44 protein-coding genes (2 of these 44 cut by a window edge) are annotated in these 57671 nt (G+C 50.0%); 34 read left to right on the top strand and 10 right to left on the bottom strand.

Going from position 1 to position 57671, the window contains the following annotated elements; translation table 11 throughout:
- The 4 genes from DW720_RS05040 to DW720_RS05025 form a co-directional block, all read left to right on the top strand.
- On the top strand, nucleotides 1-841 hold the 3' portion of the coding sequence (locus tag DW720_RS05040) for a competence/damage-inducible protein A (protein WP_106999954.1). It extends 413 nt beyond the left edge of the window; 841 of the gene's 1254 nt are visible here — the last part of the coding sequence; its start codon lies beyond the left edge, outside the window; the stop codon is at nucleotides 839-841.
- A gap of 103 nt (nucleotides 842-944) precedes the next feature.
- The gene (locus tag DW720_RS05035; RefSeq protein ID WP_106999953.1) at nucleotides 945-1283 is read left to right on the top strand and encodes a hypothetical protein; all 339 of its coding nucleotides are present in this window, start codon (nucleotides 945-947) and stop codon (nucleotides 1281-1283) included.
- Between the two features lie 122 nt (nucleotides 1284-1405).
- The gene (locus tag DW720_RS05030) at nucleotides 1406-2503 is read left to right on the top strand and encodes a hypothetical protein (protein WP_106999952.1); all 1098 of its coding nucleotides are present in this window, start codon (nucleotides 1406-1408) and stop codon (nucleotides 2501-2503) included.
- A gap of 1 nt (nucleotide 2504) precedes the next feature.
- A complete protein-coding gene (locus DW720_RS05025; RefSeq protein WP_022360264.1) occupies nucleotides 2505-2909 on the top strand; it encodes a GerW family sporulation protein in 405 nt (134 codons plus the stop codon).
- 268 nt (nucleotides 2910-3177) lie between these two features.
- Here DW720_RS05025 and DW720_RS05020 read toward each other — a convergent pair whose 3' ends face one another.
- Nucleotides 3178-4245 (bottom strand): HAMP domain-containing sensor histidine kinase, encoded by a 1068-nt coding sequence (locus DW720_RS05020; RefSeq protein WP_022360262.1) that lies wholly within the window; start codon nucleotides 4243-4245, stop codon nucleotides 3178-3180.
- The gene (locus tag DW720_RS05015; protein ID WP_118749315.1) at nucleotides 4242-4919 is read right to left on the bottom strand and encodes a response regulator transcription factor; all 678 of its coding nucleotides are present in this window, start codon (nucleotides 4917-4919) and stop codon (nucleotides 4242-4244) included. The genes DW720_RS05020 and DW720_RS05015 overlap by 4 nt, the downstream gene beginning before the upstream one ends.
- Before the next feature lie 207 nt (nucleotides 4920-5126).
- Here DW720_RS05015 and DW720_RS05010 point away from each other — a divergent pair, with 207 nt between their 5' ends.
- The 12 genes from DW720_RS05010 (at nucleotide 5127) to DW720_RS04955 (ending at nucleotide 20489) form a co-directional block, all read left to right on the top strand.
- Nucleotides 5127-6419, top strand: coding sequence for an efflux RND transporter periplasmic adaptor subunit (locus DW720_RS05010; RefSeq protein ID WP_243099702.1), 1293 nt, complete (start codon nucleotides 5127-5129; stop codon nucleotides 6417-6419).
- A gap of 19 nt (nucleotides 6420-6438) precedes the next feature.
- Nucleotides 6439-9447 (top strand): efflux RND transporter permease subunit, encoded by a 3009-nt coding sequence (locus DW720_RS05005; RefSeq protein ID WP_118749314.1) that lies wholly within the window; start codon nucleotides 6439-6441, stop codon nucleotides 9445-9447.
- Between the two features lie 57 nt (nucleotides 9448-9504).
- The gene (locus tag DW720_RS05000) at nucleotides 9505-10695 is read left to right on the top strand and encodes a TolC family protein (RefSeq protein ID WP_243099701.1); all 1191 of its coding nucleotides are present in this window, start codon (nucleotides 9505-9507) and stop codon (nucleotides 10693-10695) included.
- Between the two features lie 14 nt (nucleotides 10696-10709).
- Complete coding sequence (locus DW720_RS04995; RefSeq protein WP_118749313.1) at nucleotides 10710-12086, top strand: TolC family protein; 1377 nt, start codon at nucleotides 10710-10712, stop codon at nucleotides 12084-12086.
- A gap of 265 nt (nucleotides 12087-12351) precedes the next feature.
- Complete coding sequence (gene cobT, locus DW720_RS04990; RefSeq protein WP_118749312.1) at nucleotides 12352-13494, top strand: nicotinate-nucleotide--dimethylbenzimidazole phosphoribosyltransferase; 1143 nt, start codon at nucleotides 12352-12354, stop codon at nucleotides 13492-13494.
- An 87-nt stretch (nucleotides 13495-13581) separates the two neighbouring features.
- A complete protein-coding gene (locus DW720_RS04985) occupies nucleotides 13582-14223 on the top strand; it encodes a bifunctional adenosylcobinamide kinase/adenosylcobinamide-phosphate guanylyltransferase (protein ID WP_118749311.1) in 642 nt (213 codons plus the stop codon).
- A gap of 71 nt (nucleotides 14224-14294) precedes the next feature.
- Nucleotides 14295-15080, top strand: coding sequence for an adenosylcobinamide-GDP ribazoletransferase (locus DW720_RS04980; protein ID WP_118749310.1), 786 nt, complete (start codon nucleotides 14295-14297; stop codon nucleotides 15078-15080).
- Between the two features lie 15 nt (nucleotides 15081-15095).
- Nucleotides 15096-15554, top strand: coding sequence for a bifunctional adenosylcobinamide kinase/adenosylcobinamide-phosphate guanylyltransferase (locus DW720_RS04975; RefSeq protein WP_118472659.1), 459 nt, complete (start codon nucleotides 15096-15098; stop codon nucleotides 15552-15554).
- A gap of 23 nt (nucleotides 15555-15577) precedes the next feature.
- Entirely contained in the window at nucleotides 15578-16594 is a 1017-nt protein-coding gene (cbiB, locus tag DW720_RS04970) for an adenosylcobinamide-phosphate synthase CbiB (RefSeq protein ID WP_243099700.1), read from the top strand.
- Between the two features lie 152 nt (nucleotides 16595-16746).
- Entirely contained in the window at nucleotides 16747-17934 is a 1188-nt protein-coding gene (locus DW720_RS04965) for an aminotransferase class I/II-fold pyridoxal phosphate-dependent enzyme (RefSeq protein WP_118749308.1), read from the top strand.
- A 289-nt stretch (nucleotides 17935-18223) separates the two neighbouring features.
- On the top strand, nucleotides 18224-19837 hold the full coding sequence (locus DW720_RS04960) for a cobyric acid synthase (RefSeq protein ID WP_106999939.1): 1614 nt from the start codon (nucleotides 18224-18226) through the stop codon (nucleotides 19835-19837).
- Between the two features lie 16 nt (nucleotides 19838-19853).
- Nucleotides 19854-20489, top strand: coding sequence for a precorrin-8X methylmutase (locus tag DW720_RS04955; RefSeq protein ID WP_107000405.1), 636 nt, complete (start codon nucleotides 19854-19856; stop codon nucleotides 20487-20489).
- Between the two features lie 82 nt (nucleotides 20490-20571).
- On the opposite strand, the gene DW720_RS04950 is transcribed toward DW720_RS04955, so the two are convergent.
- A complete protein-coding gene (locus DW720_RS04950) occupies nucleotides 20572-20823 on the bottom strand; it encodes a hypothetical protein (RefSeq protein WP_022359551.1) in 252 nt (83 codons plus the stop codon).
- Nucleotides 20824-21039: 216 nt separating this feature from the next.
- Here DW720_RS04950 and DW720_RS04945 point away from each other — a divergent pair, with 216 nt between their 5' ends.
- Nucleotides 21040-22206 (top strand): alanyl-tRNA editing protein, encoded by a 1167-nt coding sequence (locus DW720_RS04945; protein ID WP_118749307.1) that lies wholly within the window; start codon nucleotides 21040-21042, stop codon nucleotides 22204-22206.
- Between the two features lie 202 nt (nucleotides 22207-22408).
- On the opposite strand, the gene DW720_RS04940 is transcribed toward DW720_RS04945, so the two are convergent.
- Both DW720_RS04940 and DW720_RS04935 read right to left on the bottom strand, forming a co-directional pair.
- Nucleotides 22409-22645, bottom strand: a complete 237-nt coding sequence (locus tag DW720_RS04940; protein WP_022359553.1) for a hypothetical protein — start codon at nucleotides 22643-22645, stop codon at nucleotides 22409-22411.
- Between the two features lie 185 nt (nucleotides 22646-22830).
- Complete coding sequence (locus DW720_RS04935) at nucleotides 22831-23088, bottom strand: hypothetical protein (protein ID WP_022359554.1); 258 nt, start codon at nucleotides 23086-23088, stop codon at nucleotides 22831-22833.
- A 494-nt stretch (nucleotides 23089-23582) separates the two neighbouring features.
- On the opposite strand from DW720_RS04935, the gene DW720_RS04930 reads away from it, so the two are divergent.
- On the top strand, nucleotides 23583-24065 hold the full coding sequence (locus DW720_RS04930; protein ID WP_118749306.1) for a bifunctional precorrin-2 dehydrogenase/sirohydrochlorin ferrochelatase: 483 nt from the start codon (nucleotides 23583-23585) through the stop codon (nucleotides 24063-24065).
- 25 nt (nucleotides 24066-24090) lie between these two features.
- Nucleotides 24091-26517: a hydroxymethylbilane synthase gene (gene hemC / locus DW720_RS04925; protein ID WP_243099699.1), complete on the top strand. Its 2427-nt coding sequence runs from the start codon at nucleotides 24091-24093 to the stop codon at nucleotides 26515-26517.
- A gap of 108 nt (nucleotides 26518-26625) precedes the next feature.
- Here hemC and DW720_RS04920 read toward each other — a convergent pair whose 3' ends face one another.
- Nucleotides 26626-27480: a PHP domain-containing protein gene (locus DW720_RS04920; RefSeq protein WP_117795479.1), complete on the bottom strand. Its 855-nt coding sequence runs from the start codon at nucleotides 27478-27480 to the stop codon at nucleotides 26626-26628.
- Nucleotides 27481-27811: 331 nt separating this feature from the next.
- Between DW720_RS04920 and DW720_RS04915 the strand changes: the two genes are divergently transcribed.
- The 4 genes from DW720_RS04915 to DW720_RS04900 all read left to right on the top strand — a co-directional run bounded on the left by DW720_RS04915 (nucleotide 27812) and on the right by DW720_RS04900 (nucleotide 36251).
- The gene (locus DW720_RS04915; protein ID WP_182436516.1) at nucleotides 27812-29614 is read left to right on the top strand and encodes a VanW family protein; all 1803 of its coding nucleotides are present in this window, start codon (nucleotides 27812-27814) and stop codon (nucleotides 29612-29614) included.
- Nucleotides 29615-29960: 346 nt separating this feature from the next.
- A complete protein-coding gene (gene nifJ, locus DW720_RS04910; RefSeq protein ID WP_118749305.1) occupies nucleotides 29961-33497 on the top strand; it encodes a pyruvate:ferredoxin (flavodoxin) oxidoreductase in 3537 nt (1178 codons plus the stop codon).
- 287 nt (nucleotides 33498-33784) lie between these two features.
- The gene (locus DW720_RS04905) at nucleotides 33785-34708 is read left to right on the top strand and encodes an alpha/beta hydrolase (protein ID WP_106999934.1); all 924 of its coding nucleotides are present in this window, start codon (nucleotides 33785-33787) and stop codon (nucleotides 34706-34708) included.
- A 145-nt stretch (nucleotides 34709-34853) separates the two neighbouring features.
- Nucleotides 34854-36251, top strand: a complete 1398-nt coding sequence (locus DW720_RS04900) for a nucleobase:cation symporter-2 family protein (protein ID WP_106999933.1) — start codon at nucleotides 34854-34856, stop codon at nucleotides 36249-36251.
- Nucleotides 36252-36397: 146 nt separating this feature from the next.
- Here the strand turns inward: DW720_RS04900 and DW720_RS15700 are convergent, their stop codons facing one another.
- Nucleotides 36398-37522: an NTP transferase domain-containing protein gene (locus DW720_RS15700; RefSeq protein ID WP_182436515.1), complete on the bottom strand. Its 1125-nt coding sequence runs from the start codon at nucleotides 37520-37522 to the stop codon at nucleotides 36398-36400.
- A gap of 148 nt (nucleotides 37523-37670) precedes the next feature.
- On the opposite strand from DW720_RS15700, the gene DW720_RS04890 reads away from it, so the two are divergent.
- The 7 genes from DW720_RS04890 to codY all read left to right on the top strand — a co-directional run bounded on the left by DW720_RS04890 (nucleotide 37671) and on the right by codY (nucleotide 47981).
- Complete coding sequence (locus DW720_RS04890; protein ID WP_118749304.1) at nucleotides 37671-38534, top strand: FAD binding domain-containing protein; 864 nt, start codon at nucleotides 37671-37673, stop codon at nucleotides 38532-38534.
- A 59-nt stretch (nucleotides 38535-38593) separates the two neighbouring features.
- Nucleotides 38594-39070, top strand: a complete 477-nt coding sequence (locus tag DW720_RS04885; protein ID WP_107000403.1) for a (2Fe-2S)-binding protein — start codon at nucleotides 38594-38596, stop codon at nucleotides 39068-39070.
- Entirely contained in the window at nucleotides 39067-41379 is a 2313-nt protein-coding gene (locus DW720_RS04880; protein ID WP_106999931.1) for a molybdopterin cofactor-binding domain-containing protein, read from the top strand. The genes DW720_RS04885 and DW720_RS04880 overlap by 4 nt, the downstream gene beginning before the upstream one ends.
- A 427-nt stretch (nucleotides 41380-41806) precedes the next feature.
- Nucleotides 41807-43450, top strand: a complete 1644-nt coding sequence (locus DW720_RS04875) for a YifB family Mg chelatase-like AAA ATPase (protein ID WP_118749303.1) — start codon at nucleotides 41807-41809, stop codon at nucleotides 43448-43450.
- A 278-nt stretch (nucleotides 43451-43728) separates the two neighbouring features.
- Nucleotides 43729-44961, top strand: a complete 1233-nt coding sequence (dprA, locus tag DW720_RS04870) for a DNA-processing protein DprA (protein WP_243099698.1) — start codon at nucleotides 43729-43731, stop codon at nucleotides 44959-44961.
- A gap of 9 nt (nucleotides 44962-44970) precedes the next feature.
- Nucleotides 44971-47040: a type I DNA topoisomerase gene (topA, locus tag DW720_RS04865; RefSeq protein ID WP_106999929.1), complete on the top strand. Its 2070-nt coding sequence runs from the start codon at nucleotides 44971-44973 to the stop codon at nucleotides 47038-47040.
- A gap of 143 nt (nucleotides 47041-47183) precedes the next feature.
- Nucleotides 47184-47981 (top strand): GTP-sensing pleiotropic transcriptional regulator CodY, encoded by a 798-nt coding sequence (codY, locus tag DW720_RS04860; protein WP_022360247.1) that lies wholly within the window; start codon nucleotides 47184-47186, stop codon nucleotides 47979-47981.
- Nucleotides 47982-48225: 244 nt separating this feature from the next.
- Here the strand turns inward: codY and purF are convergent, their stop codons facing one another.
- Together purF and DW720_RS04850 are read right to left on the bottom strand one after the other, a co-directional pair.
- On the bottom strand, nucleotides 48226-49650 hold the full coding sequence (gene purF, locus DW720_RS04855; protein ID WP_118293519.1) for an amidophosphoribosyltransferase: 1425 nt from the start codon (nucleotides 49648-49650) through the stop codon (nucleotides 48226-48228).
- Between the two features lie 174 nt (nucleotides 49651-49824).
- The gene (locus DW720_RS04850) at nucleotides 49825-51924 is read right to left on the bottom strand and encodes a glutamine synthetase III (protein WP_118742559.1); all 2100 of its coding nucleotides are present in this window, start codon (nucleotides 51922-51924) and stop codon (nucleotides 49825-49827) included.
- A gap of 910 nt (nucleotides 51925-52834) precedes the next feature.
- Here DW720_RS04850 and aspS point away from each other — a divergent pair.
- The 4 genes from aspS to gatB all read left to right on the top strand — a co-directional run bounded on the left by aspS (nucleotide 52835) and on the right by gatB (nucleotide 57490).
- Nucleotides 52835-54166 carry an aspartate--tRNA(Asn) ligase gene (aspS, locus tag DW720_RS04845; protein WP_118742558.1) on the top strand — a complete coding sequence of 444 codons (1332 nt, stop codon included), beginning with the start codon at nucleotides 52835-52837 and terminating at the stop codon, nucleotides 54164-54166.
- 75 nt (nucleotides 54167-54241) lie between these two features.
- Nucleotides 54242-54535, top strand: coding sequence for an Asp-tRNA(Asn)/Glu-tRNA(Gln) amidotransferase subunit GatC (gatC, locus tag DW720_RS04840; protein ID WP_106999925.1), 294 nt, complete (start codon nucleotides 54242-54244; stop codon nucleotides 54533-54535).
- A 41-nt stretch (nucleotides 54536-54576) separates the two neighbouring features.
- Nucleotides 54577-56052, top strand: coding sequence for an Asp-tRNA(Asn)/Glu-tRNA(Gln) amidotransferase subunit GatA (gene gatA / locus DW720_RS04835; RefSeq protein WP_118650835.1), 1476 nt, complete (start codon nucleotides 54577-54579; stop codon nucleotides 56050-56052).
- 1 nt (nucleotide 56053) lies between these two features.
- Nucleotides 56054-57490, top strand: a complete 1437-nt coding sequence (gene gatB, locus DW720_RS04830; RefSeq protein ID WP_118742557.1) for an Asp-tRNA(Asn)/Glu-tRNA(Gln) amidotransferase subunit GatB — start codon at nucleotides 56054-56056, stop codon at nucleotides 57488-57490.
- A gap of 170 nt (nucleotides 57491-57660) precedes the next feature.
- Here gatB and DW720_RS04825 read toward each other — a convergent pair whose 3' ends face one another.
- Nucleotides 57661-57671, bottom strand: the end of a protein-coding gene (locus DW720_RS04825; protein WP_106999922.1) for a Xaa-Pro peptidase family protein. Its footprint extends 1069 nt past the window's final position; the window shows 11 of its 1080 coding nt (coding positions 1070-1080); its start codon lies beyond the right edge, outside the window; its stop codon occupies nucleotides 57661-57663.

Genomic DNA, 57671 nt, shown 5'->3' with positions numbered 1-57671 from the left:
TGCCCTGGAGAAAAACGGTAAGACCGCGATTCTTCTTCCGGGACCGCCGAACGAACTGTATCCGATGGTGGAAGATCAGGTTTGTGCTTATATTCAGAAACGATCTGACTGTGTGATCTATTCCCAGATGCTCAAAATCTGCGGATACGGGGAGAGCAAGGTGGAGGAGATGCTTCTCGACCTCATCGACCAGCAGACGAACCCGACGATTGCGACCTATGCAAAGACGAAAGAAGTACATTTGCGCGTGACCGCGAGAGCCGAGAGCGAAGACGCGGCAAAACAGCTGTTAAAACCGGTTATCAAAGAGATTAAGAAACGGTTCGGTAATGCGGTTTACACGACGGATGAGCATGAGAATCTGGAGGATGTCGTTGTTCGCCTCTTAAAGAAATACGACCTGACTGTGACAACCGCAGAGTCCTGCACAGGCGGTCTGATCGCCGGACGCATCGTCAACGTGCCGGGGGCCTCAGAGGTCTTTAACGAGGGATACGTGACGTATTCCAACAAGGCAAAGAAAAAGATCCTGGGCGTCAGTAAGGCGACCCTGAAAAAATACGGCGCGGTCAGCGAACAGACGGCGCGTGAGATGGCTGCAGGCGGTGTATTTACGACGGATGCGGATGCCTGTATCGCTGTGACCGGCATCGCCGGACCGGACGGCGGAACCGAGGAGAAACCGGTGGGACTCGTCTATATCGCATGTTATATGAAGGATAAAGTCAAAGTAGAGGAATACCATTTCCGCGGAAACCGCGAGAAGGTGCGTGAGCAGACGGTGATTCAGGCGCTGGATCTGCTGAGACGGTCGATTATTAAGAATTATAAAAAAGATTGATCATGTAAAGGAGGGAGAGCTGACAGGCGGGGAGAAATAGCCGGAAACGTGCTGTTTTTAGAGCGCCATGGATCAGGCTCTCCTTTTTTAGGAGGCGGGGACGATGATTTGGTATAAATATCTGTATCTGGGAGAAACTGCTAAAAAGCATCGTTTTTCGATTCTACAGAAACTCCGCCTCGGAAAGCTACAGCCGGGCGTTCACGTGATCACGCCTGCCTCAGGCGGACACAACCTGCTTGATATCCAGCCTGCCTATGTGCTCCGGCAGAATTATTACCGGGAGCAGGCGGATCTGCTGATCGTAGGGGTCGGCGCGAGCTACCAGGATGCCGTGGAGACGGTGGGGCGGATTGTGGATGAAACGTACCGCGAGACGGGTGGATTTGATGTGAAGACGTATCTGAGAGAGAAGGAAGACAGGCTGAGGAAAAAGAGGTAAGTATTTTGTAGCCTTTGATGAAGATTTTTTGGACTGAAAATGTCTTTTGACCCCAACATCATATGATACGGAGCTGATACATGAATTTGTCAATGAAAGAATAAGAAGTGGGAGGGGATGGATTGCTGCATATTTTGTTCATAATCTTGAAAATACTCGGAATCCTGCTTCTTGTCATTCTGGGACTGTTGTTTCTGTGCCTGATGGCGGTTTTATTTGTCCCGATTCGATACCGGGGGAACGGAAGCTACCACAGTATCAAGGATTTTTGTGTGCATCTGCATATCCATTGGCTGCTTCATGCGGTGTCGTTGCGGATTGCTTATGAAAATGGGCTTCGATATACGGTTAAGTTGTTTGGATTCCGGATTTTCGGGAGTGAGAGTGAAGAGAAAGATACGGAATCTAGGAGTGTGCGGGAAGGCACGCAGGCAGCGGATTCGGATGAGCTGGAATTTGTAAATGCGCAGGAGAAAACAGAGGATGATGATTTAGACACCGGTGAACTGATTTTGCGGGCGGAAGCAGCATCGGAGAAGACAGACGCCGCGATCGAGAAAGCGGAGGAAACTGCCAGGCTGCTGGAGGAGGCGGTGAAGAGACGGAGTGCGCAGAGGGAGGCGGAAATGTCTCAAGCTGTGAAGAATGCAGATGCATTTCCAGATGTGAAGGAGGCGGGAGTGTCAGAGGCAGAAGGAAAAACGCATCGGGCAAAGAATGAATTAAAATCAAATCCCAGCCAGGAAAAGCGTGAATCGTTCCTTCATAGAATCATTAGCTGGTTCAAACAAAAATGGAGCGCCCTGCGGCAATCCCTCTCAAAGCTGCTTACCCGAATCAACAACCTGGAGCACAAACGCCAATCCGTCCTTGCATTTATAGAAAATGAAGAAAATCAGAAGTCATTTCGCCTGATCAAACGCCAGCTCATGCGAGTTCTGCGGCATATATTTCCCAGAAAGCTGTCCGGGCAGGTTACGTTTGGCGTGGAGGATCCTTATTTGATGGGACAAATTTTGAGTGTGGCGGCTTTTTTGTATCCAGTTTACGGAAAGAAGATTGATTTGACTCCGGTCATGGATGCAAATGCGCTGGACGGGGAGCTTTCGTTCCGGGGCAGAGTCCAGATTGGCGTGCTGGCATTGATGGCGCTTCGGATCTGGATGGATAAGAATGTACGGACACAGGTTTATAAATATAGAAACCGAGGAGGAAGATAATATGGCAGACAATCAGTTTGCATCGACAATCGGTGCATTATTTCAGGGTATGGATGAGTTCGTCACGACGAAGACAGTCGTGGGAGAGCCGGTGACAGTTGGCGATGCGATTATACTTCCACTCGTGGATGTAACCTGCGGCATGGCGGCGGGCGCGTTTGGTCAGTCGGCGAAAGAGAAGAATGCGGGCGGCATGAGCGCCAAGATGACGCCGAGCGCGGTGCTGGTCATTCAGAATGGCATGACGAAAGTGGTCAATATCAAGCATCAGGATGCATTGACCAAGGTTCTCGACATGGCACCGGATCTCGTCAATAAATTTGTCGGCGGAAGCACCGGACCGATCGATGCGGAGACGATGCAGACAGCTGAGAAAATGGCGGGCGAGATGGAAGAGAAGAAATAAAGAAATTAAAATCAAAACGCTTCATAGAATGATCATAGCACACGATCGAATGTCAGATGTCTCTGGCAATGATCGCCTGCTATTTAACTTCTTTTGAAAACAGACATTTCAGAGAGGTATCATTCTATGAAGCGTTTATTTGGTTTAGTCCTTTTTTCAATGGGATTTGGCATGACCCTGGTGCTCATTTTCCCAAAGAATTTTCTATGGGTCAGCATCGCCATTTCTCTGATGATTGTCGGGTACAATATGTTTTGCCGATGAGATTCTATGCTTTTTCAAGTGGCAGAATCACTGTAAAGCAGCTACCCTCGTCCACCTGGCTGGATACCTCGATGGTACCGTGCATCAGGTCGATGATCCGTTTCGTGATGGAAAGTCCCAGCCCGTTGCCCTTTTCATTGGGATCCGAGTTCCTGCTGTAAAATTTTTCAAAGATCCGTTTCATCGTGGCGTCATCCATGCCGACGCCGGTATCGCGGATGGAGACACGCACCTTATCTCCTGTGATAACGAGTTTGGCAGAAAGCATACCGCCAGCCGGGGTGAATTTGATGGCATTTTGCAGGAGATTGATCCAGACCTGCTGCAGCATCTCACAGTTGCCGTAAAATTTGCACGCCGTCAAATCAATGTCGAGATTCAGATGCTTTTTCTCCCAGAGCGGTTCCAGCAGAAGAATCGCCTGCCGGATTTGTTCGTCGAGGCTGAACGTCGTGCGGCCAGTCACGATCTCCTGCTTTTCCAGGCGGGAAAGCAGAAGAATGTTGCCGGTCATCGTGGTGAGCTGGCGCGTGCTGTCGATGATGATACGCGTGTATTCATTCCGGTCCGCCTCTGAGAGAGATGGATCCTGCAGCAATGTCGCATAGCCCTCGATGGCGGCGAGCGGTGTCTTGAACTCATGGGAAACCGTGGTCACGAAATCATTTCGCAGCGATTCGATGCTGTTTAACTCCTGCACCATACGGTTAAAATTGTCGGTTAGTTCACAGATCGCCTGCAAAGACTTCGAATTTGGCACATGAACAGAAAAGTCTCCGTCTGCTACCTGCTTAGCGGCAAGGCTGATGGAACCGATCGGGCAGAGGATTTTCGACCAGAGGAACAGCGACAGCGCGATACTGAACGCAAGGCTGCTCAAAAATGACATCAGACGCGGAAAATTCGGACCGAAAATCCGAAAAACTTCGTGTTTATCTGTTCCGCTTGTGAGCAGCGAGACAAAATATCCGGTCAGCATCGGTATCAACGAGGACACCAGGAAGAAAAAGACCAGGAGGGTCAGCCAGTAGAGTGGAATCTGGAAATATTTGGTAAAGTTCTTGCTGATCATGCTTCTGTTTTCACCGCCTTATAGCCGAGACCCCGCACGGTCATGATGATAAAATCATCGCAGTTTTTAAACCGTTCGCGCAGCCGGTTGACATGCACATCGACCGTCCGTTCGTCGGTTGTCGAGTCAAGCCCCCAGATTTCGTCCATGAGCTGCTGCCTCGTGAAAATCTTATTTGGATAAGAAAGTAATTTATATAGAAGATAAAATTCTTTCTGCGGCAGAAGCGTCTCCTGCCCGTTGACCGTGACCGTCAGTGCATCGTAGTCGAGCATCGTATTTTGGCAGACAATCCGATGCTCCGTCGCGATCTTGGCGCGTTTGAGCAGGGCGCCAACCCGCAGAACCATCTCATTGACATCGATTGGCTTCACCATGTAGTCATCCGTGCCTGCCTGAAAGCCGCGCTGCTTGTCTTCGAAGCGCTCTTTGGCGGTGATAATCAGGATCGGCATCGTAAATCCACTCGTCCGCAGGTGCTCAATCAGTTCATATCCGTCCATTCCGGGCATCATAATATCCGAAATAATGAGATCTACATATTCAGAATCTAAAAGAGATAATGCTTTTTCGCCGCTTTCTGCCGGAAGCGCCAGATAACCATTGTTGGTGAGTACCGTGCAGAACAGGGAACGCAGTTTCGCATCATCTTCTACCACGAGAATGTGAAACATATCCGTAAATCCTCCCTATAATTCAATTAAAAAGATGTAATATCATAAGTACTCATAGTATACCACATAAGTTTAAACTGATTGTGAACGGTGCAACACATTTTTTTCATGGTTCGTTTACATTCAGTTTATATGTAGTTGAAACTCGTTTAAAAATGGGATGTTATACTAGGGACAATTAGGAAAAACCAGAAAGGAATATGCGAAATGAGTAAACTATCTTCTCTGATGGAAGCGGCAAAGCAGAATAAAAAGAAAACAGCCATCATCGCGGTGGTGGTGCTGATCGTACTTACGGCGCTTTTTATGCGCTTCAAGGGCGGCAGCAAAGGAGGTCCAGGCGGCGGTCCGGGAGGTCCGGGCGGCATGCAGGACACGCAGATGGACAATGTGGCGACGGTTGCGGCTGAGAATCCAAAGATCGGAACGATCGAGCGGACAACCAGCACATCCGGTACTGTCGAGGCATCGGACGTTGTCTATGTCTATGCGAAGGCATCCGGCGATGTGACGGGTGTCAACGTCAGCGTCGGTGATATGGTAACAGCGGGTCAGCTTCTCTGTACGATCAATACCGAACAGGTTGAGACGGCGAAAAATGCGATGGACTCCGCCTCTGTTAACCTGACCGAGGCACAGAGCAATTTAAGCCGTATGCAGCTTCTTTATCAGGGAGGAGATATTTCTGATCAGGAATGGGAGCAGTACCAGAACCAGGCGAAGACGGCACAGTTAAATTATGAATCGGCAAAATTAAACTACGACCGTCAGGTGGAATACAGTTCCGTGACCGCACCGATCTCCGGCAAGATTGAGACGATGGATATTGATGTATATGATCATGTCAACCAGCAGGCGCAGCTCTGCGTTATCTCCGGTGAGGGAGATAAACGGGTATCGTTCTTCGTATCCGAGCGTGTTATGAGCAACTTAAACCAGGGCGACGCGATGACGATTGTAAAAGATGGAACAACTTATGATGGTGTGATTACCGATGTCAGCAGCATGGCGGACGAGAGCAACGGTCTGTTTAAGATAAAGGCAGAGCTGCCGGAGGCGAACAGCCTTTCAACGGGAAGTACTGTCAAGGTAACAGTAACTTCTGAGCGTGCAGAGAATGTCATGACCGTGCCGGTAGATGCAATCTACTATGATAACGGCGTTGGAAATGTCTATGTTTACCAGGACGGAACGGTACATAAAGTGGAAGTCGAAGTGGGGCTTTATAATACAGAGCTGGCGGAGATCAAGTCGGGGCTGACGGCAGATGATCTCGTCATCAGTACATGGAGTTCCCAGCTTTATGAGGGTTCAACTGTTAACTTAAAGGGTGAAGAAACAGATGCGGCAGCAGCGGATGAAGCTGGAAACCAGAAAGCCGATGCCCCGGCAGGCTCTGAAAATGGACAGAAAGCGGGCGCTCCGGCAGATGGCGGAAACGATCAGCCTGCGGGTGGTGCAGGTGCTCCGAACGATGCAAAAAATGGACAGAAACAGTAGGACGGGAGGAATGTAAGACATGGGAGTAACGAAATATATCCTGAAACATCCGGTTACTACTGTCATGGCTCTGTTGTGTCTGGTTGTATTCGGTATTTCATCGGTCTTTTCGGCAAAGCTGGAGCAGATGCCGGATATGGAGACGCCGATGCTGATTATCATGGCAAATTATTCAGGCGCAGGACCGGAGGATATCAGCGAGCTGGTAACCGAACCGATCGAGGATGCGATCGGCACGCTAGAGGGCGTGGACACGATTTCCTCCACATCGAGCGATGGACGTTCGATGGTCATGCTTCAGTACGATTACGGCACCGATATGGATGAGGCGTATGACAACTTAAAGCAGAAACTGGACAATATCCAGCGGGAGCTGCCGGATGATGTGGAACCGAGCGTTATGTCGATGAACTCCAATCAAGGAGACAGCATGATGCTTTCGATTGCACATAAGACGCAGACAAACCTCTACGATTATGTGGATCAGAAGATAGTACCTGAATTAGAGCGAATTTCTTCAATTGCAAACATTGAGACGCGAGGCGGTTCTTCTAAGTATGTCAGCATTGAATTACAGTCTGAAAAAATGGATCAGTACAATCTGACCATGCAGGATGTTGCGAGTGCGATCAGCGATGCAAACGTGGCATCCCCGTCGGGTGAGGCAGATGCCGGAAACCTGGAGCTTTCCGTTACTACCTCCTTAAAAACAGAACAGGTAAATGAGCTGCAGGATATTCCAATCAAGACGCCGGCAGGACAGATTATTTCTCTGTCGGATGTGGCAAATGTGTATGAGGCAACGAAAGACCGGGGCGGCATTTCCCGTTACAACGGTCAGGAGACGATCTCCATTTCGATTCAGAAGCAGCAGGACAGCACAGATATGGAAGTGTCCTCGGCTGTAAAAGAGAAAATTGAAGAATTGATGGCAGATGATTCGGATCTGACGATCACGGTTGCAAATGATACATCTGACACGATTCTTGATTCCTTAAAAGACGTAGCAGAGACAATGGTTCTGGCGGTTATCATCTCCATGCTCATCATTTTCCTGTTCTTTGGCGATTATAAGGCGTCCTTGATCGTCGGAAGTTCCATTCCGACTTCGATTTTGATGTCCTTGATTGCGATCACGATGGCAGGATTTTCGTTGAACGTTATCACGATGAGTGCGCTGGTACTCGGCGTCGGCATGATGGTCGATAACTCGATCGTTGTACTGGAGAGCTGTTTCCGTGCAACGGCGGAGCAGGAAGACAAGGGGGCGCTTGGCTATTTTTCGGCAGCGCTTCACGGAACCGGCATTGTCATCAACTCGATCATCGGTTCGACGATCACGACCTGTGTCGTATTCCTGCCGCTGGCATTCTTAAACGGTATGACCGGACAGATGTTCAAACCGCTGGGATTCACGATCGTGTTCTGTATGTCGGCGTCCCTGCTTTCTGCGATGACGGTGGTTCCACTGTGCTATTTGTTCTACAAACCGAGCGAGGCGAAGCGCGCCCTGATGGGACGTCCGATTGAACGTTTACAGAAATGGTACCGCGGCATCATGGACCGTCTGTTAAACCACAAGGCGATGGTTATGGGATTTTCGGTTCTGGTACTTGTACTGACGGTAATTCTGGCGAGCGGAATGCAGACGGAGCTGATGACATCGGATGATACCGGTACGGTCAGCGTCAGCATAGAGACGCGTCCGGGGCTGAAACAGGAAAAGATCGAGGAAGCGCTGGCAGAAGCGGAGGCGATTGTTTCCGCGAGCGACCAGGTTGATTCGTACATGCTGCGTTACAACGGAGACAGCGGCGAGATCAGTGCCTATCTGAAAGATGACCGTACCATGAAAACAGACGATGTAGCCGATCAGTGGCAGAAAGAGATGGATAACATTGCAAACTGTACGATCGACGTATCGGCATCGACTTCCATGAGCTTCATGGGAAGACAGCGCGGCTATGAAGTGATTCTTCACGGCACGCAGTATGATGAATTAAAAGAAGTTAGTGATAAGATTGTCAAGGAAATGACAGCAAGAACGGATGTCATCAACATCCATTCCAGTATTGAGAATAATGCACCGATCATTACCCTGAAGATTGATCCGGTCATGGCAAAGGCGTATGGACTCACGGCTTCCAGTATCGGAACGACGATCAACCAGATGTTGAGCGGTATCGACGCGACGACACTTAAAATTGACGGCGAGGACATTACGGTAACGGTTGAGTATCCGGAGGGCGAGTACGAGACAGTTGATAACATAAAAGATATTATTTTGACGGGAACAAACGGACAGAAGGTGGCACTGACCGATGTGGCAAATGTCGTATTTGAGGACAGTCCGGCTTCGATTTCCAGAACCGACGGTGCATATGAGATCACAATCTCTGCCGATTACACCGGTGATAATGTACAGCAGCAAATCAACAGTGAGGTAATTACTCCGAACTTAAGCGGTACAATCAGCATTGGGCAGAACAGCCGTGACCGTATGATGAAGAGTGAGTTCAGCTCCCTGTACCGCGCGATTGCGATTGCAGTATTCCTGGTATTCGTTGTCATGGCGGCACAGTTTGAGTCTGTGAAGTTTTCCATCATGGTTATGACGACCATCCCGTTCAGTTTGGTTGGTTCCTTCGGATTACTGAAGCTGACCGGCGTCAGCATCAGTATGACGTCCCTGCTTGGCTTCCTGATTCTGGTCGGAACTGTTGTAAATAACGGTATTCTCTACGTGGATACGGTCAACCAGTATCGCTCCACGATGGATCTGCGGACAGCGCTCATCGAGGCAGGTGCGACCCGTATCCGACCGATTCTGATGACAAGTATGACAACCATCCTCTCGATGATTCCGATGGCACTGGCAATCGGAAGCAGCGGTTCCACGACACAGGGTCTGGCGATCGTAGATATCGGCGGTCTGAGCGCAGGTGTGATTGTCGCGCTCTTCATGGTTCCAGTATATTACGCACTGCTGAGCCGGAAACCGAAGGAAGAGATACCGGACATAGATTAATTGGAAACAGAATAGGATAATTGTTAAAATCAGATATATCGGAATGGAGTGACATACATGAATCGAAATAAAAAAATATGTCTGAAGCATCGGATGGCGGCCGGTGCAGTAGCCTGCTCACTGGGGCTTTTCCTGGCGGCAGGTGTGCCGGTTCAGGCATTGGCAGCCAGCCCGCAATTTGCATATTCCACAGAAAAATGGGCTTCGCTGCAGGATGATAAGCTCGAGTTTGATGAGATTGCTGACTTGATCCATGAGTACAACAGCACGGTGGAGAAGAACCAGATCGAGTACAAGGATTATCAGGGCAAAGACAGCAATGAGATCGCGCAGGAATATTATGACGCGGCAGATGAGATCGAGAGCAGTATCGAGTACCCGGATTCAGATGATGCGAATTATGGTTCCGCACTGGCAGCAGCACAGAGAAGCGAGGCTTCCGCGACCCAGATGCGCGAGCAGGGCGATAATAACGTCGATGATGCGAATGTTAAGGCGTGGGGGTATACGCAGACCGAGAAATCGTTGGTACAGCAGGCGCAGAACCTGATGATCCAGTACTGGAATGCCCAGGAAAACTTAAAGAGTGTGCAGAACCAGGTGTCCAAGGCAGAAAAAGACTATGAGACGGCAAATTTAAAGCTTTCATCCGGAAGCGCGACCCAGACGGATGTGCTGGATGCCAAGGAGACTCTTTTAAAGGCGCAGGCGTCCATCACGACGGCGGAGAGCAATATTGCATCGACGAAGGAATCCCTGTGCCAGATGCTTGGATGGAAATATGGCGCATCAGTAGAAATCGGTGCATTACCGGACCCGCAGGAACAGATGAGTGCATCGGTCAACCTCGAAGAGGACATTGCGAAAGCACAGGAAAATAATTATCAGTTAAAGATTCTGGCACGTCAGGTCAACAATGCGATGACAAGCACCCTTAAAGAGCAGTACCAGACAACTCTGACCAGCGGAAAGGAGGCAGTCAAGTCGAATGTCCAGTCGGCTTATCAGAATCTGAAGCTGTCTGAGGCACAGTATGAACAGGCAAAACGCAGCCTTGAATTAGAAGAAAAGACGAAACAGACCAACGACCGCAAGCTGGCAGCCGGACTTATCAGCCAGAACGCATACCAGAGCGCAACCTATTCCTATGAATCGGCATCCATGGCAAAAGAGACGGCAGCGATGTCGCTTCTCCAGGCGCAGCTCGCCTACCAGTGGGCGGTGGGCGGCCTGGCATCCACGCAGTAGAAAGGGGTGGGCGGATGATGCGAAATCTGAAAGGAAAATGGATGAACGCGGAAGCTGGGACAGAGCAAAAGATGCGCAAGGGGCAAGAAAGAGACCGAAGCGGTGCAAGTGCTTTGGATGTGCATCTGGACGGTTATAATGTGAAACGAATCGGAAAAAGCAGATTGAGTCGTTCGATCGGAATTGCCCTGGCGGCTTGTATTCTTGTATCGAGCCCGGCGCAGGCGGCGAAAACGCCTTTGATTTCCGGCACAGAAAGTGATTCAGACAGCGAGGCAGATGGTCCGGCGCTGGAAGATGGCACCATAACCGAAAACAGCGCAGACAACACGATCGCCAGCCAGTCCGGCTCCTATACGGAGGAACAGCTCGCGGATTCTGTGATAGAGTACGGGGAACTGGAGGCGCTGGTGCGGCGCGGCAATGGAACGGCTGTCAGCGCCGATTACAGTTATCAGGACAGCCTTGCCGTCTACCAGGAAGCCTACGATGCGATGATTTCCGGTGCCCGGGATATGAACTATAAAGCAGATGAGCTCGAAGATGCGGGCGGAGATGAGGCACTGATCGGCACCTATGAGCGAAATGCACAAACGCTGTCGATGGCAGCGAAGCAGTATAAAAAGTCGCTCACTTCCTTAAATTCGGCGTCAAGCCGTGCGTCCAGAAACCGGACGGTCTGGCAGGTCGTAAAGACCGCACAGATCCAGTGGGGCACCTGCCGGCAGCTTCAGGACGAGGTGGAGGCGGCTGCCAAGACGGCAGAGAACTATCAGGCGCAGGCAGATCGCAAAGAGCGGGAACTGGCAGCGGGGCTTTGCACGGAGACGGATCTGCTGCAGGCTCAGAAAAACCTGCTAAGCGCCCAGACAGCATTACAATCCACGACCGATCAGGCAAATAAGGCGCTGCGCCAGCTTGCCATTTTACTTGGAAAGAGCGGAACTTCTATTACGCTGGGGGAAATTCCAGCCGTATCGGCAACGGAACTGGCTTCTATGAATCTGGATGCGGACCGCGCGGCAGCTGTCATTGCAAATTCCAGTGTCAAATCAGCTAGACGATCCTCCGCAACCGGAGATGCGGCGCGCCAGCTGCGCCACCAGCAGATCGAGGAAGCCGAGAGCGCCGCAAGCGCCTCAGCGGATGAGCAGTACGCTGAGATAGCGGCATTAAGCCTAGAACGTGACGCGGCGCAGGCAGCCTACCAGTCTGCCGAAAAAACATACGGCGCCACCCAGATTAAGTATCAGTCCGGTGCGATTAATAAAGCAACGTATTTACAGGGTGAGGCGTCTTATCTGCAGAAAAAAGCAGAACTAGAGACTGCCGAGATTTCCCTGCGGACGGCGTATGATGCGTATGAGTGGATGTTGAAAGGGGTTGCGTGAGGATTAAGTGATTGCGTTTCCTAAGATTGTATGTTTTGTATGGATACGTGAAATGGAATTTTATAAGATGGGTTTGAAAAAGGATGTGCCAAGGCACATTCTTTTTCATGCTTTCGGTGTGAGAACAAATTTGTATTTGCGTATTGTTCCGGTCAATGGTACAATCATAGGCGGAATTTTGAACCGGTAAACGATAGACTGAAAGGGTACGCCCGTTCACGGACCCATGGAAAAGGCCGGAAATGAAAACGGGAGGAACATATAGATGCAGCAGGAGAATATGAAGACATTGGAATCCCTGGAAGATTTTCGGCATTTTTCGGAAAAAGAGCTGGAAATACGGTTTGACCAGCTTAAGAAACAGATTGTACCAGCGGACAAGACAATCCGGGAGCAGGCAGAAAAGCATTGGGGGCATGTGGCAAAACCGCTTGGCAGTCTGGGAGTCCTGGAGGAAGATATTGTGCGGGCGGCGGCAGCGCAGGGGGAGGAAGTGCCAGACTTCTCCAAGCGTGCGCTTTTAATTTTTTGCGCAGATAATGGGGTAGTCGAAGAAGGAGTATCACAGACCGGGCAGGAGGTTACGGCGGCAGTTGTTTCGAATATGACACGCGGGAGGAGCTGTTCCTGCCTGATGGCAGAAAAGGCAGAGACAGATGTGTTTCCGATCGATATGGGAATTGCCTGTGAGGTAGAACATCGGGGAGAACTTCATCCCCTAACGGAACGGAAAATCCGCCGTGGAACTTCCAATTTTACAAAAGCAGCAGCGATGACGCGCCAGGAGGTGTTGACAGCCATTTTGACGGGAATCGATGCAGTGCGTGTGCTGAAGGAGCAGGGGTACCGCTTGTCTGCAGTGGGTGAAATGGGGATCGGCAATACGACGACCAGCAGTGCGGTCGCATCGGTTCTGCTGCAAAAGGATCCAGAACTTGTCACTGGAGCTGGGGCGGGTTTAGATTCGGCTGGATTGAAACGGAAAACGGAGGCAATCCGGCGTGGAATCGGACTGCATCACCCGGATCCCATGGATGGCATGGAGGTATTGCAAAAGGTAGGCGGATTCGATCTGGCGGCGATGGCAGGTGCTTTTTTGGGCGGTGCCATCTATCATGTTCCGGTTGTGATTGACGGGGTTATCGCGGCAGCTGCGGCGGCAGCTGCTGGAAGAATTGCACCGGCAGCGAAGGACTATATGCTGGCAGCCCATGTATCGGCGGAACCGGCGTCTATCTGGCTGCTTGATTTGATAGGAGTAACTCCGGCTATCCAGGCGGGACTTCGACTCGGAGAAGGTACAGGGGCGCTGGCGCTGTTTCCACTGCTGGATATGGCGCTGTCCATTTACCGGGATATGGATACGTTTGCGGAGATGGAAATAGAGGAATATAAGCCGCTGGTGTGATGAGATATACGGATTAAAACATTTTTTGCGTATGTTTTTAAAGCATGGAAACTGCTGCAATTCGGTGAAAAAGAGGATAAATGAACGATGTTATATATAGTTACAGGCGGCAGTGGCAGCGGTAAGTCTGAATATGCCGAACAGACTGCCGTGCAGTGCCGGAACAGGAACGGTGGGACACTCTGGTATCTGGCGACGATGCGGATTTGGGATGATGAAGGCAGAAAACGGGTGGAGCGCCATCGGCGGATGCGCGCGGCAAAAGGGTTTGAGACGATTGAGCGGTATACGGGGTTAGAAACATTAGAATTAGAGGAGAGATTCGAAGAGTCCAATTCGGCTGGTTTGGACGCTGAACAGGAAAACGATAGTTTGAAGCGCTGGGAGTCCTGCCGAGTGGCACAAAAACCAGTGCTTCTCCTTGAATGTATGTCCAACCTTGTCCTCAATGAATTTTATGCTCAGGAAAATGGTGCGCAAGAGCGGATTCTGCAAGGAATAAAACACTTGCAAAACCAGTGCCATGACCTTATCATTGTAACGAATGAGATCTTTTCGGACGGTGTGACGTATGATCTGGAATCGGAGCGGTACATAGAGCTTCTGGGACGGATCAACCGGGAACTGGGACAGATGGCGGATTCGGTGACGGAAGTGGTGTATGGAATTCCGATTGCGGTGTCAACACCTGTTTTTGCAGCCGATGAAAGGACAAAAGATGTAGGGTAGTCAGTGAGTGGAACAGAGCGGAATGCCTGCTAAAGTTATGGTTGCCAGAATAGAGTCAGGGGGATCGAAGATTGAATCTGATAGGAAGTTTTGTCATTGCATTTTCCATGTATTCACGCATTCCGATGCCGCGCATGGACTGGACGGAAGAGCGGATGCGCTATGCGCTCTGTTTTTTCCCGCTGATCGGGGCGGTGATCGGGGTGGTAGAGATAGCCGCGTTTGCGCTCTGTGAAATTTTGGGTGCTGGAGTTTTGTTCCGGACCTGCCTGTTGACGGCGGTTCCACTATTGATTACTGGTGGAATCCATATGGACGGGTATCTCGATGTGACGGATGCGCGCCATTCCTACGGCGAGCGGGAAAAAAAGCTGGCGATTTTAAAAGATCCACATACGGGGGCGTTTGCGATCATCGGTCTGGGGCTGTACCTGCTTCTCTATGCGGGGGCAGTTTCTGAGCTTGTGGGAGCAGATGTGTGGCTGCTGCCGGGGGCGCTTATGCTGGAACGCGCCTGCAGCGGCTATTCGGTGGTGGCATTTCCAAAGGCGAAAAAGGACGGGCTTGCCGCTGAATTTTCCAGAAGTGCCGAGACAAAGGTTGTTCGCGTGAGTATGGCAGTTTTAGCAGTGTTGGCGATCAGCTGGATGATTTACTGGGGACATCTGCGCGGCGCTCTGGCAGCCTTAACAGCACTTGCGACTTTCGTTTGTTATTATCGTTTTTCCATGCGGGAATTTGGCGGCATCAACGGCGATCTGGCAGGGCATTTTCTGCAGAGCTGCGAGCGGAATGTGGTGCTGGTGCTGGCGGCGATGCGGCTGGCAGGTACGTGCCTGCGATTTTTGAATTTTTAAGCGAGGAAAACCAGAATGATTTTTATAATTGGCGGCAGGGAACAAGGAAAGACAGCGTATGCGATGAAATTGTGGGAAAAACGTACTTTGGAACGGAGGAAAACAAAAGACTTATCCACCGTTCTGAATCGATCGAAAAATCCAGAAGCGTGTAGAGTTACGGCACGCATCGCGGACGGGAGATTAGAAACGGACGAACAGACGATCATGCAGGCGGATCTGATCACGCATTTTGAACTGTTTGTGAGGCGTGAGATGGAAGCTGGGCGCGATCCATACGTGTTTGCAGAACGCCTGATGCAGGAAAATCCGGATGCATTCGTGACGGCGGATGAAATCGGCTGCGGCATTGTGCCGATGGAAGCATTTGAGCGCGATTATCGGGAGACAGACGGGCGCATTTGCCAGCGGATCGCCGCATATTCGGAGGAAGTGCACCGGGTTATCTGCGGTCTGGGAATGCGGATCAAATAAAAGAATAGTTGGGAGTAGACAAAATGACAGCAATCAGTAAAGTATTGACAGGAATGATAGAAGGTAGAATGGTCGGATATCACTTAGCTGCGATTCTGGCAGGTTATCTTCTGGATCTGTGCCTGGGTGATCCGCATTCGATGCCGCATCCGGTCCGGGCGATCGGAAATCTGATTGTGTGGCTGGAAAAATATTTGCGTCCAGCTGGAAAAAAGCATGCAACGGAACGGGGGGAACGCCGCGCGGGCGTTCTTTTTGTGTGTCTGGTGCTGCTTGTGACAGGCAGTGTGGCAGGCGCAATCCTCTGGATTTCCCGTCTGGGCGGCATCTGGATTCAGACAGTAGTCGAGGCGGTCATGACTTACTATCTGCTGGCGGCGCGCTCCCTGCGGGATGAGAGCATGGCGGTCTGCCGGAAGCTGGAGGCGGGAGAGATCGAGGAAGCCCGCTATGCAGTGTCGATGATTGTCGGGCGCGATACGAAACCTCTTTCAGAGGCGGGGATCGCACGGGCGGCAGTTGAGACGGTAGCGGAAAATGCGTCGGATGGAGTGATTGCGCCTTTGTTTTATCTGGCGATCGGAGGTCCGCTTCTTGGCTGGCTGTACAAGGCAGTCAACACGATGGATTCGATGGTCGGATATAAAAATGACAGATATCTGCATTTTGGACGCGCGGCAGCAAAACTGGACGATCTGGTAAACCTGATTCCGTCGCGTCTGGCAGCGCTTTTATTGATAGTCTCTGCATACCTTTTACGATATGACGGAAAGAATGCTTACCGTATCTGGCGGCGTGATCGCCGGAACCACAAAAGCCCCAATTCCGCGCAGACCGAGTCGGCATGCGCCGGCGCGCTGGGCTTGCGACTGGCGGGCGATGCCTGGTATTTCGGCAAGTTAGTTCCGAAGCCATATATCGGTGATGAGATACACCCGATTGAACCGCAGGACATCCGCCGGGTCAACCGCCTGATGTATGGAGCGGCGGGAATCATGGGACTTCTGGCATTGGTGATGCGGGCCGTGATTTTGTTTTGATAAGGGAATTTTAACAAAGAAGAATATAAAAAAGGAAAAAAATCCAAATAATGAAACAATCAAACAGATAAAAATATCAAAAACAGAACGAAGGAAAGAGTAACCAGATAAAGAATACACAAAAAAGAGGGAACAACAGGGAGGAAGCATCTATGCCATACACGCACGGCGGCGATATTTACGGTGATGCAGCCGTAGAGTTAGATTTTTCAGTCAATACAAATCGTCTTGGAATGCCGCAGGCTGTCCGTGATGCTGTGATGGCATCGGCGGCTGCTTGGGAACAATATCCGGATGCTTTATGCCGGAAGCAGCGGCGTGCAGCGGCTGCTTTTTATGAGGCAGACGGCACGCCGATTCCGGAGGACTGGCTCGTGTTTGGAAACGGTGCTTCGGATATTTTATATGCAGTTGTCTCAGCGATTCGGCCCAAACAGGCGATTTTGCTGGCACCGGGATTTTCGGAGTATGAGCAGGCGCTTCGGATGTGCGGCTGCGAGATCCGGTGGCTTCATTTAAAGGATGAAAATGGATTTTCCCTGGAGAGTGCGAGGGAAGAATTGTATGCCATGCTTTGCGATGGCTCCGGGGATGCATCGAAGATAGATTCGGTCCCAACTTTATCCTCTAAACGTGAAAACGTCTGGGAAAAAATTTTGATTCTCGGAAATCCCAATAACCCGACAGGGCGCGCCATTTCAGCCACCGAGCTGGAAAGGTTGGCACAGGTCTGCCGGGAAACACATACCTGGCTTATGCTGGACGAGTGTTTTCAGTGGTTTTTGGATACACGGAGAGAATGTTCGTTTGTTGGAAATTTGTTAAATGGTGTTGGAGATCACGTTATCCTCTTAAATGCCTTGACCAAAATCTGCTCAATGGCAGGCCTTCGCCTGGGCTATGGCATCATCTCCAATGCCGGACTCCGGGAACGCCTCGAGAAGTTCCGCCAGCCGTGGAGTGTCTCGGCTCCGGCACAGGCGGGCGGGGTGGCGGCATTTGCGGTACTGGCGGATCATTCAGAAGGAAATCTGCTGGAATGGACGGTTAAATCTTTGCAGACGGAACGTCCGCGGCTGGCGGAAAAACTGGAAGAACTGGGATTTATCGTTTATCCGTCCCAGACAAATTATCTGTTGTTCCGTTCGCCGGATGAGGATTCGCGCGATTACAAACAGGGTTGTTTAGAGCATGGCATTTTGATTCGCGCCTGTGAGAATTTTGAGGGGCTGAACCGTCATTATTACCGGGTGGCGGTGCGGAACCGGGGAGAAAATGAAAGGTTGATAAATATTTTGAAAGAGGTACAATCTGAAGAAAAACACAATGTGAATTTGTAATATAAAACGAACCCGTAACTGTTCAGTAGGTCTGCGCATTTACTGCGCTGACCGTACGAAAACATGGGCCAGCAGGCAAAAATCCCATTGCCGTAGGCAATTTTTAATGGATTATTGCGCGTGACTGTGAAGGTACTGAACAGTTACACGAACCCATAAAATAGCCTCTGTCATTTGAAAGGACAAATGGCAGAAAAATAGTTTCGGTTAAGCACAAAATAGCTTCGAATTAAATAGCTTTGAGCAACCATTATTTGGTAAGACACTCAAAAATAAGGAGGATTTCACCGTGGCAAAAGCAATCATGATACAGGGAACGATGTCCAATGCGGGAAAAAGCCTGCTGGCGGCGGGACTCTGCCGGATTTTCAAGCAGGACGGCTATCGCGTGGCGCCGTTTAAATCGCAGAATATGGCGCTGAACTCCTATATTACCAGCGAGGGATTGGAAATGGGACGTGCACAGGTAGTGCAGGCGCAGGCGGCGGGCTGTGAGCCATCGGTGGACATGAATCCGATTCTCTTAAAGCCATCCAGCGATGTCGGTTCTCAGGTGATCGTGCGCGGTGTCCCGATCGGCACAATGCCCGCGAAGGAATATTTCAAGTATAAAAAGCAGCTAATCCCGGAAATCAAGAAAGCGTTTCAGCACTTGTCCGAACAGTACGATATCATCGTGATTGAGGGCGCCGGCAGCCCGGCGGAGATCAACTTAAAATCGGATGATATCGTGAACATGGGAATGGCGCGCATGGCGGGTGCGCCGGTGCTGCTTGCCGGGGACATCGACCGGGGCGGTGTGTTTGCACAGCTCTATGGAACGGTAGCGCTTCTGGAACCGGATGAACAGGCGATGGTAAAGGGGCTTATCATCAACAAATTCCGCGGCGATAAGACGATCCTGGATCCAGGTGTTGAGATGATCGAGAAATTATGCAAGATTCCGGTGGTCGGCGTTGTTCCGTACATGGACGTGGATATCGAGGACGAGGATAGCTTAAGCAGCCGCCTTTCATCCACAGGGCGGAATAATACCCTTAAACAGGAAAACGAGTCATCTGAAAAACATGTAGAGGCATGGATCGACATTGCAGCCATCCGCTTTCCGCGTTTATCCAATTTCACTGATCTGAACGTCTTTGACCCGATCCCCGGCGTTTCGGTGCGTTATGTGAGCCGCCTGTCTGAGCTGGGACGACCGGATCTGATTGTTCTTCCGGGAACGAAGAATACGATCGAGGATCTGCTCTGGATGCGGCAGAATGGTCTGGAAGCGGCAGTTTTAAAGAAAGCAGCCGGAGGAACGCCGATCTGGGGCATCTGCGGCGGCTATCAGATGATGGGACAGACGCTGTCAGATCAGGAAGGAACCGAGGCGGGTGTGCCTGGGCGTACGATCTCCGGTATGGGACTTCTGCCGTTACAGACACAGTTTCAGGAAGAAAAGACCAGGACACAGGTCAAGGGATGTTTCGGGACGGTCAGCGGTATCTTTTCCGGGCTTTCGGGGATGGAGGCGGAAGGATATGAAATACATATGGGAGAGACATCATCGGTCGGCGGTGATATTGTTAAGAACGTGATCAAGGAGCAGGAAAAAGCCGTAAATCATAGTTTATTGAAACTCAGGGAAGAACAGGCGGGAAACCACACTGAAAAACAGGATGGCTGCTGCCGGGACAACCTTTACGGCACTTACGTCCACGGCATTTTTGACAAGGCAGAGGTGGCGGAGACGATTGTCTGTGCGCTGATGAAAGAAAAAGGAATGGAGCCGGAAGTCGGCGGATTATCGTTTGATTATGAGAAATACCGGGAAGAGCAGTACAACCGGCTGGCAGACACGATGCGGAAGTACTTGGATATGGAAGCAATTTACCGGATTCTGGAAGAGGGAGTGTAGATAGATGGATGAGAAAATGAAAGAACTCAGTCAGGTATTGCCGTCGGAGATCGAGGCGAGAAGTTTTGAGATTATCACCGAGGAGCTGGGGGAACGGACATTTCCGGAGAAAGAAGCACCAATTGTGAAACGCGTGATTCACACGACAGCCGACTTTGAGTACGCAGATTCGCTTGTATTTTCACCGGGCGCAGTCGATAAGGCGTTGGAAGCCCTGAAAAATGGGGCGTGCATCGTGACTGATACGAATATGGGAAAATCCGGCATCAACAAGCGCGCGCTTGCGTCGCTGGGCGGCGAGGTCTACTGTTTTATGGCGGACGAGGATGTCGCGAAGAAGGCGGCAGCGTCCGGGACCACCCGTGCGGTTGCCAGCATGGACAAGGCGGCAGAAATGGGAAAAGACTGTATTTTTGCAGTTGGGAATGCACCGACCGCGCTGGTGCGTCTGTACGAGTTGATTCAGGAGGGAAAAATCCACCCGAAGCTCATCATCGGCGTGCCGGTCGGCTTTGTCAATGTCGTGCCGTCCAAGGAATTGATTATATCCCTGCCGGACACTCCTTATATTGTGGCAAGAGGCAGAAAAGGCGGCAGCAATGTAGCCGCCGCGATCTGCAATGCATTGATTTATCAGTTGACGCGCAAATAAGATGTGATGGTGTTAAATCTGCGGTATTAAAATGTACATGGATGCATTCTCAAAAGATATGCTGGATATGGTTGGATGTTTATCAGCAGCCAAAGCCACCGCCGCCACAGCAGCAGCACAGAAGCAGGATCCAGATCAGGCAGTCGCAGTTGTTGCCGCCGCATCCGTGGTCAAAGCATCCGCCGCCACATCCGCCGCAGCACAGCAGAATCAGAATCAGGAAGAGACAGTTGTTGTTGCCGAAACCGCCGCATCCACAGCCACAATTACAGCCGCAGCTTCCTCCGTTGTTATCACATCCGCAACCGCAGTTGGTAGCCGCTAAATCACTCATGGTTATGTCCTCCGAGATTTTCTATACACTTCATCATATGAGGGGCAGCTTGCCACAGTTTCCATAAATCAGGAAAATTAGGACGGAAATATTTTACTATAAATTTTTTGTTGAAATAATCGAGATAACCGAGATAACCGGGCGGATCGACATGGATGTTTATCCATAACGATTTGTCACAGAACATTGTACAACGAAATGAAAAGAGGAATGAAAATGGAACCGTTATATTATCAGACACCGTATGTAAAAGAATTTGATGCCATCGTCACCGCCTGCCGTCCGGCAAAGCACGGATTTGAGGTGGAACTTTCCCAGACCGGATTTTACCCGGAGGGCGGCGGACAGCCGTCGGACACCGGACGGATCGGGGAAGTGCACGTGACACATGTGGAGGAGAAACATGGCGTGGTTGTTCATGAGACGGACGCGCTGCTGGAGGTGGGAAGCACCGTTCACGCGGCCATCGACTGGGAACAGCGTTTTTCCAACATGCAGCAACATACGGGAGAACATATCATATCGGGGCTGATTCATGCCGCATACGGATATGATAATGTCGGATTTCATATGGGACACGATGAAGTGACGGTCGATCTGAATGGTCCGCTTAACTGGGAACAGTTAAAGGAAATCGAGAAGAAGGCAAATGCGGTTGTCTGGGCGAATCTTCCGGTACAGGTAACATATCCGGGTGAGGAGGAATTGAAAACCATCGATTACCGCAGCAAGAAAGAGCTGACCGGTCAGGTCCGCATCGTAGAGATTCCGGGGGCGGATATCTGTGCCTGTTGCGGCACACACGTGGATTACACGGGAGAGATCGGCGTGATCAAGGTGCTTTCCCTGATGAATTACAAGGGCGGCGTGCGTTTCTCCATGCTCTGTGGTGACCGTGCGCTGGAGAATTTTGAGGCGAAGACGGAGCAGATGCAGACGATCTCTAACCTGCTTTCTGCAAAACCGGAGAAGGCGGCGGAGGCGGTCAGCCATCTGAAAGAGGAGAGCGGGCGCAAGGACGGTGAGATCAACCGCCTCTGGCAGCGCATTCTCACCATGCAGGCAGACGTCTATCCGCAGGGGCAGAAAGCGCTGACTGTATTTGAGCAGGGCATGACGCCAGTTCTGGTGCGTCAGTTTGCAAATCTGCTATTGGAACAGGAAAAAGGAGAGACCGTGCTGGTGTGCTCTGGCGATGATGCGTCAGGTTATAACTACACAGCCGGAAGCCTCGGCCGTGATATGCGTGCATTCGGAAAAGAATTAAACGCCCGTCTGCAGGGACGCGGCGGCGGGAGCACCCAGATGGTGCAGGGAACATTCCGGGCGTCGCGGGAAGAAATTGAAAAAGTCTTTCAAGAGCTGGCGCGGATAGAAGCGTAGCTGTTTAGAAGGTTTGCGTGTTTACTGCGTGAAGTATGAGAAACGGTTTGACTTAGATTCATAAAACGGAAAAAAGCTTCCTGTGAAGCAGAGCCAATCTGCCATGCAGCCAGGAAGCTTTTTTATACAGTTTCTATCGTATCATTCAAACATTTTTTTATACAACGGCAAGGTACATACCGTGTACACCTTAGAAGAGAGCTTACTCTCCCTGATACATAAATTTAATCAGTCGGTCTAAGTCCTCTTTCTCATAAGCAACCAGCTCCAGCTCTTTGATATAGCCATTGGAAAAAATATTTGCCATCGACAGATACTGGGACAGCTTGGATTTCAGGTTGATGCGGTCGCCCTCCGGGGAAACCAGTTCGACGGTTCCTTTGCAGGAATCAATTACTTTAAAAAATGTGTTTACATCGGAAATGTTCTGGATTTTCATATTTAGCCCTCCTTCATGGATTGGCACACAACCCTGTGTGCAGTTTATAATTTCGTCAATCTTTTAACAATGATAATTATAACAGACCTCTATAAAGGGCGCAATGCTCACATTTTCCAAAAAAATCCTTAAAAAAATATCCCTGTATGTCAAAAATACAGGGATGTCCAAGAAAAGATTGTCTATTAATTGTCAAAATCAATATGAAATGTGTCGTTATTTGCGGTAATATGAACATAGGAGAGATTGAAGGACTCATCCAGAATGTCTACCTTGTATTCAAATACGACGCCATTGTCTTTTTTGGAGAGAAACAGGTAGGTTCCATTTTCTTTTTCCTCCATCTGATCGCAGATGTCGTTGTAGATATCCTCGCCGTTTACCTCGCCCGGATAGCCGGAAGCTTTGATCTTGTCTTCGATTGCTTTGTAAAATTCTTCCATCGTTGTAACTCCTTTATTGGTATTAGTCAATCTTTTTATACTCATTGTATTGAATTTAAATGTGTTATAAGTATACAAAATCTGCACCGTTCTGGCAAGACAAAACAAGGATTACTTTTTACGTATACGGGTATTAATAAAAGAGGGTTACTGTACACGCATACGTAAAAAGTAACGGAATTTGCCGTGGCTTCGCATTTCAATAGGGCAAATTCCTGCTGCCACCACGTTTTCTTACGGCACTTTCGGTTCCAAAAGTGCCTACCCGTGAACAGAAACAAAAGAGGTTCTAAAATGAAAAATAGATCTGCCTCACGCTTGATTTATAAAATGCGACACTTTATAATAATACAGAAATGCAGTCTGGAAGAGATGAAATCAATTCCGGTGGCATAGAAACAAACGAAGTAACTGTTCAGTAGGTCTGCGGATTTATTGCGCGTGACTGTGAAGGCACTGAACAGTTACCAAACGAAAATAGTGGGAGAAGAGAAATGTCCTATTTTCCGATTTTTATAGACATGACAGATCGGCAGGTGCTGGTTGTGGGAGCTGGAAGTGTGGCATCGAGGCGGGTCGGCGTGCTGGAAAAATTTGGCGCAGCGATCACGGTGATTGCACCGAACACTTCGGAAGAGGTACGGAAGCTGGCGGATTCACGGAAAATCCGTCTGATTGAACAAACCTATGAGGAAGTTCGTGATACGATCTGGCAGGAAAAAAACTTTTTTATGGCGCTGGCAGCGACCGGGCAGACGGGGACGGATGCACGGATCAAGGAGGATGCGTCGAACCATTCCGTCTGGTTTAATATGGCTTCCGATAAAAGTCAGTCAGAGTTTTATTTCCCGGCGATCGCCCAGGGCAGAGAACTGACAGCCGGATTGATTTCTGGCGGAGCGGATCCGGGATTGACGCATCGTGTGGCAAAAGAAGTACGCCGCGTGCTGGCGGAGGCAGAGGTAGAAGATACTTAATATATTTTATAGAGGAGATTAAAAATTGACAGATAAAAATAGGATCCGCGTAGGCAGCCGCGACAGTGCGCTGGCAGTTGTTCAGTCAAAGATGGCGATCGCAGCGATGCAGAATGTCTGTCCGGAGACAGGATTTGAATTGATCACGATGAAAACGACGGGAGACAAGGTGCTTGACCGTCCACTTGATGCGGTTGGCGGCAGGGGATTGTTTGTAAAAGAGCTGGATCAGGCGCTTTATGAAGGGCGGTGCGAGCTGACAGTTCATTCCTTAAAAGATATGCCGCTCTGTCCGCCGGAGGAGCTGCCGGTGCTGGCGCTTTTAGAGCGCGAAGATTGCCGCGATGTGCTGGTTCTGCGTGAAGGCTTATCCGAGCTTCCGGCACACCCGGTAATCGGAACTTCCAGCCGCCGCCGCGTTCTACAGGGGCAGAGATTATTCCCGGATGCAGAATTTAAGGGGATCCGAGGCAACCTGAACACGCGTTTGCGAAAGCTCGATTCTGGCGAATATGATGCGCTGATTCTGGCAGCGGCGGGGCTGATTCGTCTGGGATTTGCAGATCGCATCAGCCGTTATTTTTCTGTGGAGGAAATGATCCCGTCAGCAGGACAGGGTATTCTGGCAATCCAGGGACGGCGTGACCGGGAGATCCCTTTTGTGAAAATGGTTCACTCTGAGGAGTCTGCGGTTTTAACCAGGGCAGAACAGGGCTTTGTCGCCACGCTTGGAGGCGGATGTTCGTCGCCGACGGCAGCTTCGGCGGTGCTTGAAAATGGAAAAATCAAGCTGAGAGGTCTTTATTATAAGGAAGAAACGGGAGAAGTCCGTATTGGTTCCATTGAGGGGGAGGCAGAGAAAGCAGCGGAGCTTGGAAGAAAATTGGCGGAACAGTTATCGGGAAAGCCTGCACTGTCTCCGCTGGGGAAAGTCTACCTTATCGGCTCGGGTCCTGGCGATGCAGGGCTTTTTACCCTGCGCGGCAGAGAACTTCTGGAGCAGGCGGATGCCGTCGTCTACGACGCTTTGGCAGGCGACGCGGTACTGGGCTGGATTCCGGAGCATACGCGGAAAATTGACGTTGGTAAACGGAGTGGACGCCATTCGAAGAAGCAGGAAGAAATCTTAGAAATTTTATTAGAGGAAGCGAAAAAGGGCGGAACGATCGTGCGCCTCAAGGGCGGGGATCCGTTCGTCTTTGGACGCGGCGGCGAAGAAGCTGAATTTTTAAAGAAACATCAGATCCCGTTTGAGGTGGTTCCAGGTATCAGCTCCAGCCTGGCAGTTCCGGCATATTTTGGCATCCCGGTGACGCACCGCGGATTGGCGGGATCGTTTCATGTGATTACCGGACATCGTATGGAGGGCATGCCGGCTCTGGATTTTGAGGCACTTGCTCGGGTCGGCGGCACCTTAATTTTTCTGATGAGTGTTGCGAATGCGCCGAGGATCTGTGAGGGGCTTCTGAATGCGGGAATGAAACCGGAGACGCCGGCGGCATTTCTGATGAACGGAACCCTTGCGTCCCAGAGAATGATCCGCGCAACCCTGCAGACACTTCCGGAAGAGGGTGTGCGTCAGGGCGTCAAGGCGCCTGCCATCCTTGTGATCGGGGAGGTCTGTGCGCTTGCTGATACGTGTGCATGGAGAGAAGAAAAGCCGTTGGCAGGAAAACGGATCGTGATTACCCGCCCGAAGGAGCGCAGCCAGAAGCTGGCGGAACATCTGCGCGATGCCGGAGCGGAGGTGCTGGAATTTCCGACGATTGAGTTAAAACCGGTCTGGAAAAAATCAGAAAAAGCGGATGCTGGCACAGCGGATAAAGAAAAACTGTATGAACTGGTTCGGAATCTGGAATCGTATCACTGGCTGGTGCTCACAAGTCCGGCAGGGGCGCAATATTTCTTTGCGCTTTTGAACCAGATGCAGAAAGATTTCAGAAGCCTTTCCCATCTGCGTTTTGCTGTGATCGGCGAGGGAACCGCGTCCGTCTGCCGGGAACACGGCATTTACCCAGATTATATTCCGGAGCGCTTTTATGCGGCGGATCTTGGAAAAGGGCTGGCAAAACAGGTGAAGCAGAACGAACGCGTATGCATCCTGCGCGCCAGACATGGTTCGCCGGAACTGACGCAGGCATTTGAAGCTGTCGGAATATCCTATATGGATGTGACACTTTACGATACGATCACGCCGGAGGAATCGCCGCTTGCAGAGCGCATCCGTGAACTCCTAAAAGAGGGCGCGATCGATGCGGCCACGTTTACGAGCGGATCGACGGTACAGGGATTCCTGGATATTTTACAGCCGGATAAGGAGACATTGAACGGATTTACAGCCGTCTGTATCGGAGAAAAGACAGAAAAAACCGCCAGCGCGGCGGGAATGAAAGCTGTACTGGCGGAGTCCGTCTCGGAAGAAGGGATTGAGCAGGCGCTCTATCATATGTAAACATATAAACAGACGTCTGTTCAGCAGGTTCATGAAGAAGTTTTCATATAGATTGTAAATGCCTGAACATACGGAACCGATAGAAGCGTGAGCGGGTAAATCAGCATTTTAGCTGTTTTTCTGCTGTAACCGGGCTTTTATGTTGTCCAGCAGCAGTGCAGAAACCCGCAGACCGCCGTAGCCGCTTCCAAGATGGATATCTGGTTTGTTGGCACCGTGAAAATCGGAACCGCCGGTGGAGACCAGACCGAGACGGGAAGCTATTTCACGTAAATGAAGACTGTCGGATTGAGAGTGTGAGGAATAATAAACCTCGATGCCCATCATTCCGGCTTCTTTTAAATAGGAGAGAAGCTGCTCGGTCTTTTTCCAGCCAAGTTTATACTGGAGAGGATGTGCGAGCGCTGGTAAACCGCCAGCTACACGGATCAGGCGGATCGCTTCCTCCGGCTCAATCATCTGCTTCGGGCGGTAATATTTTTTGCCGTCCCCGAGGTATTTATCAAATGCCTGGCTGACCGAAGTGACACAGCCTTTTTCAAGCAGTGCGCGTGCAAAATGGGCACGGGTGATGACAGTGTGTTCATTTCCGTGAATTAAATCTTCATATTTAATGGGAAATCCATCTGCCTGAAATAAAGCGAGAAGCTCTTCATTGCGCCGGTTGCGGATCTCGCGGACCTGCCGCAGTGCAGATAAAAGTTCCGGGCAGTGCGGGTTCAGATAGAGCCCCAGAATATGGATTTCTTTTCCTTCATAAGGACTGGAAAATTCGGCACCGGGAATGACAGTCAGGGAGGTGTTCTCGGCTGCCTGCATGGCTTCCGCAACGCCGTCAACTGTATCATGATCCGTCAGCGCATAGGCGGTCAGACCGCATTGGAGCGCCAGCTTTGTCACTTCGGTGGGCGTGAGTGTTCCGTCCGAAGCAGTAGAATGAACGTGTAAATCAATTAACTGCATAGATGCAGACCTCCTTCTGCTGTAAGACTACCCGCATTAGATGGAAAAGTCAAGTATGCGGCAGATACCCGCTGCAGTTTGCCAGTGTGTAAACGGGAACAAAAATGATTGTTTACATCAGATATATTTGAAAGAAGAAGCGTTATACAAAAAACAGAGCGGCTGTGGAAATTTGTACCAGGAAACGGTTGTGGGGATCAAAAAAATTTATAAGTTAATTTAAGAATAATGTTATTTTCTTTTCCTGGAATTGTGCTATACTGTAGCAGGGATATTTTCAAATAAACACATATAATAAAATTTCATGGAAAAGACGGACAGGTGATGGAAAATGAGTGAGTACAACAGAAATTCTTCAGGAGGAAGGAATTTTGAACATAGAGGATTGGAGGGCGGAACGCTGAGTTCGTACAGCAGTACCGGGCATCGTTCGTCGTCCGGAACATCCAGCCATACAAAAAGTACAGCTGCGCACACAAGCACGGGACGCCGGGATACTGCGATGAACCGGGCGGCAGCCGGTCGGAGTGGGCATACTTCCGGGCGTTATAAAAAGAAGAGAAGAAACCGTCTGGATATTACACAGATCCTTTTGATCGTGATCGGTGTCCTGGCGGTTATCCTGATAGCGGCGATTGCCTCCCGCGGGTGCGGTGGGGGCAGCGCGGCAGGCGGGGCGACCGAATCGGATGCCGTACAGGAGAGTACCGTGGCAGATGGAGCGGTGACCGTCAACGGCGTCAATATTTACGGAATGACGCAGGAGGAGGCGCGCAAGGCGATCCTTGATTCATTTGACTGGAAGATGAAGGTCAAATACGAGGACAAAGAGGCCAACGTCACCAATCTGATGGCGGATAAAGTTGATCAGCTTCTCGAGGAGATCTATGCAAGTGATCTGAAACCGGGTGAGACATATGAAGTCAACACGGAAAATATGATCGAGGATGCCAAGGCAGAGGCAGCACTGATTGCCGGAAACTGGAACATGGCAGCCAAGAGCGGCGGTATCTCCGGTTACAATAAGGAAACGGGCAAGTTTGAGTTCAGCGAGGGCACCAAGGGACTTGTCATCGATCAGGACAAGCTGGCACAGGCGATGGTCGATGCGATTGACAAGAAAGAGTTTGATGCCGTTCTGACCGCAGAGACGAAGGAAGTCGCAGCGGATTCGTCGGTACAGGATAAGTACAAGACAATGTCCACCTACACAACCACGACGACCTCCAACAGCAACCGAAACGAGAATATCCGTCTGGCGGTCGCAGCGTTAAACGGAACGATTGTCAAACCAGGACAGGAATTTTCCTTTAACAATACGACCGGTGCGAGAACCGAAGAAAAAGGCTACAAGCCGGCAACCGCATACTTAAATGGCGAGGTTGTCCAGGAGCCAGGCGGCGGCGTCTGCCAGGTATCTTCGACCTTATATAACGCGGTTGTATTTGCGGGGCTTAAAAGTACGGAGCGCCACGCACACAGCTACGAGCCGTCCTACGTTACACCGGGCGAGGATGCGGCAGTCAGCTACGGCGGACCGGACTTCAAGTTCGTCAACAACTCGGAATATCCGCTGGCTATCAAGGCAAGCTTCAGCGCATCTGATCGAAAACTGACGATCGCACTGTATGGAGTTCCGATTCTGAAAGAGGGTGTCAAGATTCGTATGTCTTCTGAGAAGACAGGCGAGATTGATCCGCCGTCTGCGGTTTATACCGAGGATGGTTCCCTGCAGCCGGGTCAGGAAGTGCAGACAAAGGCAGCGACTCCGGGCAGCCGCTGGTCCACGGATCTGGTTACCTATGAGAATGATAAAGAAGTGAGTCGTGAATTTTTTCACAATAGCAGCTATCGTGGAAAGGCAGCGCAAATCAAACGTAACAGTTCCGCTACTGTAGCGACCAACGCAACGGAGACAACGGCGGCAGCAGAGAGCACCGCAGCTGAGACAAATGCAGCTAATGAGAGCACAGCGGCACATGAGACAACCACAGCGGCACCGTCCAGCCCTGACGGCGAGACAAAAGCTCCGACCACGACAGCGGCGGCATCCAACGAAGGACCACAGGAGACAACTCCAGAGCCAGAGGAAACGAACCCGGTTGTGGAAGCAAATGGACCTGGAAGCAATTAAAACCAAGGCAAAACTAAGGTGAAATATAGAAAGTGCTGTAAGATAGATTGCAAAAATGAATGATAAAAGGGCATTCAAGCGGCATTTGAATGAAAAGCACCGCTGGATGGAGAGTCTTTCTTCGTCTGGCGGTGTTTTTTTCCATATTTTGTGATTTTACCGACTATCTGAAAAAACAGTAGACAGCTTTTTTGTAATTGTTCGAAAAATAATACCGGATATAAATCAAATTTATTTGCATTTTGACGAGAATTTGTTATAATATTATCAGGTAAATTTCCAGGACAATCTATTTGGGGAGATTTATTACTGAATACATTCACTATCAATAGGAGGAATATTCATTATGGCAAGAAAGATGAAAACCATGGATGGAAACCACGCAGCAGCGCATGCTTCTTACGCATACACCGACGTGGCAGCTATCTATCCGATTACCCCTTCTTCTCCGATGGCTGAGGCTACCGATGAATGGGCAACAGACGGAAGAACCAATATTTTCGGCCACACAGTTCAGATTACAGAGATGCAGTCTGAGGCAGGTGCAGCAGGTGCAGTACACGGATCTCTGGCAGCAGGTGCGCTGACAACCACCTACACCGCTTCCCAGGGTCTGCTTCTGATGATCCCGAACTTATACAAAATTGCAGGTGAGCAGCTCCCGGGCGTATTTAATGTTTCTGCTCGTGCACTGGCCAGCCATGCGTTATCCATCTTTGGTGACCATTCTGATATTTATGCGTGCCGTCAGACAGGCTGCGCGATGCTGTGTGAATCCAGCGTACAGGAAGTTATGGATTTAACCCCGGTTGCACATCTGGCATCCATCAAGGGCAAGATTCCATTCATTAACTTCTTTGATGGTTTCCGTACATCCCATGAGATTCAGAAGATCGAGACCTGGGATTATGAAGATCTGAAAGATATGGCAGATATGGATGCAATCGATGCATTCCGTAAGAATGCACTGAACCCGAACCACCCGTGTCAGCGCGGTTCTGCTCAGAACCCGGATATCTTCTTCCAGGTAAGAGAGGCTTGCAACCCGTACTACGATGCACTTCCGGCGATTGTTCAGGAATACATGGACAAGGTCAATGAGAAGATTGGCACAGACTACAAGCTGTTCAACTACTATGGCGCTCCGGATGCAGAGCACGTTATCATCGCAATGGGTTCTGTCAACGATACCATCGAGGAGACGATCGATTACCTCGTAGCAGCTGGAAAGAAAGTCGGCGTTGTAAAGGTTCGCCTGTACCGTCCGTTCGTAGCCAGCGCACTGGTAGACGCTATTCCGGATACAGTTAAGCAGATTTCCGTATTAGACCGCACCAAAGAGCCAGGTTCCCTTGGCGAGCCGCTTTACCTTGATGTAGTAGCAGCATTAAAGGGTACAAAATTCGATCAGACTCCGATCTTCACAGGTCGTTACGGACTTGGTTCCAAGGATACTACACCGGCTCAGATCGTAGCTGTATATGAGAATACAACCAAGAAACAGTTCACCATCGGTATCGTAGATGATGTTACCAATCTCTCCCTGGAGCTTGGCGCACCGCTTGTTACCACTCCGGAAGGAACTGTAAACTGTAAATTCTGGGGTCTTGGTGCCGACGGTACTGTAGGTGCAAACAAGAACTCCATCAAGATCATCGGCGATAACACCGATATGTACGCACAGGCTTACTTCGATTATGACTCCAAGAAATCTGGTGGTGTTACAATGTCCCACCTTCGTTTCGGTCATAAACCGATCAAATCCACCTACCTGATCCACAAGGCAAACTTTGTTGCCTGTCACAATCCAGCTTACATCCGTAAGTACAACATGGTTCAGGAACTGGTTGACGGCGGTACATTCCTGTTAAACTGCCCGTGGAACATGGAAGAGCTGGAGCAGCACTTACCGGGACAGGTTAAGAAGTTCATCGCTGACCACAAGATTAAATTCTACACCATCGACGGTGTTAAACTGGGTATCGAGACCGGTATGGGTCCGACCCGTATCAATACCATCCTTCAGTCTGCATTCTTCAAGCTGGCAAATATTATTCCGGAGGAGAGAGCGATCGAACTGATGAAGGCTGCTGCAAAGGCAACCTACGGTCGTAAGGGCGAAGATGTTGTTAAGAAAAACTGGGCTGCTATCGATGCAGGCGCTCAGAACGTTGTAGAGATTCAGGTTCCGGAAAGCTGGAAGAACGGCGAGGACGAGGGACTTGAGATGACTCACGCAACCGAGGGAAGAGCAGACGTTGTTAAGTTTGTCAACACCGTTCAGGCTGCTGTCAATGCTCAGGAGGGTAACAACCTGCCGGTATCTGCATTTACCGATTATGTAGATGGTACAACTCCGTCTGGTTCCGCTGCATACGAGAAACGTGGTATCGCAGTCAATGTACCGGTTTGGAATCCGGACAACTGTATCCAGTGTAACTTCTGTTCTTATGTGTGCCCGCACGCAGTTATCCGCCCGATCGCGATGACCGAGGAAGAGGCTGCTGCCGCTCCGGAAGGAACAAAGACACTGCCGCTTACAGGTATGCCGCAGTACAAGTTCGTGATGACTATTTCTTCCTTGGATTGTACCGGATGTGGTTCCTGTGCAAATGTCTGCCCGGGCAAGAAGGGTGAGAAAGCACTTACGATGGTAAGTCTTGACAAGAATCTGGAGGCTCAGAAGGGTTATGACTACGGTCAGACACTTCCGATCAAACAGGATGTCATTGATAAATATAAAGAGACAACCGTTAAGGGAAGCCAGTTCAAACAGCCGTTACTTGAGTTCTCCGGCGCTTGTGCAGGATGCGGCGAGACTCCGTACGCAAAACTGATTACTCAGCTGTTCGGCGATCGTATGTACATTGCCAACGCAACCGGATGCTCTTCTATCTGGGGCAACTCTTCACCGTCCACACCTTACACCATGAACAAGGCTGGCAAGGGTCCGGCTTGGGACAACTCCCTGTTCGAGGACAACGCAGAGTTCGGTTATGGTATGCTTCTGGCTCAGAACGCAATCCGTGACGGCTTAAAGGGTAAGGTTGAGGCTGTGATGGCGGCAGAACAGGCGACCGATGAAGTGAAAGCAGCTTGCAAAGAGTGGCTGGATACTTACGGAATCGGTGCATTGAACGGCGTAGCTACCGACAAGCTGGTAGAGGCTCTGGACGGCATCGACTGCCCGAACTGCAAGGATATTGTGAAGAACAAAGACTTCCTCGCTAAGAAATCCCAGTGGGTATTCGGTGGCGACGGTTGGGCTTACGATATCGGTTTCGGCGGTGTTGACCACGTACTTGCTTCCGGCAAGGATATCAACATCATGGTATATGATACCGAGGTTTACTCCAACACAGGCGGACAGTCCTCTAAGGCAACTCCGACCGGTGCAGTTGCACAGTTTGCAGCAGGTGGTAAAGATGTGAAGAAGAAAGATCTTGCTTCCATCGCTATGAGCTACGGCTATGTATACGTTGCCCAGATCTCCATGGGTGCTGATTATGCTCAGACTGTTAAGGCAATCGCTGAGGCAGAGGCATATCCGGGTCCGTCCTTAGTCATTGCTTATGCTCCGTGTATCAACCACGGTATCAAGAAAGGTATGGACAAGGCTCAGACCGAGGAGAAACTGGCGGTAGAGTGCGGTTACTGGCACAACTTCCGTTACAATCCGGCTGCAGAGGACAAGAAGTTCACTCTGGACAGCAAGGCACCGACAGGTGACTACCAGGCATTCTTAAAGGGTGAGGTTCGTTACGCATCTCTGGCTCTGAAGAATCCGGATAGAGCCGGCGCGCTGGATGCAAAGAACGAGGAAGAGGCAAAGGCTAGATACCAGTACCTGAACAAGCTCGTTACTCTGTATACAAACAACTAATGAATCACTGATTCATGAATATATGACATACGATATATAAAACGTATGACTGCAGAAGCTCCGTCGAAAGATGGAGCTTTTGTTGTGTAATAGGGAATTCCCTATTACACAACAAGGCACATTCTTTTTTAGGGGGGAAAATTGTATAATAGAGTGTTTTTGTGGTATCCTGTATATGAAAAGGATCTGAAAATTATATGCTTCAATAAAACAGGAAAATAAAAAATATTTCAGGCAATGTTGAGAGAGATAATTCGATATAGCATTTAGAAAGCGGGGAAATCAGGATGGCACAGGGCAAAGATTTTTATATTCCATTTCAGGATGGGAGCGGCAGAATCCATGGCATCTGCTGGGAGCCGGAGGAAACACCGTGGGCGGTCATTCAGGTGGCGCACGGTATGATCGAGCACATTGGCAGATACGAAGAATTTGCACAGGCGATGAACCGGGCGGGGATTGCGGTCATCGGGCACGATCATCCGGGACATGGACGGACAGCAAAACCAGGGGAATTGGGCGAGTTCGCGGAGAAAAATGGTGTCCGCCGCGTGAACGGTGCGATGGCGCAGGTGGCACGTTTTGCGAAACACAAGTTTCAGGGCATTCCGCATATTCTTCTGGGGCACAGCATGGGTTCGTTTTTTGGACGCCGTTTTATCACGCATTATGGAGAATGGCTGGACGGCGCAATTTTCATGGGAACCGGAAGCCAGCCGGAACCACTTTTGTGGCTGGGCGGAACCGTCGTGGCAGCGGCAGCGTGGCTGGAAGGAAGAAATGGACGAAATGAGCGGCTGCACCAGCTGGTTCTTGGAAGCTATAACCGCTATTTTGAAAAAGGAAAAACGGAACATCAATGGCTGTCGCGCGTGACGGAGGAGGATGAAAAATACGAGGCGGATCCATACTGCCAGTTTTTATTTACCGATGGGGCATTCGTCGATTTTTTCCAGGTCATGCTGGATTTGAAGCGGAAGAGAGGCTTTGATGGAATTCCGAAAAATCTGCCGATTCTGCTGATATCGGGAGAGGAGGACCCGGTCGGAGAAGGCGGACGCGGTGTGCGGCGCGCGATGGAAGATCTGCAAGAAACCGGATGTACCAATGTGGCGATGCAACTTTATCCGGGGGCAAGGCATGAACTGTTTCATGAGATCAACCGGGAAGAGGTATTTGGTGATATTGTGGACTGGGTAAGTAAATTATAAGTAATACTTATAACTTACTTAATGAAAAATAATATACAAATGAAAAAACAATCTTTACAGTTCATATGCTTTTTTTTATAATTGAGAATGTTTTGGAAACTGTGTAAAAAGGTAGTTTTAAATTGGGTACAGGGAGAGAAAATCTATGGAAAATGAAAAGAAATTTACGGGACCTGCCTATGAGTTTGAGGCGAAGATGCCGTTAAAACAGGCGATTCCGCTGGGACTGCAGCACGTGCTTGCGATGTTTGTTGGTAACCTGACACCGCTTCTGATCATCACAGGCGCCTGTGGTATCACGGGCGGAAACGATCTGGCACAGCTGCAGATCGAGCTTCTGCAGAATGCGATGTTGGTGGCGGGACTGATCACGCTGCTGCAGTTATTTTCGGTTGGTCCGGTCGGCGGCAAGGTTCCGATTATCATGGGAACCAGCTCTGGTTTCATTGGTGTATTCAACAGCGTGGCGGCTACGATGGGCGGCGGTATTTTAGCGTACGGCGCCATTATGGGTGCTTCGATCATCGGCGGTCTGTTCGAGAGTGTGCTTGGATGCTTCTTAAAGCCGCTTCGCCGATTTTTCCCGTCGGTCGTAACAGGTACGGTCGTTCTTTCGATTGGTCTGTCATTGATCGGGGTCGGCGTCAATTCCTTCGGCGGCGGCAGCTCGGCGCAGGACTTTGGTTCCATGGAAAATATGCTGCTTGCTATTTTTGTCCTGATTGTGATTCTGGCAGTGAAGCACGGAACGAAGGGATATTTAAGTTCTTCCTCGATTCTGGTCGGAATTATTGCCGGTTATGCTGTAGCATTCATCATGGGTCTGGTGCTTCCTCACACGGGCATTGCAGCGGACGGAACCGAATATACCAAAGCATGGGTATTAAACTGGGATAAGGTAGCACAGGCGAGCTGGATCAGCATTCCGCCGATCGTCCCGGTTAAAATTGTCTTTGATATGCGCGCAATTTTGCCGGTTCTTATCATGTTTATTGTAACCGCTGTTGAGACGGTCGGAGATATTTCCGGTGTCGTTGAGGGCGGTATGGACCGTGAGGCGACCGATAAAGAGCTTTCCGGCGGCGTTATCTGCGATGGACTTGGTTCCAGTATTGCGGCGCTGTTCGGTGTTCTTCCGAACACTTCGTTCAGCCAGAACGTAGGTCTGGTTACGATGACAAAGGTAGTCAACCGCATGGCACTTGCAACCGGCGCGGTATTCCTGATTCTGTGCGGTCTGATTCCGAAGCTGGGTGCGATCGTTTCGATCATGCCGCAGTCGGTACTGGGAGGCGCAGCGGTTATGATGTTCTCTTCGATCGTAGTTAGCGGTATTCAGCTTATCACGAAAGAGAAGATGACTTCACGCAACCTGACCATCGTCTCTGTTGCACTGGGTGTTGGTTACGGCATGGGTGCACATGCAACCATCCTTTCCAAGATGCCGGAAGCAATTCAGCTTGTATTCGGCGGATCTGGTATCGTTCCGGCAGCTTTCATGGCGATTATCCTGAATGTGCTGCTGCCGAAGGATGAGGCGTAAGAAATAGGAAGATTAGAAAAAGGTCATAGGTACATAAAAATATAAGATCCATCTATAAAATATGGAATGTATGGCTGAAAGTGATACGTAGATTGATAAAAAGGGACTGGCATCATGCTGCATGTGTGATGTCAGTCCTTATAGTTTTATTCAATTGTTACCAGATTCTCCAGGCGTTTGAGCTCCTCCGGCGTGTCTACATCCATCAATTCCTCCGGCACTTCGGCAGTCACATACTGGACAACGTCCGGATGCTGGCGGAGAACATGGCTTCCGCCAGCTTTTTCCGGCAGATGGAGCAGTTCGCCAAAATATGCCCGGTCGAAGAGAATCGGGCTTCCGACGGTGGTTGAGACGGAAGGTTCGGGAGAAGCCGTCATTTGGACGCTGCAGAGCTGTACGATCGGTGATTTTTCTGCAATTCCTGAATTCTGAGGCAATTTTGATTCCAAAATAGAAAAATCAGAATCTGGGAAAACAGATTTTGAGTGACCTGGTGATATTCTGCATTCGAGATAGCGTCGGCATATCCGTTCCAGTGTCCGTGGACGCAGAAGCGGCTGATCGCCGAGTGCAAAGAGACAGCCTGATAAATCCGGGTGCCTTTTTAACATGTGTGTAAGTCCCAGGCAGAGCGCCTCGTTTCGATTGGGAAGTGTATGAATCAGCACCGGAATCCCCAGGGACTGACAGTAATCGTGAACCTCCCGGGAGCGCGTCACAACGAGACGATCGGCAAAGAGCGGAACAGAACCGGTCACATCCAGAACCGAGTGGATGAGCGGAGTACCGTGGAACGAAGCCATGAGCTTGTTTGAGCCGAAACGTTTTCCAAGACCGGAGGCCATGATGATGCAGGCGATCCGGACATCGTTTGAATTTTGCAAACAAGTGAAAGAGGGCGTTTGTGTTCCAGAAGAGAAAAAAACAGATTTCCGTCTGCAAAAAAATTCTTCATATAATTGTTGCCCACTCTCCGTACATGCATCCCGATATGCCTCATACTTAGCTAGAAACTCCCTCGCCTCCGCCGTCATCTGGCTGCCTCCGCCGCCTTTTCCGCCGGTGGTGCGGACGGTCAGTGGAAATCCAAGCGTGGCTTCGGCGGAGCGGATAATCCGAAGTGCTTTTGTATACGCCATATTCATGGACAGAGCGGCGGAGCGGAGCGAGCCGGTTTCATCGATGGCATGAAGAAGCTGACGAGGACCTTCGCCAAAGAAACGATGGTTTTCGTCGTTGCAGAGGTAGGTACGGATGGATGGTTTCATAGTTTTTGTCAAATCCTCCTAATCTTTTCTGAAAAAAGGGGTCTCGTTGTATTTTTAAAATAACAACGGAATTATACCATGTTTTATGCTATAATAAAAGATGGATAATTTTGTTATTTAAGAAATAGATGAAAAAGAGGAAAAACCTATGATGACGATTCGAGAATATAAACGGGTAGAAAGCCTGGAGGAAGCCTGGGAGCTGAATCAGAAAAAAGCGAACCGGGTGATAGGCGGTATGATCTGGCTGAAGATGAGCCGGGGCAATGTAGGAACCGCGATTGATATTTCAGGGCTGGGGCTGGATCAGATAGAGGAGACAGAGGATGCATTTGAGATTGGCGCGATGGTTACCCTGCGCCAGCTGGAAGAACATCCGGGACTGGCGGCATACACAGACGGTGCCATGCGCGAGTCGGTGCGCCATATCGTCGGCGTGCAGCTTCGGAACCTGGCGACAGTCGGAGGCAGTATCTATGGCAGGTTTGGGTTTTCAGATGTCCTGACGATGTTCCTGGCGATGGACACCGAAGTGGAACTTTACAAAGCTGGACGGATGCCGTTGGTGGAATTTGCAAAACAGATCGGCGGCCGGGACATTTTAGTCAAATTAATTGTCCATAAAGACAAAGCCGTATATCACTATCAGTCCGTGCGGAATACGCAGACTGATTTTCCAGTGCTGACCTGTGCGGCGGCGAAACGGGCGGATGGAGCATATCGTTTTAGCATCGGTGCGCGTCCGGGGCGTGCTGTGTTGTTCGAGGCATCAGCGGAGACAATACAGGCGCTTATAGAGGAAAAGCAAAAGGCTGAAACAAAAGCAGATGCGGATGCTGATATCAGAGAAAATCAGGACAAGGCGCAGACCGGGAAGAAAGCAGCCTGTCTTGCAAAGTGGATCCGTGATCAGGTTCAGACATCTTCAAATATGCGCGGCAGCGCTGAATACCGGAAACATTTAACCGGTGTTCTGATAAAGCGGGCGGTGCGTGTGCTGGAAGAGTGCTAAACGAAATAGGACAATAAAATGATCGTATAACAGTATGAATATTAGGAGATTCACATATGATGCAGATAACGATTACTCTAAATGGAACGAAGATTTCTCCGGAGATTGAGCCGGATACGCTTCTGATTGATCTGGTACGCAGTCAGGGCTGTTACAGTGTCAAGCGCGGCTGCGAGACGGCAAACTGCGGACTCTGTACCGTATTTCTGGATGAAAAACCAGTGCTTTCCTGTTCCGTGCTGGCGGCGCGGGCGGACGGTCACAGCGTGACGACGCTGGAAGGACTCCAGGAGGAGGCAAAAGAATTTGGCGCATTCATTGCCGATCAGGGAGCCGAACAGTGCGGCTTCTGTAATCCGGGCTTTATCATGAATGCGCTGGCGCTGTTCCGGGAAAAAGAGTTCCCGGAGGAGGATGAAATCCGCGAATATCTGGCAGGAAACCTGTGCCGCTGTTCCGGTTATGAAGGACAGCTTCGCGGCATTCTGGCATTTTTAGACTGGAAGAGAGAAAAACAGAAGGAGGCGGCAGAATGAGAGTAGTCAATACTTCTGTACGAAAAAAAGATGCGATGCAGCTGGTAACCGGACAGCCGGTTTACGTGGATGATCTGGCGCCGCAGGACTGCCTGATCGTCAAACTTCTGCGTTCCCCGTATGCGAATGCGATGGTAAAAACGATCAACACCGCGATCGCAATGAAAGTTCCGGGCATCGAGGCAATTTATACCTGGGAGGATGTGCCGCAGGATGCAAAGCGCTACACACAGGCGGGGCAGACATACCCGGAGGCGAGCCCGTATGACCGTCTCCTGATCGACCGCCATGTCCGTTTTCAGGGCGATATTGTGGCGATTGTAGCAGGAAAAGATGAAAAATGTGTCGATAAAGCACTCCGCCTGATCAAGGTACAGTACGAAGTCTTAGAGCCGGTTCTGGATTTCCATACGTCAAAGGACAACCCGATCCTGGTTCACCCAGAGGACAACTGGGAGAGTCTTGCTCCGGTCGGCGCAGACAACAAGCGCAACCTCTGCGCGCACGATGAGTGCGGCAACGGGGATGTCGAGGCGGTTTTAAAGGACTGCGACATCGTGATTGACCATGTATACCACACAAAGCCGTGCCAGCAGACGATGATGGAGACATTCCGTACCTATTGTTCGATCGATACCTACGGAAGATTAAATATTTTAAGTTCCACGCAGATCGTGTTCCACTGTCGCAGAATCGTGGCAAATGCGCTTCATATCCCGAAGTCGATGGTGCGCGTGAGCAAGCCGAGAATCGGCGGGGGTTTTGGTGCGAAGCAGACGGCGGTCTGTGAAGTGTATCCGGCATTCGTTACCTGGATGACGAAAAAACCGTCGAAGCTGATTTATAGCCGGATGGAGACACAGACGGCGTCTTCGCCGCGCCATGAGATGGAGATGCATGTACGTCTGGGCGCGATGAAGGACGGCACGATCCGCGGCATCGATCTTTACACATTGTCCAATACCGGTGCTTACGGCGAGCATGGACCGACAACCGTTGGACTGTCAGGACACAAATCGATCCCGTTGTATGGAAGTGTTGAAGCATTCCGCTTTATCAGCGATGTTGTCTATACGAATATCATGTCGGCAGGCGCGTACCGTGGCTATGGTGCGACACAGGGACTTTTCGCGATCGAGTCGGCGGTCAATGAGCTGGCAGACCAGATTCAGATGGACCGCTTTGAGATCCGCCTGAAAAACATGGTTAAAGAGGGCGATCTGATGCCAGCATATTATAATCAGGTTAATACAAGCTGCGCACTCGACCGTTGTGTAAAAAAAGTGCGTGAGATGATCGGCTGGGAAGACAAATATCCGGTGCGTGACATGGGCAATGGCAAGGTCCGCAGCGTCGGCATGGGTATGGCGATGCAGGGATCGGCAATCACGGCGATGGATGTCGGAAGTGCCCGTCTCAAAGTCAACGACGAAGGGTTCTATACATTGTCGCTCGGAGCGGCAGATATGGGAACCGGCTGTGACACGATTCTGGCGCAGATTGCGGCGGAAGTGCTGGAATGCCCAATTGACGCAATCACGGTGCTGGGCGCGGACACGGATTCATCCCCGTATGACTCAGGTTCTTATGCATCGAGTACGACTTATCTGACCGGAAAAGCGACCGAACGGTGTGCGCTGCGCCTGCGCGAGCAGATCTGTAAACTGGGGGCAGAGCTTCTGGGCGTCCCGGCGGATGCAGTGGAATTTGACGGAAAAGAGGTATTCACAACCGAAAAAGCCGGGGATGAGACGAAGAAGATCGCTCTGGCTGATATCGCAACGGCGTCCATGTACGGGCATGAAATTCCGCTGGAGGTAACCGAGTCGAGAACCGCCCACATTTCCCCGCCTCCGTTTATGGCAGGTGCGGTTGAGCTTGAGATTGATATGGAGACAGGCGAAACCAGCGTTATTAATTATGCGGCAGCGGTAGACTGCGGTACACCGATCAATCCGAATCTGTCCCGCCTGCAGGTTGAGGGCGGTCTGATGCAGGGAATCGGCATGGCGCTGACGGAAAATATTACCCGTAATGCACAGGGTGGTGTGCGTGAAAATTCCCTGATGCAGTATAAGATTCCGACCCGGATTGACTATGGACATTTAAACGTTGAGTTTGAGAGCAGTTATGAGCCATCTGGTCCGTTCGGAGCAAAGTCGATCGGCGAGATTGTTATCAATACGCCGCTTCCGGCGATTGCTGATGCGGTGTACAATGCAGTCGGAAAACGATTCTATGAGCTTCCGATCACGCCGGAGCAGATTGCACGCGCGGCGGCAGAGAAGCTGGGAGAAGATTTTATTTAAAGAGATAGATTAAAAACAAAAAGCTGCAGCAGAATGTTATATGTTAGCATTTTGCTGCAGCGTTTTGTTTTTGTGTGCGCACAATGTCAATTAATTAGTGTCATAGTTCTAAGCTGTTTTGGCTTGCATTCTGCCGCAGGTCTATATATAATGAAAGAGTGAATATCTATTTTAGGTCTGGTAAATCTGATTTCATGATTCAAATCTATTTATTTTAATTTCAAATCAAATTCAAGTAGAATCTCTTTTATCTCAGTTGAGAAGACCCCACCTCTTTTGGGTGATATCAATTTCAGAGAAGATAAGATTGTTATAATATATTTTTAATTCTAAAAATTCAAAATATCATTAAAAGTATCCAAATTTTAAGCCTGTATGATATGAAAAATACAAGGCAAGATAAAAAATCAATAATAGGGGGAAATATATGTTCAGTAAAATAAACAGTTTCAGCACCCGCGGCATCGATGGCTACCGGATCACGGTGGAGGTTGATGTGAGCAACGGATTGCCGAGTTTTGTCATGGTGGGCTACCTGGCGGAGGAGGTGCGGGAGGCGCAGGAGCGCGTTCGGACCGCACTTCGGAATGCGGGGTTTTGCCTGCCGCCGAAGCGGATCACGGTCAATTTATCGCCAGCTGGGGTGCGGAAAGAGGGAACGGGGTGTGATCTGGCGATCGCGGCAGGAATTTTGAGGTGCTTGTGGGAACAGGGTGAAAAGGCAAAAATAAGAAAGACGGATGAAACCTGCCCGGAAATGGATGGGATGGAAGATGAGGAGAATAATTCTGCACCGGATTGGGACCAATGGGCGTTTATCGGTGAACTGGGTTTGGACGGCAGCATCAAGCCGTTGACCGGTGTTCTTTCGATGGTCTATGAAGCGCGCCGCTGCGGAATGAAACGGGTTTTTCTATCCGAAGAGAATGTACAGGAGGGACGGGCTGTGGATGGAATCGAGATCGTCGGAGTCCGGGATGTGAAAGCGCTGACGGCTTGCCTGCAGCATCCGGAACAGATTCACGGACAATGGTTCACACCAGATCTGTTTCAGGCGGGACAGGAAGAATTTGACGTCGATTTTGATGAGATCGTCGGACTTCCGCTGGTGCGGCAGGCAACCGAGGCGGCAGCAGCGGGGCGTCACAACATTCTCTATATCGGACCGGCTGGAACGGGAAAAACGATGGCAGCTCGGCGTATTCCGACAATTTTGCCGCCGCTTACGCTGGAGGAAAGCATTGAAGTTTCGAAGATATACAGTATCTGCGGTCTCCTGAAGCCAGACACACCGCTGGTTTTGCAGCGTCCGTTCCGCAGCCCGCATCACAGCACGACCGCCCAGGCGATGGCAGGCGGAGGACGAAATCCGAAGCCCGGGGAGATCTCACTCGCCAGTTATGGAACCCTCTTTTTAGATGAGTTAACGGAGTTTCAGCCGAAAATTTTGGATCTGCTGCGTCAGCCGATGGAGGAAGGAAGCATCACGGTTTCCCGTCTCAACCAGACGGTTGTATTTCCGGCAAAAACGATGATTGCGGCGGCGATGAATCCCTGCAAATGCGGTTTTTTCCCAGATTTGGGAAAATGCCGTTGTACTCCAACCCAGATCCGCCGGTATCTGAACCGCGTTTCGGGACCATTTTTAGATCGGATCGATATTGGGGTGGAAGTACCGCGGCAGGATTTGGGGATGATGACCGCAGAGAAGAATATAGATGAGGGGAGTTTTCCACAGACAGAGCAGAGGAATTCCTCCGCTGTCATGCGCGCCCGCGTCATGGAGGCGCGCGCTCGACAGGAAAAGAGGTTTGCAGACGAATCTATCTCCTACAACAGCCAGATGACCCGCCGCCAGATCGAAGAGTATTGCCGTCTATCCGGGGAAGATGCGGTATTTCTGGAAAAGGTCGAACGGCAGCAGGGAATCAGTGCCAGGGGACACGGAAAGATTTTAAAAGTAGCGCGCACACTTGCCGATCTGGATGGACAGGCGGAGATCGGGCGGACGCAGTTAGCGGAGGCGATAGGATTCCGGAGTTTTGAAAAAAAATATTGGGGGAGTCTCTGAAAAGAAGCATGTCTAAAAGATTGAAAGAATAAAAAGTTTAACAAGGGTTGTAATTGTTATATCAGATGTGAGATGACTCCCACCTCTTCAGGTGGCGAGAAACAAATTAGTATCAGTGGTGGGAGCCAATCCCCCATCTGATATAGCCTCCGGCAGGATTGCTTAAGATGCGCAAAAGAAGTATGTCATGCTTTGCATGACGCGCATCTCGCAGCAAGAATGCCGAGGCATTCTTGAAGGTAAAAGGCAGCCGATCTGACATATATAGGGGGAAAGATATGGAAATAGGAAAAGAAGAGAGCAATGTACAGAATGCTCAGCTTTCTATGCAGGAACTATATGGAAAAACACAGGAACCGCCGCATAAAAAAGTGCCTCTGACAGAAAATATGCAGTATTCCGACCGTGAGCGCATCCATGCCTACTGGCTATCGCGGGTGGATGGAATCGGCGCGGTGACGGCGGCTAAATTATATGAATCGTGCGGCAGTTTTGAGGGAATCTATGAGCGGGTTTTATATAATAGGAAGAAACTGGATCCGTTTATATGTTCCTTTCTCGGAAAGGCTGTGAAAAAGGGGCTGGAGGAAGCGGTTCCGCTCTTCAAACAGCGCGTGGAAGAATACGATAGGCTGGAGGAACAGGGGGTACGTTTCATTCTGTGCGGTGAGGCGGCATATCCGAAGCGCCTGATGCATATCTATGATAAACCGATGTGGCTGTTTGTGCGTGGAATGCTTCCAGAAGATGCGAAACCATCCGCGGCAGTCATCGGGGCGCGCAGCTGTACGCCGTATGGACGACAGGAGGCAGAGTATTTCGGCCGGATTCTGGCAGAAAGCGGCGTGCAGGTAGTGAGCGGCATGGCGCTGGGGATCGATCAGGCGGGGCATAAGGGCGCGATGGATGGCGGCGGACTGACGTATGCCGTGATGGGCTGTGGGATTGACACCTGTTATCCGCCATCCGGCATCCGACTGCATGCGCGCATCCGTGAACAAGGCGGCATATTGTCAGAATATGGACCGGGTGTACCGCCGACGGCATCCCATTTTCCAATCCGGAACCGGATCATCAGCGGACTTTCCGACCTGGTGCTGGTCGTGGAAGCACGAAAAAGAAGCGGCTCCCTGATTACGGCGGATCTGGCGCTGGAGCAGGGAAAAGAGGTATTTGCGCTGCCGGGACGGCGCATCGATCCGCTCAGTGAGGGCTGCAACCGGCTGATTGCACAGGGGGCGGGGATCGTGACGAAACCGGAGGATGTGTTGGATTTCTTCCATATAAAATGTAAAAATTCTTGTAAAAAAACAATAAAATCAGTAAATGCACTTGCCAAGTCGGAAAAAATGGTGTATAGTTGCCTAGATTCACAACCGAAACATCTGGAAGCGGTCATGAAAAGCTGTGGGGTGACAGCAGGGGAATGCATGACTGCGCTTTTGAATCTGGAAATGCAGGGATTGATCCTGCAGCCAATGAATCAATATTACGTTAGGAAGATTGTATAGAGGTCTGTTATGGCAAAAAATCTGGTTATTGTAGAGTCTCCGGCGAAAGTCAAGACAATTAAAAAATTTTTGGGTTCCAACTATGAGGTGGACGCCTCCGGCGGTCATGTGCGCGACCTCCCTAAGAGCACGCTGGGAGTGGACGTAGAGCATGGATATGAGCCGAAGTATATCACCATCCGGGGAAAGGGCGATGTGTTGGCGCGTCTTCGTAAAGAGGTTAAAAAAGCGGATAAGATTTATCTCGCAACTGACCCGGACCGCGAGGGAGAGGCGATCTCCTGGCACCTGATGAAAGCATTAAAGCTGGATGAACAGAAAGATAAAAAGGTTTACCGTATCAGTTTCAATGAGATTACAAAAAACGCCGTCAAGGCATCTTTAAAAGAGCCGCGTGCCATCGATGAAAATCTGGTGGATGCACAGCAGGCGAGACGTATGCTTGACCGTATGGTGGGTTACCTCATCAGCCCGCTTCTCTGGGCGAAGGTCAAGAGAGGACTCAGCGCCGGTCGTGTGCAGTCGGTCGCGCTGCGTATGATCTGCGACCGTGAGGAAGAGATCAATGCGTTTATACCGGAAGAATACTGGACGCTGGATGCACAGCTCCACGTACATGGCTCCAGAAAGAAGCTGACCGCCCATTATTACGGCGATAAGGACGGCAGGAAGGCAATTCACAGCAAAGAGGAAGTGGAGGCGCTTATGAAGCGTCTGGAGGGCTGTGAGTACGAAGTGCGCGATGTGAAGCTGGGCGAGCGCGTGAAGAAGGCGCCGATCCCGTTTACGACCAGTACGCTGCAGCAGGAGGCATCCAAGACGCTGAATTTCTCAACGCAGAAGACGATGCGCCTTGCCCAGCAGCTCTATGAGGGCGTGGATATCAAGGGACGCGGCACAATCGGTCTGATCACCTACCTGCGTACCGATTCCACCCGCATCGCGGCAGAGGCAGATGCGGCGGCGAGAAGCTATATCGGCGACCAGTTTGGGGCAAGTTACGTGTCCGAGGCGCCGGCGGCGGCAAAATCAGACGCCAAGATCCAGGACGCACACGAGGCGATCCGTCCGACCGACATTACACTGACGCCGGTACAGGTAAAAGAACAGCTTTCCAGAGACCAGTTCCGTCTGTACCAGCTTATCTGGAAGCGCTTCACGGCGAGCCGGATGCGCCCGGCGGTTTACGAGACAACCTCCGTCAAGGTAGCAGCCGGAGAGGAGCTTTTTACCCTGTCGGCGTCCAAAATCAAATTTGATGGCTTCATGTCCGTCTATTCACAGGACGAGGATAAGGAGACCGACGGCGTTCTGAACGAGTCGCTGGAAGCAGGCATGAAGCTGGATTTAAACCAGTTAGAACCGGCACAGCATTTTACACAGCCACCGGCACATTATACAGAGGCGTCGCTCGTCAAGGCGCTGGAAGAGCAGGGCATCGGACGGCCAAGTACCTATGCACCGACCATCACGACAATCATCGCGCGCCGCTATGTAGCGAAGGAAAATAAGAACCTCTATGTGACAGAGCTTGGCGAGGTAGTCAACCGGATGATGAAGAAGGCGTTCCCATCCATCGTTGATTTGCAGTTTACGGCAAATATGGAGTACCTGCTCGACAGCATCGGGGACGGCACGATCGGCTGGAAGACCGTTATCGAAAACTTTTATCCGGATCTTGACAAGGCGGTTAAAGAAGCGGAGAAGACGCTTGAGAGCGTCAAGATTGCTGACGAGGTGACGGATGTGATCTGTGACCAGTGCGGGCGCAACATGGTAATTAAGTATGGCCCGCACGGCAAATTCCTTGCCTGCCCGGGATTCCCAGACTGTAAAAACACGAAGCCGTACCTGGAAAAGATCGGCGTGAAGTGCCCGAAATGCGGTGGTGAGATTGTCATCCGTAAATCGAAAAAGGGCAGAAGATATTACGGCTGCGAAAATAACCCGGACTGCGATTTTATGACCTGGCAGAAACCGTCAAAAGAAATGTGTCCGAAATGTGGACATATTATGCTCGAAAAGGGAAATAAGCTTCTTTGTTCTAACGAAGCCTGCGGTTTTGTAAAAAACTCATAAAAACTCTTGAAATAGATATTAATTATTAAAAAAAATGAAAAATACAGAAAAACTCTTGCTATTATACGAAAATCGTGTTACAATTCTTACAGGTTAGGATCGAATTCTAATTTACGATAAAGGCAAAGGAGGTAACTGGTAAAATGAGCGTTCAATTACTGGACAAAACTAGAAAAATTAATAAGTTATTGCACAACAACCATTCTCATAAGGTTGTGTTCAATGACATTTGTGAAGTCCTCAGTGACATACTGGAATCCAATATTCTCGTAATCAGCAAGAAAGGTAAAGTACTCGGAGTTGCGATTCATGAGGGTGTGGATGAGATCGAAGAGTTGATCAAGGATCAGGTCGGCGGTTTTGTTGACCGTATGTTGAATGAACGCCTTTTAAGCGTTTTGTCAACGAAGGAAAATGTCAACCTTGCCACATTGGGATTCGCCGAGGAGAACGTGAAGAAGTATCAGGCGATCATCACGCCTATTGATATATCCGGTGAGAGACTGGGTACTCTGTTCATCTACAAATCAGATGCACAGTACGACATCGACGATATCATCCTGAGTGAGTACGGAACCACTGTTGTCGGACTTGAGATGATGCGTTCTGTCAACGAGGAGAATGCAGAGGAGACAAGAAAGATCCAGATCGTTAAATCAGCGATCAGCACCCTGTCCTTCTCCGAACTGGAAGCAATTACTCACATCTTCGATGAGCTGGAAGGCAACGAGGGCATTCTGGTAGCCAGCAAGATTGCAGACAGAGTCGGCATTACCCGTTCCGTTATCGTCAATGCACTCCGCAAGTTTGAAAGTGCAGGCGTTATTGAGTCCCGTTCGTCCGGTATGAAGGGAACCTACATTAAGGTTCTGAACGATGTTGTATTTGACGAGTTGAAAGCGTTAAAAGCGCAGAACAACCGTCCGTCATCCAATGTATAAAAACATATAAGACATTTTAAACAAAAACAAAAGTTTTGACAAAACGTGAAAAAGTGTGAGGGATAAAAAAGGACTCGGTGAGAGCCCTTTTTTATGTAATAGGAAATTCCTTGGAATTCCCTATTACACAAAAAGGCACTAACGTGCCAATGATGCGCACTCGCGCGAAGCAGAAACATGTCGCAAGCGACCGCGCTCAGCGCGAGAATGTGCCAAGGCACATTCTTTTTCATTTGCGAAATATTTATTCTAATGCATCCTTAATCTCCCCATCCGGCACATCCATCGGATAGTTTCCGGTGAAGCATGCCGTACAGAGCGGCAGTCCGCCTGCCATCTCCTCGAGATCTTCAACCGGCATATATCCAAGCGAATCCGCACCGATCTCCCGGCAGATTTCTTCGACGGAATGACTGCTGGCGATGAGCTGTTTATTGGAGGGGACATCGGTGCCGAAATAGCAGGGGAAGAGGAATGGCGGGGAGCTGACGCGCACATGAACCTCCTTCGCCCCGGCTTTTTTGAGCATGCGGATCAGGTTTTTCATCGTCGTACCGCGCACGATGGAGTCATCGACGAGGACAATGCGTTTTCCCCTGACAGCCGGTTCCAGAATATTAAGCTTGATCCGGACGCTATTTTCGCGTTCTTCCTGGGTCGGTTTGATGAAAGTTCTGCCGACATAGCTGTTTTTATGGAAAATAATCTCATATGGAATGCCGGATGCCTTCGCATATCCCATCGCGGCGGTCAGACCGGAATCCGGTACACCGGCGACGAGGTCGGCATCGGCAGGGAAGGAACGTGCGAGAGCAGCGCCGCCGCGCAGCCTAGCCTCATAGACGCTCACATCATCGATGTGGCTGTCGAGGCGGGCAAAATAGATGTATTCGAAAACGCAGTGCGCCCGTTTTTCCTGCTGCAGGCTTTTATCAGAAAAAACGCCGTCGCGGGTGATGGTCACGATCTCACCCGGTTCGATATCACGGATAAATTCGCCGCCGACCGAGGTGATGGCACAGCTTTCCGATGCCATGATCCAGACATTTCCCTTTTTGCCGAGGCAGAGAGGACGCAGACCAAATGGATCACGAACGCCGATCAGCTTGCGCGGGCTGGAGATAATCAGGGCATAAGCGCCACGTGTTTTTGCCGCGGTCCGTTTGATTGCCTCTTCAGCGGTCGGGGCAGCCAGACGTTCTCTGGCGATGTGGAATGCGATTACCTCTGAATCCATCGTCGTCTGGAAGATTGCGCCGGTTTCTTCAAGCTGGCGGCGCATCTCAAACGCATTTACCAGGTTTCCGTTGTGCGCCAGACAGAGTGTTCCCTTAAAATACTTAAGTACCAGTGGCTGTGTGTTTTCGATGGTAGAAGAACCGGTTGTGGAGTAGCGAACATGACCAACTCCCAGATTGCCGCCGAGGCGTTTTAACGTCTCCTCATGAAATACCTCATTGACAAGTCCCAGCCCTTTGTAGCAGTTGACAACGCCCTTTGGGCCGTTCGTGTCACAGACTGCGATGCCGCATGACTCCTGACCGCGGTGCTGGAGTGCGCTGAGTCCGTAGTACATATCTCTGGCAACATCGCCGCCCTCCAGGTCAAACATTCCAAATACGCCGCATTCCTCACGAAGTCCGGTTTCGTATGTGAGTGACTCCCTCATGATATAAACCTCCTTTGTATTCAAGATACCTGAATGATAAGAAAATAACAGGGATAAGAACCCAAAATTGACTGCAAAATATCAGTATAAAAGACAATATACCAATATTTTGCAGCCAAATCATAACACATTTTTCTCGATTTTTCAATCAAGTCATAATATTGACATGTCAGATTATACGGAGAACAGAAGTTCATCGTAAGTCGGATACGGCAGGAAGGAATCCGGAATCAGGGCTTCTGCGGTATCAACGCTGCTTCTCAAGTCATCCATCTTGGCAAGAATCGTATAGTGGAAATATGTAACCTTCTCGATATTATCTTCCATGGATTCTGCCGCTTTTTCAGCCTCTGCCAGTGCTTCGGTTTTCTCGGAAATCTCGGTGTAGAGACCGGACAGCTTCTCAAGCAGTTTGCTCTCGGCGCTGATCGGTGCGTTCGGCAGGATTGCCTTTGTCTTTGCGGCGGTTTCAGCCAGCTCCTTGCAGTAGGAGAGGACGGACGGCAGGAAGGTCTTCTTCATCATCGAAAGCATCGTCTTTGCCTCGATGTTGATGGTCTTGATGTAGTTCTCTTCCTTGATTTCGTAGCGGGAGAAGAGTTCCTCCTTGGTGTAGATGCCGTGTTTCAGGAACAGTTCTACGTTTTTCTCAGCAATCAGGCGCGGAAATGCCTCTGCGCAGCTCGGCAGGTCGAAGAGTCCGCGTTTGTGAGCTTCCTCTACCCATTCGCTGGTGTAACCGTTGCCGTTGAATACGATGTGGCGGTGATCACGCAGCACTTCCTTTAAGAGCAGATGGATTTCTGCCTCCAGAGCCTTGCCTGAAAGACCTTCCAGACGGTCTGCAAATTCGCCTAAAACTTCAGCTACGGCTGTATTGATGACAATGTTCGGTTCCGATACAGAGAGAGCGGAACCTGGCATACGGAACTCGAATTTATTGCCGGTAAAGGCAAACGGAGAAGTACGGTTGCGATCGGTTGTATCTTTGATAAAGTGCGGCAGAACCTTTGCGCCCGGCTTCATGGTCTGGACTTCTTTTGCCTCAGACTCGAGATCTTTTTCCACAATATCGAGAACTGCTTCCAGATCATCTCCGATAAACATAGACACGATAGCTGGCGGTGCCTCGTTACCGCCCAGACGGTGGTCATTTCCAGCAGTTGCAACTGATACGCGGAGCAGATCGCCGTAGACATCGACTGCCTTGATCGTTGCGAACAGGAAGAGAAGGAACTGTAAGTTCTTTGCCGGATCGCGATCCGGATCAAGAAGGTTTTCGCCGGTGTTGGTCGATAAAGACCAGTTGTTGTGTTTACCGCTTCCGTTGATGCCCTCAAATGGTTTCTCATGGAGCAGGCACACAAGGCCATGTTTCTCTGCCACACGTTTCATGATTTCCATAGTGAGCTGGTTGTTGTCAACTGCCACATTGGTAGTCGTGTAGATGGTGGCAAGTTCATGCTGCGCCGGAGCTACCTCGTTGTGTTTGGTTTTTGCCGGAATACCGAGCTTCCAGAGCTCTTCATCCAGTTCTTTCATGAAAGCGGAAACTCTCGGACGGAGAGCGCCGAAATAGTGGTCATCCATTTCCTGACCTTTCGGAGCTGGTGCGCCAAACAGAGTTCTTCCGCAGAACTTCAAATCGCTTCTCTTATTAAACAGTTCTTTATCAACCAGGAAATACTCCTGTTCCGGACCAACGGTGGAGACAACGCGGGTCACATCTTCATTTCCGAAGAGTTTCAGGACACGCAGCGCCTCGCGGTTGATGGTTTCCATCGAACGCAGAAGAGGGGTTTTGGTATCAAGTGCCTCGCCGCTGTAGGAACAGAATGCGGTCGGGATGCAGAGTGTATCGTCTTTAATAAATGCTGGGGAGGTTGGATCCCAGGCTGTATAACCTCTTGCCTCAAAGGTGGCACGAAGTCCGCCGGATGGGAAACTGGATGCATCCGGTTCGCCCTTTACCAGCTCTTTGCCGGAGAAATCCATGATAACTTCGCCATTGCCAACCGGGTTGATGAAACTGTCGTGCTTCTCAGCAGTGATGCCGGTCATCGGCTGGAACCAGTGTGTGAAGTGAGTTGCACCATTTTCAACGGCCCATTCCTTCATTGCAACTGCGACTGCATTTGCAATGTCGAGATCCAGATGGCTGCCATTTTCAATCGTTTTGCGGAGTGCCTTATAAACATCGCGCGGCAATTTGCTTTTCATGACTTTGTCGTTGAATACAAGACTTCCATACAGTTCAGGGATGTTTTTTTTCATAACTCATGTCTCCTTTCAGGTTTTATGTCTGCGATTTTGTGATGATTAAATCTACGTAAGATGAATGTGCTCTGACACATTTTACATAAAGAAAAGGGCACCTCGATCATCTCGAAGCGCCCTTGCTTTTATGTGTAGTAGTATACACGAAAAATTCTGAATGTCAATACAATTTGCACACGAATTTTGAAAAAATGTTTCAAGGGAGGATATTGTACAAGATTTCTTCTATTTAAGTCGAACATCTGTGAGACTTGGCGCGTGATACTGGTCAGCGAAGCTGACATATTCCATACAGAATTACTGCGTGAAAAAAAATTAAAAAACCTCTTTACAAACTCAGAAAAATAGTTTATAGTTTGAACATAAAAAATTGAATCCAACGGGGTGGGCAAGGATGCCATGATAATCATGGTATTCGTGCCCACTTTTTTAAAAGGCAAAGATGGAGACTCTGTTTCGAAGAATCCGACAGAAAGACGCGGTCACCGGCTGAGAGCCGTGTCAGGAGGGAGCGGGACAATAGGGAACACTCCGGAGCCGGATGACTGAGAGCGACACTGGACACCCCGCCAGCCGCCGCAGGTAGGTCATCACGTGACTGCGCGTTAAGCAGCGAAAGAGTAAAAAGAAAAACAATCGTTTCTTTTTAAATGCGGGTGGTACCGCGGGAATATCCCGTCCCGGAATGATGTGAGTGAACGTCATTCCGGGACTTTTTGTGTAATAGGAAATTCCTTGGAATCCCCTATTACACAAAAAGGCACTAACGTGCCAATGATGCGCACTCGCGCGAAGATGTAGTTTGTCGCAAGCGACCGCGCTCGGCGCGAGAATGTGCCAAGGCACATTCTTTTTCATTATTCCCGTCCCGGACATATCAAAAAGCAGAGAAAGAGAGGAAACAGCGATGGAATTTATGACAGGTAAAAAGGAAAAAGAAGTGCTGGATCTGGCAGCCGTGTTTGCAGACGGTATGGAAGGACGGGAAGTAAAGGTAAACGGCGCGATCATGAGTGTCCGCAACATGGGCGATATCGCATTTGTGATTCTCCGGAAACGTGACGGCGTGCTGCAGACTGTCTATGAAAAAGGTGTGACCGACGCAGATTTTACTGAATTAAGAGAAGAAACATTCGTAGAAGTTTCCGGTGTCCTCCGAAAAGAAGAGCGGGCGCCGAGAGGCATGGAACTTCGTTTAAAGAGTGTTCGGATCCTCTCGAAACCGGAAGAACCGATGCCGATTGCCGTATCAAAATGGAAAATGAGCGCATCCCTGGAAGCCAAACTGGATATGCGTTCTCTGACACTCCGCAACCTGCGGGAGCGCGCACGTTTCAGAATCCAGGAAGGAATCGCACGGGCATTCCGGGAGTACCTGTATGGAGAAGGATTTACGGAAATTCATTCCCCGAAGATCGGAGCAAAAGGAGCCGAGGGCGGAGCAAACGTCTTTAAACTCGATTATTTTCACCGCCCGGCGGTGTTAGCGCAGAGTCCGCAGTTTTACAAACAGATGATGGTCGGCGTGTTTGACCGTGTGATGGAGGTTGGTCCGGTGTTCCGTGCGGAGAAGCATAACACGAAACGCCATTTAAACGAATATACCGGACTGGATTTTGAGATGGGATATATCGATGATTTTACCGATATCATGGCGATGGAAACCGGATTTCTTCAGCATATGGTGGAAATTTTAAAGAAGGAATATTCCACGGAGCTGGAAATTCTTAAAGTCAAACTTCCGGAAGTAGAGAAGATTCCGGCAGTGACCTTTACCGAGGCGAAACGCCTTGCCTCCGAAAAATATGGAACCCAGATCAAAAACCCATACGATCTGGAGCCGGAGGAAGAACACCTGATTGGACGCTATTTTAAAGAAGAGTACGGCGCCGATTTTGTGTTTGTCACCCATTATCCATCCAAGAAGCGTCCATTCTATGCGATGGATGACCCGACAGACCCGAAAGTAACACTCAGCTTTGACCTTTTATTCCGTGGACTGGAAGTCACAACCGGCGGACAGCGTATCCACAGCTACACCGAGTTGATGGAGAAGATTGAAAAACGCGGTATGGATACCGAGGGAATGGAACAGTATTTAAGCACCTTCAAACACGGTATGCCGCCTCACGGCGGACTCGGTATCGGTCTGGAACGTATGACGATGCAGCTGCTTGAAGAGGAGAATGTCCGTGAGGTTTCGCTCTTCCCGAGAGATATGAGCCGTCTGGTACCGTAACGTGACAGGACGCAATTTCCTATGAAACAAAGAGTTTGTCCATAACACATATTATAATAGGAAGGAACAGAACTTATGGCAGTGAAAATAGACGATGAAATGATTGATTATGTTGGTATTTTAGCAAAGCTTTCCCTTTCTCCGGAGGAAAAGGAGGCAGCGAAAAGCGACATGAGCCGGATGCTTGAGTATATCGATATGCTGAATCAGCTTGATACTTCGGAGGTAGAACCGATGTCGCATGTCTTTGACATTCACAATGTGTTCCGCGAAGATGTCGTGGAAAATGGAGATGAATCAGATGCGATGCTTTCGAATGCACCGGAGCAGAAAGAAAAACAGTACAAGGTGCCGAGGACAGTGGAGTAAAAAGAAGTAGAGATACAGGCAGCAATATGGAGGAAATCAGGATGGGAATTTCAGAATTAACAGCGCTGGAGCTGGGAAAAGAAATTAAAGAAAAACAAATCTCCGTCCGGGAGGCGGTACAGGCATCTCTGGAACGGATTCATAAATATGAAGATACAGTTCATGCTTATGTAACGCTGACCGAGGAGGCAGCACTGGCACAGGCGGATGAGATCCAGAAACAGATTGACGATGGCACCCTGACCGGACCGCTGGCGGGCGTTCCGATGGCGATCAAGGATAATATTTGTACAGAGGGAATTGAGACAACGTGCAGTTCCAAAATTTTAAGGGGATTTGTACCTCCGTACTCAGCGGAGGCAGCGCTGAACCTCAAAAAAGCCGGTGCGATCCTGCTTGGAAAGACAAATATGGATGAATTTGCGATGGGAAGTACGACCGAGACATCCTGGTTTGGACCGACGAAAAACCCGTGGAATACAGAGCATGTACCTGGCGGATCTTCCGGTGGCTCGTGTGCGGCTGTCGCAGCGGGAGAGACCTTTTTTGCTCTTGGTTCAGATACGGGCGGTTCCATCCGCCAGCCAAGTTCCTTCTGCGGCGTGACCGGCATCAAACCGACCTATGGAACGGTTTCCCGGTATGGTCTGATCGCCTACGGTTCCTCGCTGGATCAGATTGGACCGATTGCGAAAGATACCGCAGACTGCGCGGCAATTCTGGAAACGATCGCTTCCTATGATAAAAAGGACAGCACCTCTGTCAAGCGGGAGGCGTACAATTTTACCGCTGCCCTGACCGGAGAGGTAAAAGGGATGAAGATTGGAATCCCGTCCGATTATCTGGGCGAAGGACTCGATGAAGATGTAAAAAAAGCTGTTCTGGCGGCAGCTGATGCGTTAAAAGAACGCGGGGCAGAAGTAGAATTTTTTGATTTAGGCATGGTTGAGTATGCGATTCCAGCATATTACGTCATTGCATCGGCGGAGGCAAGCTCCAACCTGTCCCGGTTTGACGGTGTGAAGTACGGTTACCGCACACCGGAATATGAAGATTTACATGAAATGTATAAAAAGAGCCGTTCCGAGGGCTTTGGACCAGAGGTAAAACGCCGTATCATGCTCGGTTCGTTCGTTTTGAGTTCCGGCTACTACGATGCATATTATCTGAAAGCACTCCGCACAAAAGCATTGATTAAACAGGCATTTGACAAGGCGTTTGAGAAATACGATGTCATTCTGGGACCGGCAGCGCCGTCCACGGCACCGCTGCTGGGCGACAGCCTTTCCGATCCGATGAAGATGTATCTGGGCGATATTTATACTGTTTCGGTCAACCTGGCAGGTCTTCCGGGCATTTCAGTTCCGTGCGGGCTGGATTCAAAGGGACTTCCGATCGGGCTTCAGATGATCGCAGACTGCTTCCAGGAAAAAAAGCTGTTTGGCGCGGCATCTGCATACGAAAAGGCGAGAGGTGCATGGAAGCTTCCGGTTATGACAGACAAGGAGGGCAGATAAGATGAAGAAAGAATATGAGACAGTCATCGGCTTGGAGGTACACGTAGAGCTGGCGACGAAAACCAAGATTTTCTGCGGCTGCTCCACCGAATTTGGAGCAAAACCAAATACTCATACCTGCCCGGTTTGTACCGGTATGCCGGGTTCCCTGCCGGTTTTAAATAAGAAAGTTGTTGAATACGCGATGTCTGTCGGTCTGGCGGCAAACTGCGGTATCAACCAGTTCTGTAAATTTGACCGGAAAAACTATTTTTACCCGGACAACCCGCAGAACTACCAGATTTCCCAACTGTATCTCCCGATCTGCCACGACGGCTATATCCCGATCGACACGCATGCCGGTGAAAAGAAAATTCGTATTCATGAAATTCATATGGAGGAAGATGCCGGAAAGCTGATCCACGACGAGTGGGAAGACTGCTCGCTGGTTGATTACAACCGAAGCGGCGTGCCGTTGATCGAGATCGTTTCTGAGCCGGATATGCGGAGTGCTGATGAGGTTATTGCCTACCTTGAACGCCTGCGCCTGCTGGTACAGTATCTGGGCGCATCCGATTGTAAGTTACAGGAAGGTTCGATGCGTGCCGATGTCAACTTATCGGTCCGTGAGGTGGGAAGTGAGACATTTGGTACGAGAACCGAGATGAAGAACCTGAACTCTTTCAAGGCGATTGCCCGTGCGATCGACGGCGAGCGCGCCCGCCAGATTGAGCTGCTGGAAGAGGGCAGGAAGGTCATCCAGGAGACGAGACGCTGGGATGACAATAAGGAATACTCCTATGCGATGCGTTCTAAAGAGGATGCGAAAGATTACCGTTATTTCCCGGATCCGGATCTTCCGCCGGTCTGCATCAGCGATGAATGGCTGGAATCCGTCTGCGCCGCCTTGCCGGAATTGCAGCCGGAAAAAATGGCACGTTACCAGAGTGAATATGGTCTGTCTGAATATGACAGCCGCATCCTGACTGAGTCTAAGAAGATGGCGGATATGTTTGAAAAGACCACTACCATCTGCCAGAAACCGAAGAAAGCGGCAAACTGGCTGATCGGCGAGGCAAGCCGCCTGCTCAAGGAAAAAGGACAGGACGCTGAAAGCCTGTGGTTCTCCCCGATGCATCTGGCACAGCTCATCGATCTGGTCGATGCTGGAACGATCAATAACAACACGGCAAAAGAAGTATTTACAGCTATTTTCGAGCAAGATGTCGATCCGTCCGCCTATGTCGAAGCACACGGACTTGGCATGGTCAATGACGACAGTGCTCTGGAACAGGCAGTTTCCGATGTGCTCGCCGCAAACCCGAAGACGGTGGAAGAGTACAAGAGTGGAAAGACAAAGGTACTTGGATTTCTGGTTGGTCAGGTGATGAAATTGATGAAGGGCAAGGCAAATCCGGGTAAAGTGAATGAAATGATGACGGAGAAGCTGAACGCGTAAAAACGCCTTTGTATAAATGAAAATTATAATTAGCTTTTAAAGAAAACTAAAAAGAAACTGTCTACAGATGCTGGCTTTCTGGATGATTCGTGATTTGTAATCGGAATTACCAGAAATACCATCTGTAACAGTTTCTTTTTTATAATCGTGTTATAAATGATGCGATGTGATTACTCTACAA

The organism is Clostridium sp. AM27-28, assembly GCF_003480955.1.
GTDB lineage: Bacteria > Bacillota > Clostridia > Lachnospirales > Lachnospiraceae > Otoolea > Otoolea fessa.
The sequence above is the reverse complement of the archived record's forward strand: the minus strand, read 5'-3'. Positions and strand labels throughout refer to the sequence as shown.

Bases quoted from the DNA above. Each gene is read 5' to 3' on its own strand.
- DW720_RS05035 (WP_106999953.1), top strand. From the start codon at position 945: ATGATTTGGTATAAATATCTGTATCTGGGAGAAACTGCTAAAAAGCAT.
- DW720_RS05025 (WP_022360264.1), top strand. From the start codon at position 2,505: ATGGCAGACAATCAGTTTGCATCGACAATCGGTGCATTATTTCAGGGT.
- DW720_RS05020 (WP_022360262.1), bottom strand. From the start codon at position 4,245: ATGATCAGCAAGAACTTTACCAAATATTTCCAGATTCCACTCTACTGG.
- DW720_RS05015 (WP_118749315.1), bottom strand. From the start codon at position 4,919: ATGTTTCACATTCTCGTGGTAGAAGATGATGCGAAACTGCGTTCCCTG.
- DW720_RS05010 (WP_243099702.1), top strand. From the start codon at position 5,127: ATGAGTAAACTATCTTCTCTGATGGAAGCGGCAAAGCAGAATAAAAAG.
- DW720_RS05005 (WP_118749314.1), top strand. From the start codon at position 6,439: ATGGGAGTAACGAAATATATCCTGAAACATCCGGTTACTACTGTCATG.
- DW720_RS05000 (WP_243099701.1), top strand. From the start codon at position 9,505: ATGAATCGAAATAAAAAAATATGTCTGAAGCATCGGATGGCGGCCGGT.
- DW720_RS04995 (WP_118749313.1), top strand. From the start codon at position 10,710: ATGATGCGAAATCTGAAAGGAAAATGGATGAACGCGGAAGCTGGGACA.
- cobT (WP_118749312.1), top strand. From the start codon at position 12,352: ATGCAGCAGGAGAATATGAAGACATTGGAATCCCTGGAAGATTTTCGG.
- DW720_RS04985 (WP_118749311.1), top strand. From the start codon at position 13,582: ATGTTATATATAGTTACAGGCGGCAGTGGCAGCGGTAAGTCTGAATAT.
- DW720_RS04975 (WP_118472659.1), top strand. From the start codon at position 15,096: ATGATTTTTATAATTGGCGGCAGGGAACAAGGAAAGACAGCGTATGCG.
- cbiB (WP_243099700.1), top strand. From the start codon at position 15,578: ATGACAGCAATCAGTAAAGTATTGACAGGAATGATAGAAGGTAGAATG.
- DW720_RS04965 (WP_118749308.1), top strand. From the start codon at position 16,747: ATGCCATACACGCACGGCGGCGATATTTACGGTGATGCAGCCGTAGAG.
- DW720_RS04955 (WP_107000405.1), top strand. From the start codon at position 19,854: ATGAAAGAACTCAGTCAGGTATTGCCGTCGGAGATCGAGGCGAGAAGT.
- DW720_RS04950 (WP_022359551.1), bottom strand. From the start codon at position 20,823: ATGAGTGATTTAGCGGCTACCAACTGCGGTTGCGGATGTGATAACAAC.
- DW720_RS04945 (WP_118749307.1), top strand. From the start codon at position 21,040: ATGGAACCGTTATATTATCAGACACCGTATGTAAAAGAATTTGATGCC.
- DW720_RS04940 (WP_022359553.1), bottom strand. From the start codon at position 22,645: ATGAAAATCCAGAACATTTCCGATGTAAACACATTTTTTAAAGTAATT.
- DW720_RS04935 (WP_022359554.1), bottom strand. From the start codon at position 23,088: ATGGAAGAATTTTACAAAGCAATCGAAGACAAGATCAAAGCTTCCGGC.
- DW720_RS04930 (WP_118749306.1), top strand. From the start codon at position 23,583: ATGTCCTATTTTCCGATTTTTATAGACATGACAGATCGGCAGGTGCTG.
- DW720_RS04920 (WP_117795479.1), bottom strand. From the start codon at position 27,480: ATGCAGTTAATTGATTTACACGTTCATTCTACTGCTTCGGACGGAACA.
- DW720_RS04915 (WP_182436516.1), top strand. From the start codon at position 27,812: ATGAGTGAGTACAACAGAAATTCTTCAGGAGGAAGGAATTTTGAACAT.
- nifJ (WP_118749305.1), top strand. From the start codon at position 29,961: ATGGCAAGAAAGATGAAAACCATGGATGGAAACCACGCAGCAGCGCAT.
- DW720_RS04905 (WP_106999934.1), top strand. From the start codon at position 33,785: ATGGCACAGGGCAAAGATTTTTATATTCCATTTCAGGATGGGAGCGGC.
- DW720_RS04900 (WP_106999933.1), top strand. From the start codon at position 34,854: ATGGAAAATGAAAAGAAATTTACGGGACCTGCCTATGAGTTTGAGGCG.
- DW720_RS15700 (WP_182436515.1), bottom strand. From the start codon at position 37,522: ATGAAACCATCCATCCGTACCTACCTCTGCAACGACGAAAACCATCGT.
- DW720_RS04890 (WP_118749304.1), top strand. From the start codon at position 37,671: ATGATGACGATTCGAGAATATAAACGGGTAGAAAGCCTGGAGGAAGCC.
- DW720_RS04885 (WP_107000403.1), top strand. From the start codon at position 38,594: ATGCAGATAACGATTACTCTAAATGGAACGAAGATTTCTCCGGAGATT.
- DW720_RS04880 (WP_106999931.1), top strand. From the start codon at position 39,067: ATGAGAGTAGTCAATACTTCTGTACGAAAAAAAGATGCGATGCAGCTG.
- DW720_RS04875 (WP_118749303.1), top strand. From the start codon at position 41,807: ATGTTCAGTAAAATAAACAGTTTCAGCACCCGCGGCATCGATGGCTAC.
- dprA (WP_243099698.1), top strand. From the start codon at position 43,729: ATGGAAATAGGAAAAGAAGAGAGCAATGTACAGAATGCTCAGCTTTCT.
- topA (WP_106999929.1), top strand. From the start codon at position 44,971: ATGGCAAAAAATCTGGTTATTGTAGAGTCTCCGGCGAAAGTCAAGACA.
- codY (WP_022360247.1), top strand. From the start codon at position 47,184: ATGAGCGTTCAATTACTGGACAAAACTAGAAAAATTAATAAGTTATTG.
- purF (WP_118293519.1), bottom strand. From the start codon at position 49,650: ATGAGGGAGTCACTCACATACGAAACCGGACTTCGTGAGGAATGCGGC.
- DW720_RS04850 (WP_118742559.1), bottom strand. From the start codon at position 51,924: ATGAAAAAAAACATCCCTGAACTGTATGGAAGTCTTGTATTCAACGAC.
- aspS (WP_118742558.1), top strand. From the start codon at position 52,835: ATGGAATTTATGACAGGTAAAAAGGAAAAAGAAGTGCTGGATCTGGCA.
- gatC (WP_106999925.1), top strand. From the start codon at position 54,242: ATGGCAGTGAAAATAGACGATGAAATGATTGATTATGTTGGTATTTTA.
- gatA (WP_118650835.1), top strand. From the start codon at position 54,577: ATGGGAATTTCAGAATTAACAGCGCTGGAGCTGGGAAAAGAAATTAAA.
- gatB (WP_118742557.1), top strand. From the start codon at position 56,054: ATGAAGAAAGAATATGAGACAGTCATCGGCTTGGAGGTACACGTAGAG.